We start from the raw sequence: 56,830 nt of genomic DNA, 5'->3' as shown, positions 1-56,830 counted from the left end.
CCCGCAACTACCTGTCAGAGTGATTGCGTCAACATGACCCAAAAATCTGCAGAAGTTCCTTCGTTTAAGCAGTAGACCCAACGGAGGGGGAAGGGTCTCAACGCCGGACCAACACCAGCTGTCTGCGCGAATGCCGGGGCTTTTCTCACCCAATGCCAAAGAAATGCAAAAAGACCGCCCCATCTCACCGTCGTGGCGAAACGACATGGAAGCAAACCCGAAGTCTTTCGTAAGCCACTGATTTTATTGGTGAGAGCGTCGGGGTTCGAACCCGAGACCTACTGATTAAAAGTCAGTTGCTCTACCAGCTGAGCTACGCTCTCCCTGTTGCCGAGTGGTTCGCCCGGCTGGAAGTGCGCGGAACATATGCAGGCGCCCCATTGCGGTCAACCAAAAAATCATCGTTCCCTGTGCATTAGGCACATTTCTTGCGCCTGGGCCTGAAAGGCAGCCCGCCAGCCTGCCGGCTTCATTTCCATCGACCAAGCTGCGGCTATCATCCTGATCGCGCGAGCCCAGCATTTTGCAATTGTGCAAGGACCATAAAAGAAAAGCGCCCGAAGGCGCTTTGTCAAAGTTGGGGGAAACGAGATCATGAACCGGACGGGCGAAAGCTCGAGTGCCGTTTCGTTGGCCACCCGGGGAAAGCGGAAAAATCCGGGCATTCTTTCGCGCCGCCGCGTCCGCTTGGCGCGGCTCACAATCTCGCCTTATAAATGCGCGAGGGGGCAGAAGGTTCCCAAAAAAAAATTAATTGAATCAAGCCTTTCGGATGACCGTTCAACACCTTCACAAAGTCACGCGACGCTCTAGCTAGCCCCTTGTGCAAGCAAGGGAGAATGCGAATGACCAGCGTGACTACATCGACGCCGACGACCCGAAAAGTGTTGCGCGGACGGCCTTATAGTCTCGGTGAGTTTGCCAGGAAATATCGCCTGGAGGAAACCGAAGCAAAGCGGCTCTATGAAAAATTCGGGCCATCTGCCACAGAGCTCGATCTGCTGATGGCCGCCAAGCGTCGCATGCCGGCTCACTGATGACTTTATCAACGCGCATCCGCGTCGGACTGTGCGCATGTAGCGACTGCCGCAAGTCGAGCGGAGTCGTTTTCGTCGCCTTTGCAGTTTAGCCGAGATCATCGTTCTATCAATGAGGGGAAACATCCATCTACGCGGGTCGCAGCTTCTGTCCGCGATGTGGCGGGCGTCTCTTCTGCCTTAGCGCCAGGTTCACAGAGGTCCGAATTGGTTCGCTGGACGACGCTCCGAACGATCTCCAACTCAAGAGGTTTGGATCAAGCGACGCGAAACCTGGCTGCGCCCAATAGAGGGCGCCGGGCAATACGAAGCGGATGCCTTAGGCGCCATGGATCCTACGAAAAACTGAACTCTCATTACCAAGATTTCATTTCATTCCATCGCCATTTCGTGCCAATCCGGGCCGATGCTAATCCGCCGTTCAGCTTCGACATGCTCATCTTGCTGACGGCTGCATTGGCAGCATGTTGCGAGGCCGGAATGAACGACGTCAAGGATATGCACGAAACCAAGTCGACAAAGGCGAGCGCCGAACTGGCTGCCGTTCTTGCGGCCTCACGCAAACAGTCCAAAGGCCGTTGGCGTGGTCGCCTATTGGTATTGCTTCTGCTGATTCTTGCCGCTGGCGCCGCCGCCTACTTTTATTCACGGCGAGAAGAAAACCCATACAGCTATGCCACGCAGCCGATCAAGCGCGGCGACCTAACCGTGCTGGTGACGGCAACGGGATCGGTGCAACCAACAGAACAGGTGGATATATCAAGCGAGCTGTCCGGCACGGTTCGCGACGTCAACGTCGACTATAACAGCGAAGTCAAGGCCGGCGAGGTTCTTGCTGCTCTCGATACGAACAAGCTCGAGGCCGACGTGAAGAGTTCGCGGGCGAAGCTCGATTCGGCCAAAGCGAACGTGGTGAAAGCAACGGCTGACCTTGAGTCGGCCCAGAGTTCGTTCCAACGCTTTCGTAACCTGGTGCAAAGCAACGTTTCGACACAGCAGAGCCTCGAAGATGCGCGCTACAAGTTCGATTCCGCGGTCGCCGCGAAGGACATCAACGTCGCCGCCGTGCTCTCGGCGGAAGCCGATCTACAACTCGCCGAGGTCAACCTCGCTAAGGCGAAGATCGTCTCGCCGATCAACGGCGTGATTCTCACGCGTTCGGTCGATCCGGGCGCCACGGTCGCAGCGTCGCTTTCGGCGCCGGTGCTGTTTGTCATTGCTGGCGATTTGAGGAAGATGGAGCTTCAGGTCGACGTCGACGAAGCCGATGTCGGCCAGATCGCGGTCGGCCAGAAGGCCACATTCACGGTCGACGCCTATCCCAATCGGACCTTTCCGGCTGAGATCAAGCAGATCCGATTTGCGTCCGAGACGACGAACAACGTCGTAACCTACAAGGCGATTCTCTCCGTCGACAATGCCGACTTGTTGTTGCGTCCCGGCATGACTGCCACGGCCGACGTCACCGTGGAGGCGGTCAAGAATACCCTGATGCTTCCCAATTCGGCGCTGCGCTATGCACCCCCTGCTGCCGAGACTTCCCGTGGCCGCGGCATCTTCGGCCTTTTAAGACCACCGCGGATGGGGCCGCGGACCGGCAACCAGGGCGAAGCCCTGACCGGAGCGAAGCGGCGCGTATGGGTGCTGACGGCTGGCAAACCGACAGCGGTGGTCATCCAAGTGGGGTCCTCTGACGGGCAATTCACTCAGATCGTTTCCGGTGACCTGAAGGAAAACGATGCCGTGATTACCGACGCTACCGCGCAGGCGAAGTAGGCGAGGCTCAAGATGACGAGCCCGCCACTCATCGAATTCAAGCAGGTCTCCAAGATCTACGGTCAGGGGGAGGCGGCAATCCGCGCCCTCGATCGGGTTGATCTGGCGATCCGGGAGCATGAATTCGTCGCCATCATGGGACCCTCCGGCTCGGGCAAATCGACGGCGATGAACATTCTTGGCTGTCTTGATGTGCCGAGCGCCGGCGATTACAGTTTCCAAGGCGTGTCGACACAGGGCTTCGACCGCAGCCAACTGACCTTGCTGCGCCGCCATATGCTCGGCTTCGTGTTCCAGGGGTTCAACCTGCTGTCGCGCACCTCGGCTTTGGAAAATGTCGAGCTGCCGCTGATCTACCGCGGCATGCATGCGAGCGAGCGTCACCGCAAAGCCAAGGAGGCGCTCGGACTTGTGGGTCTTTCAGGGCGCGAGCATCACAAGACGCAGGAGCTCTCCGGCGGCCAGCAGCAACGCGTCGCCATTGCCCGGGCGATTGTGACGGAACCCTCGCTACTTCTGGCGGACGAACCAACCGGCAATCTCGATACCAAGACCAGCGTTGAGATCATGGACTTGATGACGCGATTGAATCGCGAACAGGGCATTACGATCGTCATGGTCACGCACGAGCCTGATATTGCTGCCTACGCCCAGCGCCTGCTGCGCTTTATCGACGGCAGGCTCGAGACGGAAGTCGAGCATCGCGGGAGGGCGGACCATGTTCTTTGAGACGCTGAAACTTGCGCTGCGCGCAATCAGCCGAAACATGCTCCGGTCGTTCCTCACGGTGCTCGGCGTCGTCATCGGCGTCGCGGCCGTCATCGCGTTGGTAACGATCGGCAACGGCACGACCGCCCAGGTCTCGGCAGAGCTTTCACGGCTCGGCACCAACATGCTATTTGCACGTCCGGGTCAGTTTGGCCCCGGCCGTGCGAGTTCGGAGGCCCGCCGCTTTACGATCAAGGACGTCGACGCCATCCGCGATCAGGTTAACGGCCTGCGTGCCACTGCGCCGCTCAATCAAACGACAGCAACGGCCATCTACGGCGGGCAGAGCCATTCGACGACCGTGATGGGGACGACCAACGACTATTTCATCGCCCAGGACTGGGACATGGCAATCGGTCGCATCTTCGACGCGGCAGAGGAACGTGGGCGCCCGCGCTGCATCCTCGGCGAGACCGTGCGTTCGCGGCTCTTCGGCGGCGCAGACCCCACCGGCCAGCAGATTCGTGTCGGCAAGGTTTCGTGTAGCGTCATCGGCGTCCTTGCCAAGCGCGGCCAGTCGGGCATGGGCAACGATCAGGACGACGTCATCATCATGCCCGTCAAGGTTTATCAGCGCCGGGTCGGCGGCAAAGCGAACGCCAATGTCCAGATGATCGTGATTTCGGCGCGCGACGGTGTCTCTACGACCAAAGTTCAGGACGAAACCGAAAACCTGCTCCGTGAGCGGCGCAAGATCATCCCCGGCCGCGAAGATGACTTCAGCGTCAATGACATGACGCAGATTGCCGAAGCGATGACGGGCACCACCACGCTGCTGACCAGCCTGCTGGGAGCGGTCGCCGCGATCAGCCTGCTCGTCGGCGGGATCGGGATCATGAACATCATGCTGGTGTCAGTGACGGAGCGCACCCGGGAGATCGGCATACGCCTGGCGATCGGCGCGCTAGAAAACCAGGTGCTGCTTCAGTTCCTTGTCGAGGCGGTGGCACTATCGGTATTCGGTGGCGTGGCCGGGATCCTGTTGGGGGTCGGCCTCGGCTATGGGGCAGTGACCGTCCTCAATGTGCCTTTCGTGGTCAGCCCCATGATGATCGCGGTGGCGTTCGCGTTCTCTGCCGCAATCGGGATGGTCTTCGGCTATTTCCCCGCACGCCGTGCGGCACAACTCAACCCGATCGAGGCTCTGAGACACGAGTGAGCAGCCGCTCGCGGCTAGGCTCCCGACAGTTAACGAACCTAAGAGCATCGTAGGACAGGAGCGTTCTTGCCTGACCGCTCCTGCGCAGCCAACCCATTTCCGTTTGCCGTTTCTGAAGGATTGGAACGCCCTGAGCGGGAGAACCATCGCCCTCGAATGATCCACTCTCGGCGCCAGCTTGCCGTACGAGAGCACACTGATATATCATCGACTTTACAGTCGCCTTCGCGACCCGCCGACATTTTCCGAAGCCACGGATCCGCGAATGCAGAATTCACTTAGTCACCTTGCCTATCTCACCCTGGAACATGCGATCGTGACGCTGACGTTGCAGCCGGGCGCCTTGGTCACCGAGAAGCACCTGATCGACCTTGCGGGGCACGGGCGTACGCCGGTACGCGAGGCAATCCAGAAGCTGGCATGGCAGGGGCTGATCGTGGTGAAGCCGCGTGTCGGGTTGCAGGTGGCCGAGATCAAGCCGACTGACCATGAGAATGTGATGCAGGTTCGCCGAGAGCTCGAGCCGATCGCGGCCGCACTGGCTGCCGACTTTGCCACATCAGAGCAGCGCAAAGAGCTGGGCGAATGCGCTCAGGCGATGGAAGTTTGCGCCGCGACCGGCGACCTGGCGGCATTCTTCGCCGCGGACAAGGCCTTTGACGAAATTCTCGAAGAAGCCTGCCCCAACGCCTTCATCACGTCAGCCCTTGGACCGGTTCAGACCCATTCGCGTCGGCTCTGGTCGGCGTCCACCAATCCCGGCAGAATGGATCAATCCATCTCGCTGCACATGGCAGTCATGCGGGCCATCCAGCAGGGCAAGTCAAAGGGCGCCGGCCAAGCGATGAGCGCACTGATCAAGTATCTCAGCAGCCATAATTGAAAACGGCCCGGATGAGGGGCCGTAAATTAAGCGCGTCGTGGCGGGGCTTTAACCGACAAATGCACGTTCGATGACGAACTCCGCCGGCTTGCTGTTTGCGCCCTCGTTGAGGCCGGCCTTTTCCAGCAGATCCTTGGTGTCCTTCAGCATTGCAGAGGAACCGCAAATCATGCCGCGATCGATTGACGGATCGAGCGGCGGAACACCGAGATCCGTGAAAAGCTTGCCTGACGCAATTAGATCGGTGATGCGGCCGCGATAATCGAAATCCTCGCGGGTGACCGTCGCATAGTGGCGGAGCTTGTCGCCGACGACTTCCTGCAGAAGATTGTCGCTCTTGATCTCCTCGACGAGATCGAAGCCGTACTTCAGCTCCGCAACGTCGCGGGTCGTATGGGTGAGGATGATTTCCTCATACTTCTCATAGGTTTCGGGATCGCGGATCAGGCTCGCGAAGGGCGCGATTCCGGTTCCGGTCGAGAACATATAGAGGCGACGGCCGGGTGTGAGCGCGTCGAGCACCAGTGTGCCCGTGGGCTTCTTGCGCATCAGGACCTGGTCGCCCGGCTTGATCGCCTGCAGATGCGAGGTCAGCGGGCCGTCCGGCACCTTGATCGAGAAGAATTCGAGCTCTTCAGCCCAGGCGGGGCTAGCGATCGAATAGGCGCGGAAAATGGGCTTGCCTTCGACCATAAGGCCGATCATCGCGAATTCGCCGGACCGGAAACGGAAACCCTGCGGGCGCGTCATCGTGAACCGGAACAAGCGATCCGTATAATGCGTCACGCTAAGGACGGTCTCGGCATAGACTCCAGCCGGAATCGGGGAGGTGAAGTCTTCGGTCTTTGCAGGGGCGTTCATTTCGGTATCGGGTCCCGTATTCGTCGCACAATGTTTTCGATGCCAGCGAGATATTACAAATAGTGCTGCGATTAAAGGTATTCCATTCTTTCTCAAGCAACTTGCACGAAATATGCGTGTCATCATCAGGATTCCGGCGCCTTGCGACGCTTCGTAGCTTTTGCGCTGGCGAAGCGAAGCAAAGGATGCATATTAGGCAAAAACCGCGCCTGCCGGGCGTGGACGCCATAGGCTGCTCGGGGAAACATGAAGATTTTCAATTACAAGCGCGTACCTTACGCAGAGATGCGCGCATTTTCGGTCCATATTCTGACGGCGTCCGGCTCCTTCCTAGCGTTTCTCGGCGTGGTCGCTGCTGCCGAACATCGTTTCATCGACATGTTCTGGTGGCTCGGCCTTGCACTTCTCGTTGACGGCATTGATGGACCGATCGCCCGCAAGGTCAGTGTCAAGGAAGTGCTGCCAAACTGGTCGGGCGATACACTCGACAATATCATAGACTATGTGACCTATGTCCTACTGCCAGCCTTTGCGCTCTATCAGAGCGGCATGATCGGCGAACCATGGTCCTTCGTGGCGGCAGGCATGATCGTCGTATCAAGCGCAATCTACTACGCTGATACCGGCATGAAGACTGACGAGTACTTCTTCTCGGGCTTCCCGGTGGTCTGGAACATGATCGTCTTTACGCTTTTCGTGATCGATGCCAGCGCGATCACAGCACTTGCCGTCGTCATCGTTTCCGTCATCCTCACCTTCCTTCCGATCAATTTTCTCCACCCCGTCCGGGTCGAGCGTCTGCGGCCGCTCAACCTCGGCGTCTTCTTCGTATGGTCGGCGCTCGCAATGTATGCGCTTCTGATGCATTTCGCCGTCCCGCAATGGGCGCTTGTCCTCTTTATCCTCAGCGGTATCTACCTCTACTGCATCGGCGCCGTGCTGCAGTTCTTCCCGGCGCTTGGGCGCCGCGATTAGGAGAAGGCGATGGCAAAGACGCAGGCGGTCTCATTCCGCATGACCGGCGGACCCGAAGTTCTCGAACACATCGATATCAACCTGCCGCCACCCGGTGCAGGAGAAGTGCAGATCAAACACGCTGCCATCGGTCTCAATTTCATTGATATCTACTTCCGGACAGGCCTCTACAAGGCGCCGCATCTGCCTTTCGTGACGGGCAAGGAAGCGGCCGGCACCGTAACCGCGGTCGGACCTGGCGTTGAAGATTTCAAGATTGGCGATCGCGTCGCCTATGCGGGCTCGGACGGCGCTTACAGCGTCGAGCGAAACATCGAAACGAAGCACCTCGTCAAGGTTCCGGATGGAATTCCCCTAGAAACTGCAGCCTCGATGATGCTGAAGGGGATGACCGCGCAATATCTGCTCAACCGGACGTACAAGGTTGGACCGGGTACCGCGGTTCTATTCCACGCGGCAGCCGGCGGCGTCGGTCTCATTGCCGGCCAATGGGCCAAAGCGCTCGGCGCAACCGTGATCGGCACCGCGGGGTCGGACAGCAAGGTGCGTTTTGCACTCGAGCATGGCTACGATCACGTCATCAACTACAATACCGAGAATTTCGCAGAGCGTGTGCGCGAAATCACCGGTGGCGCTGGCGTCCACGTCGTCTATGACTCGATCGGCCGCGACACGTTTCCGCAATCGCTGGATTGCCTGAGACGGCTCGGTATGTTCGTCTCATTCGGCCAGTCCTCGGGGCCGATCGAGAACTTCACGCTCGCCATGCTCGCACAGAAAGGATCGCTGTTTGCAACGCGGCCCACACTTTTCACATACATCGCCACACACGAAGAGCTAACCAATTGTGCAAACGCGTTATTTGATGTTGTTTTGAGCAACAAAGTGCGTATCAGTATCAACCAAACCTATCCATTGCGTGACGTCGGGCGGGCTCACATGGATCTGGAATCCAGAAAAACTACCGGAACTACGCTGCTGATCCCATAATGACCCGAACGGGCACGGTCGGCAGAGAGAAATGAGGGGAACGTGTCGTTATCTGATGTGCCGGGTTCCGGTGCGTTACTGTCGGTCCAGCAACTGACGAAACTCTTCGGCAGCTTTGCTGCCTGCGACCACATCGACCTCGATATTGCCCCCGGCGAAATCCATGCTCTCCTTGGTGAAAACGGCGCCGGCAAATCGACGCTCGTCAAGATGCTGTTCGGCGTGCTCGAGCCGACCGAGGGCAACATCCTGTGGGAAGGCCAACCGGTTTCGATCGGTTCGCCAGGCGACGCCCGCAAGCTCGGCATCGGCATGGTCTTTCAGCATTTCTCGCTCTTCGAGGCGTTGACGGTCGCTGAAAACATCGCGCTTTCGCTCGATGACAGCATTCCGATCGGCAGGATCGCGGAAGAGGCAAGGGCGCTCTCGCGCGCCTATGGCCTGCCGCTCGACCCCCATGTCCACGTCGCTGATCTTTCCGTCGGCGAACGCCAGCGCATCGAGATTGTGCGCGCGCTGCTGCAAAATCCCAAGCTCATCATCCTCGACGAGCCGACTTCGGTGCTGACGCCGCAGGAGGCCGACAGACTTTTCGAAACACTTTTCAAGCTGAAGGCGGAGGGCAAATCGGTCCTCTACATCAGCCATCGGCTGGAGGAGGTGCAGCGCATCTGTGATCGCGCGACTGTGCTGCGCAACGGCAGGGTCACGGGCGCCTGCGATCCGCGTCAGGAGACGCCGGCTTCTCTTGCGCGCATGATGGTTGGCAGCGACGTCGCGACGGTTACGCATCCCGACCGCGGCAACAAGGGCGATGTGCAACTTTCGGTCACCAATCTTTCCGTTGCCGCACGCACTCCCTTTGCAATGCCACTCAGGGAGGTGTCTCTGGCCGTCCGTTCCGGCGAGATCCTGGCGATCGCGGGTGTTGCCGGCAATGGACAGGGCGAACTCTTCGACGCTCTTTCGGGAGAATATCCAGTGAGTTCGCCGGACGCGATTACGATCCGCAAGAAAGCCGTCGGTACCCAGGGCATCACAGCTCGGCGCCTACTTGGCGCCGGCTTTGTGCCGGAAGAGCGCCACGGCCACGCGGCCGTCTCAGCCATGAAGCTCTCCGACAATCTCGTGCTGGCACGCAGCCAATCCGACCGCAGAGCCTTTCTTGGCGGCGCTTTTCTCAAGGTGATCCGCCGCGGCGCGGTCATGACCGCGACCAAGCGGATCACCGACGCGATGGATGTGCGCAAGAGCGGCGAGGACCCGGCGGCAGCCTCGCTTTCAGGGGGAAACCTGCAGAAGTTCATCGTTGGCCGCGAGCTTGACCGGCAACCAGCGGTTCTCGTCGTCAATCAACCGACATGGGGCGTCGACGCGGGAGCGGCGAGCCGCATTCGTCAGGCACTAGTCGATCTGGCGCGCAACGGCTCGGCAGTCGTCGTCATCAGCCAGGACCTTGACGAAATATTCGAAGTCGCAACGGAGATTGCCGTGATTTCCGAGGGGCGGCTTTCGCAACCTTTCCCGGCGGGAGAACTGTCACGTGAGAAGATTGGTCTTTTGATGGGCGGTCTGCACGAAAGCAAGACCGCGTCGGAGACCGCCAATGCGCATTGAACTCGAAAAGCGGCCGCAAGCATCGAAGCTCTATGGCTTGGTGTCGCCTTTGCTGGCATTGCTGCTGACGCTGCTCGCCGGGGCGATCATGTTTGCCATTCTAGGCAAGGACCCGATCGAGGCACTGGACGCGTTTTTCCTTGAGCCGTTGCTGGAAGTCTGGTCGCTGCACGAACTTGCGGTGAAGGCAGCGCCGCTGATCATGATTGGCGTCGGGCTGGCCGTCTGCTATCGCTCCAACAACTGGAATATCGGCGCCGAGGGACAGTTTACGATCGGTGCGATCACGGGCTCCATTCTGCCGATCCTGTTCACGGAGTGGCATTCGCCGATGGTGCTGCCCTTGATGCTCATCATGGGCGCGACCGGCGGCGCTTTGTTTGCGGCCATTCCAGCGCTGCTGAAGGCGCATTTCAATACCAACGAAATACTGACGAGCCTGATGCTCGTCTATATCGCACAGCTCTTCCTCGATTGGCTGATCCGCGGCGCCTGGCGCAATCCTCAGGGCTTCAACTTTCCAGAAAGCGTGCCGTTTCCGCCGGAAGCTACGCTGCCGGCGATCTGGGAAGAATCCGGCCGCGCCCATTGGGCCTTCGTTTTTGCGATTGTCGCTGCGCTTCTCGTTTGGTTCATGCTCAAGTACACGCTGAGAGGGTTTGAGATCGTCGTTCTCGGACAGTCCGAACGGGCAGGACGCTTCGCCGGTTTTTCGTCGAAGAAGATGATCTGGTTCAGCTTTCTATTTTCGGGGGCGCTTGCCGGACTTGCCGGCATTTCGGAAGTCTCCGGATCGATCGGACATCTGCAGCCTGCGATTTCTCCCGGCTATGGTTTCACGGCGATCATCGTCGCGTTTCTCGGACGGCTGAATCCACTCGGTATCGTCGCATCCGGCCTTGTGCTCGCGCTGACCTACCTCGGCGGCGAGGCTGCGCAGCTGTCGCTCGGCGTGTCCGATAAGGTGACCCGCGTCTTCCAGGGATTGCTGCTCTTCTTCGTGCTCTCGTGTGACACCCTCATCTATTACAAGATCCGCATCATCTGGTCGCGGGTCCGGGGAGGCGTCGCATGAGCATCTTCGAAGCGATTCTGCTGACCGTCATTACTGCGTCGACGCCGCTGGTCATTGCCGCGCTTGGCGAACTCGTCGCCGAGCGGTCCGGCGTTCTCAATCTCGGCGTCGAAGGCATGATGATCATGGGGGCCGTTGCAGCCTTCGCGAGCGCGCAAATGACCGGCTCTCCCTATATCGGGCTGCTGGGCGGCATTGTCGCCGGCGCGCTGTTCTCGCTGCTCTTCGGCTTTCTCACTCTGACGCTGGTTGCCAACCAAGTCGCAACCGGCTTGGCACTAACCATCCTCGGACTTGGCGTTTCGGGAATGCTGGGTGAGGGCTATGTGAGCGTACCTGGCGTTCGCCTAGCGCCAATCGTCGTCCCTTACCTTTCCGACATTCCGCTCATCGGATCTGTGCTGTTCCGTCAGGACCTGACCTTTTATCTGTCGCTCGCATTGCTGTTTGGCGTGAGCTGGTTCCTGTTCCGCAGCCGCACCGGCCTGAAGCTGCGCGCAATCGGCGATAGTCACGGGTCGGCCCATGCTCTCGGCATCAGTGTTATCCGTACACGCTACCTCGCGGTCATGTTCGGTGGCGCCTGCGCGGGACTAGCGGGAGCGCAGCTTTCTCTCGTCTATACGCCGCAATGGGTGGAGAACATGTCTTCCGGCCGCGGTTGGATCACGCTTGCACTCGTCGTCTTCGCATCCTGGCGTCCATGGCGGGTTTTTGCCGGCGGCTATCTGTTTGGCGCTGTGACGATCCTGCAGCTTCACGCCCAGGCTTTCGGCGTCGGTATCCCGGCTCAGTTCCTGTCAATGCTGCCCTATGCAGCCACTATTGTGGTTCTTGTCATCATTTCTCATAATCGGCGCACGACGTTGATCAACACGCCCGCGTCGCTGGGAAAACCGTTCGTGCCGGAGCGCTAAGCAAAAGAATGAGACGCGTTTCCGGAAGCTTCAACCAACAGGGGTTATCATGAAAAAACTAGCACTTGCACTTGCCGCATCGGCTGCCGCCGTCCTGAGCCTCGGCTCTGTGGCGCAGGCTGCGGACAAGACCAAAGTCTGCTTCGTCTATGTCGGATCACACACCGACGGCGGCTATTCGCAGGCTCACGATCTCGGTCGCCAGCAGATCCAGAAGGAATTCGGCGACAAGATCGACACGCCTTACCTTGAGAACGTGCCGGAAGGCCCCGACGCCGAGCGTGCCATCGAGCGTCTCGCCCGTTCGGGCTGCAAGCTGATCTTCACGACGTCCTTCGGTTTCATGGACGCCACCGTAAAGGTCGCAGCGAAGTTCCCGAACGTGAAGTTCGAGCATGGTACCGGCTACAAATCCGGCCCGAATCTCGCGACCTACAACTCGCGCTTCTATGAAGGCCGTTACATCCTCGGTCAGATCGCAGCCAAGACATCGAAGAACCACGGCGCTGCCTACATCGCCTCCTTCCCGATTCCGGAAGTCGTCATGGGCATCAACGCCTTCGAGCAGGGCGCCCGCTCAATCGATCCCGACTTCAAGCTGAAGGTCATCTGGGTGAATACCTGGTTCGACCCGGGCAAGGAAGCCGATGCCGCAAAAGCCATGGTCGACCAGGGCGTCGACGTACTGACGCAGCACACGGATACGACCGCTCCGATGCAGGTTGCTGAGGAACGCGGAATTCATGCGTTCGGTCAGGCCTCCGACATGATCGCAGCCGGTCCGAAGGCTCAGCTGACGGCAATTGTCGACACCTGGGGCAACTACTACTCCAAGCGCGTTCACGCGCTGCTGGACGGCACCTGGAAGTCCGAGCAGAGCTGGGATGGCCTGAAGGACGGCATCCTCAAGATGGCCGACTACACCAACATGCCTGATGACGTGAAGAAGATCGCTCAGGAAACCGAAGCCAAGATCAAGTCGGGCGAATTGCATCCCTTCACCGGCCCGATCAACAAGCAGGACGGTACTCCCTGGCTCAAGGCCGGCGAGAAGGCTGACGACGGCACGCTGCTTGGTATGAACTTCTACATCGAAGGCGTAGACGACAAACTGCCGAAGTGATTTCGGCAAGCAATTAGCAGGTGCGAAAAGGCGCTCGTTTCGAGCGCCTTTTTTGCTGCATCGCATACCAAAAAGTGCATTTACAAAAGTAATACTATATGATTTTTTCCTATGCGTGCCGCGAGAGGCGGCTTTGGGAGGAAATCATGAAATTGAAGACCGCACTCTTGGGTGCCACGGTTTTGGCTGCCTGCATGTTCGGCTCGGCATCGGCTGCAGAGCTCGTTGTGGGCTTTTCGCAGATCGGCTCCGAATCTGGCTGGCGCGCTGCCGAAACCACCGTCACGAAGGAACAGGCCAAGAAGCGTGGCGTGGACCTGAAGTTCGCTGACGCGCAGCAGAAGCAGGAAAACCAGATCAAGGCGATCCGCTCCTTCATCGCGCAGGGCGTCAACGCCATCTTCCTGGCACCGGTCGTAGAAACCGGCTGGGACGCCGTTCTGAAAGAAGCGAAGGAGTCCGAAATCCCGGTGATCCTGCTCGACCGGACGATCAAGGCGCCTGAAGACCTCTACCTGACCGCTGTCACCTCGGATCAGGTTCATGAGGGCAAGGTTGCCGGCGACTGGCTTGTAAAGACCGTTGGCGACAAGGCCTGCAACATCGTCGAGCTTCAGGGCACGACCGGTTCTTCGCCGGCCATCGCCCGCAAGAAGGGCTTCGAGGAAGCCATCGCGGGCAAGGCAAACCTCAAGATCGTTCGCAGCCAGACCGGCGACTTCACCCGCACTAAGGGCAAGGAAGTCATGGAAAGCTTCCTGAAAGCTGAAAACGGCGGCAAGGAAATCTGCGCCCTCTACGCTCACAACGACGACATGGCAGTGGGCGGCATTCAGGCGATCAAGGAAGCCGGTCTGAAGCCGGGCAAGGACATTCTCGTCGTCTCTATCGATGCGGTTCCTGATATCTTCAAGGCCATGGCCGCCGGTGAGGCGAACGCGACGGTGGAGCTGACGCCGAACATGGCAGGTCCCGCATTCGAGGTGCTCGATGCATACCTGAAAGACAAGAAGGCCCCGCCGAAGTGGATCCAGACCGAATCGAAGCTCTATACGCCGGCTGACGATCCGATGAAGGTCTACGAGTCGAAGAAGAACCTCGGCTACTGATTTTGACGCTGGAACCGCACCGGTCCATCATGGGCCGGTGCGGAACTGCCGAATGCCAGTCGGGACTTCATGTCCACGGCGCGGCATTGTGGGTCCATATCAGGAAAAGCCGCTTTCATGATTCACGATTTCGAGAACGTTCTAACCGCCTCCGGGATATCGAAATTCTTCCCGGGCGCCATTGCGCTCGACAAGGTCGATTTCTCGCTGCGCAAGGGCGAGGTGCATGCGCTTCTGGGCGAAAACGGTGCCGGAAAATCGACGCTCATCAAATGCATCACGGGTGCCTATCACCGCGACCAGGGCAGGCTTGCTCTCGATGGCGCCGAAATCAATCCATCCGATACGCTCGCGGCCCAGAAGCTCGGAATCGGCACGGTGTATCAGGAGGTCAATCTCCTCCCCAATCTGAGCATCGCCGAGAACCTATACCTCGGGCGCCAGCCGAAACGGTTCGGCATGATCGATGTACGTGCGATGAACCGGCAGGCGCGGGCACTGCTTGAGCAATACGGGATGGACGTCGATGTGACCGCGCAACTCGATCGGTTTTCGGTCGCAGTGCAGCAGGTCGTGGCGATCGCGCGTGCGGTCGATTTGTCGGGCAAAGTTCTCATTCTCGACGAGCCGACTGCAAGCCTTGACACGCAGGAAGTCGCGATGCTCTTTCGCATCATGCGGGACTTGAAAGAACGCGGCCTTGGCATTGTCTTTATTACTCATTTCCTGGAGCAGGTTTATGAGGTCAGCGATCGAATCACAGTGCTGAGAAATGGCAAGTTGGTCGGCACTCGCGAAACATCCGAGCTGTCTCGCCAGCGCCTGATCTCGATGATGCTTGGTCATGAATTGGCGAATGCCGAAGCAACCGCGCGGGCGCATTCGATCACAGCCGGTCCGGTCAAATACAGGTTCGAAGGCTACGGCAAGCGTGGCAAGGTGAAGCCGTTCAACCTTGAGGTCCGCGTCGGCGAGGTGGTGGGCGTTGCAGGCTTGCTCGGGTCCGGCCGCACGGAGACTGCCGAGTTGCTTTTCGGGATCGAGCAGGCTGACAGCGGAACGGCACAAGTCGACGGTAAGCAGGTTGCGCTCTCGAATCCGCGTGCGGCCATCCGCAGCGGCTTCGGTTTCTGTCCGGAGGATCGCAAGACGGACGGGATTATCGGCGACCTTTCCATTCGCGAGAACATTGCCCTGGCGCTGCAAGCACGGCGAGGCTGGGCCCGGCCGATTTCTCGCGCCGATCAAAACGCGCTGGCCGACCGCTACATCAGTGCGCTCGACATCCGGACGACAGACAGGGAGAAGCCGATACGTCTGCTGTCAGGCGGCAATCAGCAGAAAGCGATCCTTGCGCGCTGGCTGGCCACCAATCCGGACTTCCTGATCCTCGACGAGCCGACCCGCGGCATCGACGTCGGCGCACATGCCGAGATTATCCGCTTGATCGAAGATCTCTGCGCGAAAGGCATGTCGCTGATCGTTATTTCTTCGGAATTGGAAGAACTTATCGCCTATAGCTCACGCATATTGGTCCTTCGCGATCGCGAGCATGTCGCGGAACTGACGGGAGACAATGTCAACACCGCGCGCATCGTCGACGCCATCGCGGCCGCCCAAAAGAAGACGGAGGACGCATGAAGTCGTCGCTCAACGCACTGCTGATCCGCTTGGCGCCGCAACTCATCGCGCTCGCGGTCATTCTCATATTAAATTTCATTATGTTCCCGCAGTTTTTTAATGTTGTCGTTCAGAACGATCGGTTTTATGGCAGCCTGATAGATGTGCTAAACCGCGGCGCGCCGGTAGCCTTGTTGGCAGTCGGCATGACCCTCGTGATTGCGACCAAGGGGATCGATCTGTCGGTCGGCGCGGTGATCGCGATCTGCGGCGCCGTTGCCGCTTCATCCATCGTGTCCGGCCATTCGCTGGCGATGACGCTGCTGGTAACGGTGGGAGTCGGACTGCTTTGCGGCGTATGGAACGGCTTTCTGGTCGCCATACTCAACATCCAACCGATCATCGCCACGCTTGTGCTGATGGTTGCCGGACGCGGGATTGCTCAGCTCATCACCGAGGGTGTCATCATGACCTTCAACGATGAGGGGTTGATCGCGCTCGGCAGCGGCTCCTTCGCATTCCTGCCCATGCCTGTCATCATATGGCTGGTCATGGGCGCCCTTGTGATCCTGCTCGTGAGGCGCACGGCGCTTGGCATGCTGATCGAAGCAACCGGCATTAATCGACGTGCAAGCATGCTTTCCGGCGTGCGAACACCCGTACTGCTGATGGCCGTTTATATGTTGAGCAGCCTTTGCGCCTCGATCGCCGGTATCATCGTCGCAGCCGATATCAAGGGCGCCGATGCAAACAATGCCGGGCTCTGGTTGGAACTCGACGCGATTTTGGCCGTCGTCGTGGGCGGCAACTCTCTGCTGGGCGGACGCTTCAGCATCCTCGGCTCACTGATCGGCGCAATGATCATTCAGGCTGTGAACACCGGCATTCTGCTCTCAGGATTTCCGCCAGAGTTCAACCTGATCATCAAGGCGGTGATCGTCATCGTGATCCTCGTCATTCAGTCGCCGGCAGTTCAATCGGCGGCCGTGGTTCTAGGCCGGCGACCGAGCAGCATCAGGGAAGGGCAGATTCAATGAACTCGAAATATCTGCCGCTGCTGGCAACGGTCGTGATCTTCGTTCTCTCCTATGCAATCTGCACGTTGCAGTATCCCAACATCCTGTCCACCCGCGTGATCGGCAACCTATTGACTGACAATGCCTTTCTCGGCATCGCAGCGGTCGGCATGACGTTTGTCATCATCTCGGGCGGCATTGACCTGTCGATCGGCTCGATCATCGCTTTCACCGGGGTCTTCCTGGCCGTCATCCTGCAGAACACCACAATCCATCCGCTCGTTGCGTTTGTCCTGGTGCTGATCATCACGACCGCCTTCGGCGCGGCAATGGGCGCGATCATTCACTATCTGGAAATGCCGGCTTTCATCGTGACACTCGCGGGCATGTTCCTGGCACGCGGCATGGCGTTCGTGCTGTCGATCGACAGCATTCCGATCAATCACGACTACTACACGACGCTGACAAGCCTCTATTACAGGATGCCGGGCGGTGGTCGGCTGACGCTGATCGGTGGCGTCATGCTTCTCGTCTTTGTCGCCGGCATATTCCTGGCGCATCGCACGCGCTTCGGTACCAATGTCTACGCGCTCGGCGGCGGCCCACAGACGGCGCAGCTCATGGGCGTTCCCGTGGGGCGAACCACGATCCAGATCTATGCATTATCCGGCTTTCTTGCTGGTCTATCCGGAATCGTTTTTTCACTCTATACGTCGGCCGGTTATTCTTTGGCAGCAGTCGGCGTCGAGCTGGATGCGATCGCAGCAGTCGTCATTGGGGGGACGCTGTTGACCGGAGGGGCGGGATTCGTGGCAGGCACCTTCATCGGTATCCTGATACAGGGCCTCATTCAGACCTACATCACCTTCGACGGGACGCTCTCGAGTTGGTGGACGAAGATCTTGATCGGCCTTTTGCTTTTTGCATTCATTCTAATGCAGAAGGTTATTCTCTTCCTTTCCAGTATGAATAAGAGGTATGCCTGAGCGGGGAGGTATTCGTTGCGTAACAGATTGCTTGAGACCGGAAAAACAACGCGCAAATCGCGAACGAGCCACGCACAAGTCGTGGATGAGCTCGGTAGGGCGATCGTTGCCGGAACCTATCCTGTCGGAAGCATCTTGCCCGGCGACGCCGAACTCGCACAGCGTTTCAAGGTCTCACGCACCGTCCTTCGCGAAACGATGAAAACGCTTGCCGCAAAAGGCATGATCGTCGCCAAGGCCCGCGTCGGCACGCGCGTGACGGAGAAGAACCTCTGGAACATGTTCGACAGCGAGATCATAGCCTGGCATTTCGACAGCGGCGTGACGGAAGAATTCCTGCTGCAGCTTTACGACATCCGGCTAGCCTTCGAGCCGTTTGCCGCCGGTCTCGCCGCCGAGCGGGCGAGCAAGGACGACATCGAGCATCTGCGAGCTCTGGCAACGGAAATGGCCGCTCTGGGCCACACCAGCGAAAGCCTTGCGCTGGCCGACCTGCATTTTCACCTCGCAGTAGCCGATGCATCTCACAACCCCTTCATGCGAACGCTTGGCAGCCTGATCGAAGCCGCGCTGGTCGGCATGTTCCGCATTAGTACACCGCCGTCGCAGAACGGCTTCTCGAACATCGCGGACACGCATATGCGCATCGTCGAGGCGATCGTCGCCGGGGACGTCGATGGCGCCCGAAAAGCCATGGAGATCGTGATCATCGATGGCCGCGATCACGTCCGCGACGCCTATGCGGCGATAACCAAGGCATCCGCCTGATCCATTTTGATCTTTGTCCCGCCCTTGTCTTGCTGCTATGAGGCAGCAAGGGCTGCACGCAATGGATTCTCGGAGCACATCATGGAACGGACTTGCCTCGCCATCATTCTCGCTGCGGGGGACAGCACGCGAATGAAGTCGTCGAAATCGAAGGTGCTGCACCCGATCGCAAACCGCTCGATGATCGCGCATGTCGTGGATGCCGTGGCAAAGAGCGACATTTCATCGGTCGCGCTCGTCGTGGGCCGCGACGCCGACGAAGTGGCGAAGGCTGCCCAAGTCGGAAACGTCGAGATCGAAACATATCTGCAGAAGGAGCGGCTTGGCACAGGTCATGCGGTGCTGGCGGCACGCGAAGCCATCGCGCGCGGATATGACGATATCATCGTGACCTACGGCGATGTACCGTTGCAGACCGAGGGACCGCTCAAGGCCGCACGTCAGGGCCTTGCCGAGGGCAGCGATGTGGTCGTCATCGGCTTCCACACAGACAGGCCGACCGGCTACGGCCGCCTGCTCGTCAAGGATGGCGAACTGATCGCCATCCGCGAAGAAAGGGATGCGACAGATGCCGAGCGTGCCGTGAAATGGTGCAACAGCGGCCTGATGGCGATCAACGGCCGCAAGGCGCTCGATCTGCTATCCCGCATCGGCAACGCCAATGCCAAAGGCGAGTACTATTTGACGGACCTAGTGGAGATCGCCCGCTCCATCGGCTGCCGCGTTACGGCTGTCGACGCACCCGAAATCGAAATGACCGGCTGCAACAATCGGGCGGAACTCGCCGTGATCGAGCGGCTCTGGCAAGAGCGCCGGCGTCACGAGTTGATGATCGCCGGGGTTACGATGATCGCTCCTGAGACCGTGTTTCTTTCCTACGATACCGCGATTGGGCAGGACGCCCTGATCGAACCGAACGTCGTGTTCGGTCCCGGTGCGACAATCGATGGCGGCGCGATCATTCATGCATTCTCGCACATTGAGGGTGCGCATGTCAGCACCGCCGCGGCCGTCGGCCCGTTCGCTCGCCTGCGGCTGGGTGCCGATCTCGGCGACGGCTCGAAAGTCGGCAATTTCTGCGAGGTCAAGAACGCGAAGATCGGCGAGGGAGCTAAGGTCAATCACCTGACCTACATCGGCGACGCGAAGGTCGGAGCGGGGGCAAACATTGGAGCAGGCACGATTACCTGCAACTATGACGGGGTCAACAAGCACGAGACGCTGATCGGGGCGAATACCTTCATCGGATCGAACTCATCGCTCGTAGCGCCGGTCAGCATTGGCGACAATGCCTATATTGCCTCCGGCAGTGTCATCACCGCGGATGTACCCGCCGATGCGCTCGCCTTTGGCAGGGCGCGCCAGGAACTGAAGCCGGGCCGAGCCGCCGTGCTGCGCGAACGCGCACTGACAATCAAGGCTGCAAAGACGTCCAAGCCATAGGGCTCTGCGTAACGCGCGGAAACCGAAAGTGACCGCCGAGGCCATTGAGAAAAAAGACAGAATCGTTACGAGTGGCCTTCGAAACGCAAGGCTTTGGGGACTTTCATGTGTGGTATTGTTGGAATCGTAGGAAGCAGCCCGGTTGCGGGGCGTCTTGTTGACGCACTGAAGCGGCTTGAGTACCGCGGCTATGACTCTGCGGGAGTCGCCACGATACACAACGGCGAAATGGCTCGGCGTCGCGCCGAGGGCAAGCTCTTCAATCTCGAAAAGCGCCTCGACGGCGAACCTCTGCCGGGAACAATCGGCATTGCGCACACGCGCTGGGCTACTCATGGCGTTCCCAACGAGATCAACGCGCATCCGCACTTTGTCGAGGGGGTTGCGGTCGTCCACAACGGCATCATCGAAAACTTCTCCGAGCTGCGAGACGAGTTGATTGCCGAAGGCGCCGTTTTCGAGACGCAGACGGATACCGAAGTCGTCGCCCATCTCATGGCGAAGTATCTTCGTCACGGCATCGAGCCGCGTGCAGCGATGCTCAAAATGCTGAACCGGGTAACCGGCGCCTATGCGCTTGCAATCATGCTCCAGAACGACCCCAGCATGATCATGGCGGCGCGCTCCGGACCGCCACTTGCCGTGGGCTACGGCTCGGGCGAAATGTTCCTCGGCTCGGATGCCATCGCGCTTTCTCCCTTTACCAACGAGATCACCTACCTGGTCGACGGCGATTGGGCCGTGCTAACGCGAGACGGTGCGACAATCCTCGACTTTTCGGGCAACGAGGTGCATCGCCCTCGGCAGATCTCGCAGACGACTGCCTATGTAGTGGACAAGGGCAATCACCGCCACTTCATGGAAAAGGAGATCTACGAGCAGCCAGAGGTCATCTCGCATGCCCTCAGCCGCTACATGGACTTTGCCAGCAATACGATCAGTGACAACATCAACGCGATCGACTTCAAGGCTACAAGCAGCCTGGCAATTTCCGCATGCGGTACCGCATATCTCGCAGGCCTTGTCGGCAAATACTGGTTCGAGCGCTACGCGCGTCTACCGGTCGAAATCGATGTCGCATCCGAATTCCGCTATCGCGAAATGCCTCTGTCGCCCTCGCAGGCCGCCCTTTTCATTTCGCAGTCCGGGGAGACCGCAGACACACTGGCGTCGCTGCGTTACTGCAAGGATCATGGGCTGAAGATCGGCGCTGTGGTCAACGTCAGGGAATCGACGATTGCCCGTGAGTCGGATGCAATCTTCCCGATCATGGCGGGCCCAGAGATCGGCGTTGCGTCCACCAAGGCATTCACCTGCCAGTTGGCCGTCCTGGCGTCGTTGGCACTCGGCGCTGGCAAGGCGAGGGGAACGATCAGCGCGGAGCAGGAAAGGGAGCTGGTGCGCCATCTCGCTGAAATGCCGCGCATCATGAGCCGCGTACTGAACCTCATCCAGCCGCAGATGGAAAGCCTGTCGCGCGAATTGTCGAAGTGCCGCGATGTTCTCTATCTCGGTCGTGGCACGAGCTTCCCGCTTGCGATGGAAGGGGCCCTCAAGCTCAAGGAAATTTCTTACATCCATGCCGAGGGTTATGCAGCCGGCGAACTGAAGCACGGGCCGATAGCATTGATCGACGAAAACATGCCTGTCATCGTGATCGCGCCGTTTGATCGTTTCTTCGACAAGACTGTGTCGAACATGCAGGAGGTTGCAGCGCGTGGCGGCCGCATCATCTTTATCACCGACGAGGCAGGCGCGGCCGCATCGAAGCTGCCGACAATGGCGACGATCGTGTTGCCTGATGTCAATGAGATCATCGCGCCGATGATCTTCTCACTGCCGATCCAGCTGCTTGCCTATCACACGGCCGTCTTCATGGGCACGGATGTCGATCAGCCGCGCAATCTGGCAAAGTCGGTCACGGTGGAGTGACCGGCTGGTCGCCCCCTGAAGACTTGTGCGACTTGGCAATTTCTGGCAGCTTTTCAATCAGGAAAGCATGGGGGAGCTGATTTCCGATAGCCGGTCTGCTCAACGGAGTTCATCAGCACGCGATGACGGAAAAACTGCCCCGATTGCCGATAGCCACTCGCATCAGGAACAACTTCCTGGCGGGCCTTATCATTTGCGCGCCCATCGCGATTACCCTGTGGCTGACATGGTCGGTCGTGCGATGGGCAGACAGCTGGGTGAAGCCGTACCTGCCGGCGCGCTATGACCCGGACAACTATCTGAATTTCGCTGTGCCCGGTTCCGGCCTGCTGATCGCGCTTATCGCGATCACGCTTATCGGCTTCCTCGGCAAAAACCTGATCGGCCAGAGCATCGTTCATTTCAGCGAATCGCTTGTGCAGCGCGTACCGCTCGTGCGCAGTATCTATCAGAGCGTAAAGCAGATTTTCGAGACGGTGCTGAAGGACAAAACAAACTCCTTCAAGAAGGTCGGCCTAATCGAATATCCCAGCCCCGGTCTCTGGGCGCTCGTCTTCATTTCGACGGATGCCAAGGGGGAGATTGCGTCGAAATTCAAAGCGATGGGCCAGGACATGGTCTGCGTGTTCCTGCCGCCGACGCCGGTGCCGACGGCCGGATTTTTGATCTTTACGCCGCGCGAGAAGATCGTTCCGCTGGACATGTCACCGGAGGATGCAGCAAAGCTCTTGATCTCCGGCGGCCTGGTCACACCGGAAGAGCTTGCCGGGCGCATCGCGAAACAAGAACGGACGCGCAAGCCGCTGCCGGCGCCTATCGAGATGTAGTTTTGGCCGCGCGACTCACCCGGCATGTAGGAAACGAATCGCCTCATCGCGACGGAACAGGTAGAGCAGGGTGCGTACGGCCTTGCCGCGGTCGCTGGTGAGGTCCGGGTCACGCTCTATCAGATACGCAGCATCGCGGCGGGCGATTTCCAGAAGATCGGAATGAGCCTCCAGGCTCGCGATACGAAAGCCCGGTGTTCCCGATTGCCGTGTGCCGAGCAGTTCGCCTTCGCCGCGCAGTTTCAGGTCTTCCTCTGCAATGCGGAAGCCGTCTTCGGTCTCACGCATGATCGACAGGCGCGCATGGCCGGTCTCGCCAAGCGGTCCCTTATAGAGCAGGATGCAGGTCGAGGCCGCGTCGCCGCGGCCGACACGGCCGCGAAGCTGATGCAACTGCGCCAGGCCGAAGCGCTCGGCATGCTCGATCACCATGATCGTAGCATCAGGAATATCCACGCCGACTTCCACCACCGTCGTGGCGACCAACAGGCGGATTTCGCCGTTCTTGAACGCCATCATCACGGCGTCCTTTTCGGCGCCGCTCATACGGCCGTGGATCAAACCGATACCTGGGCCGAGCGACGAGACGAGCGTTGCATGGCGCTCTTCGACCGACATCAGATCGCTCTCCTCGGATTCCTCGACGAGCGGGCAGATCCAATAGGCTTTCTTGCCCTCTCCGACCGCGCTCTTCAGCCGTCCAACGATCTCGCCAATGCGTTCGGTCGGCACGGTAATCGTCTGGATCGGCTTTCGGCCGGCCGGCTTTTCCGTCAGCTTCGAGACGTCCATGTCGCCGAAGGCGGCAAGCACCAGGGTTCGCGGGATCGGTGTCGCCGTCATCACAAGCATGTGCGGCGTGATGCCCTTGGCGGTCAGTCGCAGGCGCTGGTGGACGCCGAAACGATGTTGCTCGTCAACGACAGCCAGCATCAGGTTGCGATAGTTAACTGTGTCCTGGAACAGGGCGTGTGTGCCGATAACGATCTGCGCTTCTCCCGAAGCGATCCTCTCGAGGATGTCTTCGCGCTCACGACCCTTGGTACGGCCTGTGAGGACTTCGAGGCGCAGACCGGCCGAAGCGGCGAATGTCGAGATCGTCGCGTAGTGTTGACGCGCGAGGATCTCCGTGGGGGCCATCAGGACGGCCTGGCCGCCGCTTTCGATGACCGCGGCCATCGCTATCAGTGCGACCAGCGTCTTGCCGGAACCGACATCGCCCTGCAGCAGCCGCAGCATGCGGTCCTCGCCGGCCATATCCTTGAGGATATCTGCAACCGCGGCGTTCTGGGTGCCGGTCGGAGAGAACGGCAGGGTCTGCAGGATTTGCCGGCTGATGATGCCGGTGGCATGCACCGGTTGGCCGGCGACCTTGCGCAGGCGTTGGCGCACTAGACTGAGGGAGAGCTGGCCCGCCATGAATTCGTCATAGGCGAGGCGGCGACGGGCAGGGGCTTGCGTATCGATATCCGCGGGATCACATGGTTCGTGCAGCGCGTGGAGAGCATCCGCTACCGAGGGCAGCCCCTGTTTTTGCGCGAGGGTCAGGTCGATCCATTCCGGAAGTTCGGGCGTGCGCGGCAGCGCGGCTTCGATGATCTTGCGCAGTGTCTTTGGCGAAAGACCTGCGGTAAGGGGGTAAATCGGCTCGACGAGGGGCAGATTCTCGGCTTCGCTGGCCTTCACAATATAGTCTGGATGCACCATCGAAGCGCGGCCATTGAACCAGTCGATCTTGCCGCTGACGGTCACTTCTTCGTCGAGCGGTAATTGCTTTTCCAGCCATGCCGCCTGGCCGCGGAAGAAAACGAGTGTCAGTTCACCGGTCTCGTCATGCAGGACAACGCGGTAAGGAATGTTGCTTTTGCCGCGCGGCGGCACCTGGTGGCGATCCACGCGAGCCGTGACGGTGACGATGGCGCCTTGCGGCGCCCGGGCGATACCGGGCTGGATTCGACGGTCGATCAGCGAATGCGGCGCATGAAACAGCAGATCGACGACGCGCGTATCGTCAGGCGTCTCGCGCCCAAGCAGCTTTACCAGCAGCTCGGCGATCTTTGGGCCGACGCCGGGCAGGGCGGAAACGGGCGAAAACAGCGGATCGAGAATAGCAGGGCGCATGGCGGCAAAATGCGATGAACAATGCGGCCTTGGCAAGGCTGACAAGCCGCTTTCGAGGGTCTATAGAGGCGCATCAACAGGAAGGTAACGCCATGACGGGTGTGTCACTCTCGAGCGCCGATCTTGATCCGCGCCGCCGCCGAATCCTCTTTCGCTGCTGGCATCGCGGCATTCGCGAGATGGATCTGGTCTTCGGCCAGTTCGCCGAAAAGGAGATCGCGACCCTGTCAGAGACCGAACTCGACGAGTTCGAAACCATCATGGCCGAAGAGGACAACGATCTTGTGCGCTGGATCATGGGAACATGGCCGGTGCCCGAGCGTTTTCAGACGCCGATGTTCGAGCGCCTTGCCGCCTACAAGCCCGATTTCGAGTATCCAGCCGACGCCCTGCCCAGGAACGCGTAATGATCCCAGGTTTTAACGTAAAGAAGCTGTCAGCCGTCGCCGAGCCGCTGACCATCGGCAACGTGCCCACAGGTGCGGAGGCTTGGTTGCTGGCCGATCTGGCACGCACCGGCGAGCCGGTCGCTTACGTGCTTTCCGATGGCCAGCGGATGGCCGACTTGGAGCAAATTCTCGGCTTCGTCGCGCCCGAGATCCCGGTCCTGACCCTGCCGGCCTGGGACTGTCTTCCTTACGACCGCGTTTCGCCGAGCGCGGATACGTCAGCACGCCGACTCGCGGCGCTGGGCGGCCTGATCGCGCATCGTAAGAAGCCGCATGCGGCCATCGTGCTGGTGACCGTCAATGCAATGCTGCAGAAGGTTGCCCCGCAGGAGGTCATCGAGAGCCTGGCGTTTTCCGCACGTCCGGGAAACACTGTGCGCATGGACAACATTGCCGGGCGGTTGGAACGCAACGGTTTCGACCGCGTCGCAACGGTGCGCGAGGTCGGCGAATATGCGGTGCGCGGCGGCATTCTGGATGTCTTTGTGCCCGGTTCCGAGGAGCCTGTTCGCCTCGATTTCTTCGGCGACACTCTGGAAAGCATCCGCAGCTTCGATCCTGCGAGCCAGCGCACGACAGGGCAGCTCCGTTCGCTCGACCTCAACCCGATGAGCGAGGTCACGCTGACGCCCGATACCATCAGCCGTTTCCGCAAGAATTACCTCTCCTCGTTCGGCGCGGCAACGCGCGACGATGCGCTTTATCTCGCCATATCGGAGGGGCGGCGCTATCCGGGCATGGAGCATTGGCTGCCGCTTTTCTACGAGAAGCTGGAGACGGTATTCGACTATCTCACAGGCTTCCGACTGGTGGCCGATCACGCGGTACGCCAGGCTGCCGAGGAGCGCTCCAAGCTTGTGTTCGATTATTATGACGCGCGCCTGAATTCCGGACAGCCCGGCAAAGGTCAGATGGCGCAAGGAACGCCCTATAAACCCGTGACGCCCGGCCAGCTCTATTTGGACGGAACGACGTTCGCCAGCACGCTCGACGCGTTCGACGCGATGCGGATTTCGCCCTTCAACGAGCACGAGGGAGAGGCGCGGCGCGTCATCAATCTCGATGCGCGACAGGGCGAGCGGTGGGCACGCTCGAACGCGGAGGGGGGTGGCAATGCCGAACGCGTGAATGTCTTCGACGCCGTTGTGAAGCATATTGCGGACAAGCGCTCATCCGGCGCCAAGGTGTTGATCACCGCCTGGACGGAAGGTTCGCTGGACCGTCTGTTGCAGGTGCTGAACGAGCACGGCCTGGAGCGCGTGAAACCGATCGGCGCCCTGAAGGAGATCGACAGCCTTGCCAAAGGCGAGGCAGCAGCCGCTGTGCTCAGTCTCGAATCCGGATTTGAAGCCGGCAATGTGGTGGTCATCGGCGAGCAGGACATTCTCGGCGACCGCATGGTGCGGCGCTCGAAGCGGCGCAAACGCGCTGCGGATTTCATCTCCGAGGTCGCCGGTCTCGATGAAGGTTCGGTCGTCGTCCACGCGCAGCACGGCATCGGCCGGTTCGTGGGCCTGCGGACGATCGAAGCGGCGGGCGCGCCGCATGCCTGCCTTGAACTGCAGTATGCCGACGATGCGAAGCTCTTCCTACCGGTCGAGAATATCGATCTGCTGTCGCGCTACGGCGGCGAGGGGACGGAAGCGCAGCTCGACAAGCTCGGTGGTGGCGCATGGCAGATGCGCAAGGCCAAGCTCAAGAAGCGACTGCTTGATATGGCGGATGCGCTGATCCGTATTGCCGCCGAACGCCTGACCCGACACGCGCCCGTGCTGACGACGCCGGAAGGGCTCTATGATGAGTTCTCCGCCCGCTTCCCCTACGACGAGACGGAAGACCAGGACAACGCCATCGAGGCCGTGCGCTCCGATCTTGGGGCCGGCCGGCCGATGGATCGTCTCGTCTGCGGCGACGTCGGCTTCGGCAAGACAGAGGTGGCGCTTCGTGCTGCCTTCGTGGCGGCGATGAATGGTATTCAAGTTGCCGTGGTCGTGCCAACCACGCTGCTGGCCCGCCAGCACTTCAAGACCTTCTCCGAGCGGTTCCGCGGCCTGCCTGTGCGCATCCAGCAGGCCTCGCGCCTCGTCGGTTCGAAGGAGCTGGCACTGACGAAGAAGGAAGTGGCCGAGGGCAAGACCGACATCGTCGTCGGTACCCACGCGCTTCTCGGTACGGGCATCCAGTTCGCCAATCTCGGGCTGCTGATCATCGACGAAGAACAGCACTTCGGCGTCAAGCACAAGGAGCGTCTAAAGGAGTTGAAGAGCGACGTACACGTTCTGACGCTTTCGGCAACACCGATCCCCCGCACGCTCCAGCTCGCGATGACGGGTGTGCGCGAGCTGTCGCTAATCACGACGCCGCCGGTCGACCGCATGGCGGTGCGCACCTTCATTTCGCCGTTTGATTCGCTCGTCATCCGCGAAACGCTGATGCGCGAGCACTATCGCGGCGGTCAAAGCTTCTATGTCTGCCCGCGGCTTGCCGATCTCGAGGATGTGCATGCGTTCCTGCGGTCCGACGTGCCGGAGCTGAAAGTCGCTGTCGCGCACGGTCAGATGCCGGCTGGCGAACTCGAAGACATCATGAATGCCTTCTACGAAGGGCGCTACGACGTGCTGCTGTCGACGACGATCGTAGAATCGGGTCTTGACGTGCCGACCGCCAACACGCTGATCGTCCACCGCGCCGATATGTTCGGCCTCGCTCAGCTTTATCAGCTACGCGGCCGCGTCGGACGCTCGAAGGTCCGCGCCTTCGCGCTCTTCACGCTGCCGGTCAACAAGGTGCTGACGGCGACGGCCGAACGTCGCCTCAAGGTGCTGCAGTCGCTCGACACGCTTGGCGCGGGCTTCCAGCTTGCCAGTCACGATCTCGACATTCGCGGAGCAGGCAATCTGCTTGGCGAGGAGCAGTCCGGCCATATCAAGGAAGTCGGCTTCGAGCTCTATCAGCAGATGCTGGAAGAGGCCGTTGCCGAGGTGAAGGGCGTCGATGAGATCCAGGATAGCGGCTGGTCGCCTCAGATCTCGGTCGGAACTTCTGTGATGATCCCGGATGGCTACGTGCCCGATCTGCACCTGCGCATGGCACTCTATCGCCGTCTCGGGGAGATCACGGAACTGAAGGAAATCGACGGCTTCGGCGCTGAAATGATCGACCGCTTCGGCCCGATGCCGATCGAGGTCCAGCACCTCCTGAAGATCGTCTACGTGAAATCGCTCTGCCGCGTCGCCAACGTGGAGAAGCTGGATGCAGGCCCCAAGGGCGTTGTCATCCAGTTCCGCAACAAGGAATTTCCGAATCCGGCAAGCCTGGTTGGCTACATCGCCAAGCAGGGCTCCATGGCGAAGATTCGGCCGGACCAAAGTGTATTCCTCACCCGCGACCTGCCGACACCGGAAAAGCGGCTGCAGGGTGCAGCCGTTATCATGACGCAGCTCGCGGAAATGGCGAAGGCGTAAGCACGCTCAGTTCATGCCGGCGCGCGCTTCGGCCTTCGCCTTGGCGATATCGCGAAGGGCGTTTGCCAACACATCCGGTGTCTGAGCGCCGCTGACGGCATATTGTTGGTCGAAGATGAAGAACGGCACGCCGTTGACGCCCATCTTCTGCGCGGCTTCGATCTCGGCGATCACGAGATCCTTGTCCGCGTCGGATGCGAGCAGGGAGGAGACGACCGCTCGGTCCATACCGGCGTTCTGTGCGATATTGAGCAGAACGGCATGGTCGCCGACGTTGCGCCCTTCCTCGAAATTGGCCTTGAAGAGGGCATTGACGACGCGGTCCTGCTTCTCGCGATCCTCGACCATTGCCCAATGGATCAGGCGGTGTGCATCCAGCGTGTTCGGGCCGATCTTGATCGCGTCGAAATCGAAGTGAATGCCGACTTCGCGACCAAGCTCGCTCAGCATCTTGTGCCCTTGAGCGACACGCTCGGCGCCGCCAAGCTTCTGCTCCAGCGCTTTCTTCTGGTCGACGCCTTCGGGCGGATAGTCGGGGTTGAGGCGGTACGGGCGCCAGTTGATGTCCACACCGACCTCGTCCTGGACCTCGGCGATCGCAAGCTCCAGCCGCGCCTTGCCGAGATAGCACCACGGGCAGACGACGTCAGAGACAACGTCGATGGTAATGCGTTCCATGGACCTTCCTTTTTCCTCAAATCGAAACTTTCCCGCCATCTAGGCCTTGCGGCGGGAGACTTCAACCAGGCAGGAAAAAGGAACCGTCTATTGGACGCTCTGATCCCACCATGCCGGCAGCTGGTAGCCGTAGAGCGGCACCGTCTCGGGGTGGCCGATGCGCTTGCTGCGCGCGACCCATTGCTGATCGACGTGGTAGAGCGGCAGAACATAGTGCCCCGACAGGAGCATACGGTCGTGAGAGCGCACCGCCGCCGTAAAGTCTTCGGCCGAACGAGCCATGAGGATGTGCTGGATCAGCGTATCGACACCGGGATCGGCGACGCCGGCAAAATTGTCGGTGCCTTCACGATCCTTGGCCGCGGAAGACCAGCGCCCCACCTGTTCGATGCCCGGAGACAGAGACGACGTGTAGGACTTCACGATGACATCGTAATCGAAGCTATTCGTGCGGCTCTGATACTGCGAATCGTCGACCGTGCGGATCGTCGCGGCAATGCCGAGCAGCTGGAGCGAACGCTGGTAGGAGACCGCGAGCTTCTCCTGATCGGTGTTCTGCGTCATGATCTCGAAGGCAAGCGGCCGGCCGTTGGCGTCGCTCATCTTGCCGTTCTTGATCGTATAGCCTGCTTCCTTGAGGAGGGCCGCCGCATGCCTCAGGACGTTGCGATCGCGGCCTGAGCCATCCGTTACGGGAAGCTTGTAGGTGCCGTTCAGAATCGCCGGATCGATGCGATCCTTGATGGAGCCGAGCAGTTTCAGCTCACGCTCGTCGGCAGGCACCCCGAAGCTCGACAGATCCGAGTTCTGCCAGAAGCTTTGGGTGCGGATGTAGGCGTTCGAGAAGAGGTTCTTGTTCGCCCATTCGAAATCGAAGATCAACGACAGCCCCTCGCGGAGCTTCGCGTTGTTGAAGACCGGCCGCCGGGTGTTGAAAACGAAGCCGAACATGCCACTCGGAAGCTTTGGTTCAAAGGTGTCCTTCACGACGTTGCCGGATGTTGCTGCCGGGAAATTGTAAGCGCTCGCCCAATGGCCGGGACTGCCGTCCGGGTAGATGTCGATATCGCCCTTCTTGAAGGACTCGAAGAGAGTGGTGTCCTGCAGAAAATACTGGACCGTGATCTGGTCGTAATTGTCGAGGCCGACTTTCGCAGGAACATCCTTGCCCCAGTAGTTGGGATCGCGTTCGAAGGTGATGCTTTCGCCAGGCTTCAGCGACTTGATCTTGTAGGGACCGGACCCGACAGGAGGCGTGAGCGATGACCGATCGAATGTCTCGGGGTCGATGGCGTGCTTTGGCAGGATCGGCGTGGAGCCAGCGAGAATCAGTGGAAACTCGCGATCGGCCTTGTCGTTGAAAGTGAAGCGAACGCTGTGGTCTCCGACCTTCTCCATCTTCGCCACGGCGTTCAGTCGCGTGCTGAAGGGAACGCGGCCCTTTTCCTTCAAAAGGTTGAAGGTGAAGATCACGTCATCCGGCGTCACCGGCTGGCCGTCCGACCATTTGGCGGCCGGATTGAGATTGAACTGGATATAGGTGCGATCCTCATCCCATTCGACGGACTGGGCAAGCAGGCCATAAAGCGTGAAGGGTTCGTCGCGCGAGCGAAGCATCAGCGTCTCAAAGACGAGGTTCCCGTATTCGGGGTCCCACATGCCGCGCGCCGTCGTGCGCATGCTTTTCAGGATAAAGGGATTGAGGCTGTCAAAGGTCCCGACGACCCCATAATTGATCTTCCCGCCCTTCTTCACATCGGGATTGACATAGGGAAGATGCTTGAAATCGGCGGGCAGAGCCGGTGCACCATGCATTGCGATGCCGTGCACCGGCTCGGCGAGAGCTGCACTGCCAACCAGGGTGAAGATGACGGGAAGAACGATCCGGAGCATCGTTGAGGTCCTTTCCGGGAACGGCACGATTCGGCGCAAGACTATCACGCAGCCACCGCAGTTCGCCATCGGCGCCGAATTCTTTCGGATGACCCTGAAAAGGTCAAAGAAATACTGGATATCTGACCCGACGCAATGTAACAGGGAAACCCGAAAGTCAGGGGTCATGCATTTGCCTCATTGTTCTAAGAGGTGGAGTGCGAACAACCCCGTTGGTGAGGATGGCACGTTGTCGTCCCTAAGGGATTTCAGGAGACGGAATTCGTTATGATGTTCAAGGCTGAAAACAAAACGCGGGCAGCCCTGTCCGTTCTGGCAGTGATGCTCGGTGCTGCAGCGGCTCCGGTATCGTCCTTCGCGCAGGATGCAGCGGCCTCCGCCGACGCTCCCGCCACTGCTGCCGGCGCCCCGCGTCTCGGCTGGTACAAGACCTGCAGCAAGCAGGAAGACAATGACGTCTGCGTCGTCCAGAACGTCGTTCTCGCAGGCGGCGGCCAGCTCGTTACGGGCGTTGGCCTCATCACCGTCTCTGGCAAGATCAACAACAAGAGCCTCCAGGTTTCGGTGCCGCCGGCTCGTCTGATCCCGCCGGGCGTTTCCCTGCAGATCGACGGTGGCAAGGGCCAGAAGATCGACTACCTGATGTGTATGCCCGATCGCTGCGTCGCCCAGATCCAGCTGACCGACGCCATGGTCGCTAGCCTGAAGAAGGGCACCGATCTGGTTCTGACCTCGATCAACTTCCGCCGCGCGCCGAACCCAATCAAGATCTCGCTTGAAGGCTTCACCGGCGCATTCGACGGCGAACCGGTTTCCGCTTCCAAGCTGGCAGAAAGCCAGAAGAGCTTGCAGGACAGCATGCAGAAGAAGGCTGACGAAGCCCGCAAGAAGCTCGAGGAAGCACAAAAGGCAGCAAAGGCTCAGTAAGCCAGAGCGCCAAAGAATACCAAAAACCCGGCCTTGAGCCGGGTTTTTTGTTGCTGCAGAGCAAAGAAAAGCCCCGCCAAGGACGGGGCTTTCGCATGTTGGCATCAAACCTTAATGGGTGAAGTTCATCTTGGGCTTGAACTGACCCGAGGGTGCCATATCGAAAATCTGATAGATCTGCTCGTTGCGAAGCGGGACGCCGCTTTCGTCATTTACCAGATTCTGCTCGGATACGTAGGCGACGTATTCGTTTTCATCGTTTTCGGCGAGCAAGTGGTAGAAGGGCTGGTCCTTGCTGGGGCGTACTTCGGCTGGAATGGAGTTCCACCATTCTTCCGTGTTCGCAAATTCCGGATCTACGTCAAATATGACGCCACGGAACGGAAATACCTTGTGCCGAACCACTTCGCCGATACTGAACTTTGCTACTCTTTCTTTCATGGTACGACTTCCTTTCATCACCTGATTTGGTGATTGGCCCTACTCAAATCAAGATTTGTGCAGGATCTCGTCACATGAGTGTCACATCCGCCGCTTGGCCGCGTGACATCGGTACGCGAAGCCCCGGCCTAGCCGGGGCTTCCCTTTCTTGATCATCAAGCCGAGTAGTACATGTCGTACTCGACCGGATGCGGCGTCATCTCGAAGCGCATCACTTCGGCCATCTTCAACTCGATGAAGGAGTCGATCTGGTCGTCATCGAAGACACCGCCGGCCGTCAGGAACTTGCGGTCCTTGTCGAGGCTTTCGAGCGCTTCGCGCAGCGAGCCGCAGACCGTCGGGATCTTCTTCAGTTCCTTCGGCGGCAGGTCGTAGAGATCCTTGTCCATGGCCTTGCCGGGATGGATCTTGTTCTTGATGCCGTCGAGACCAGCCATCAGCATTGCGGCGAAGGCGAGGTAGGGGTTCGCCATCGGGTCCGGGAAGCGGACTTCGACGCGCTTTGCCTTCGGGTTGGTACCGAATGGAATACGGCACGAGGCGGAGCGGTTGCGAGCCGAGTAGGCGAGCAGAACCGGTGCCTCATAGCCCGGGACGAGACGCTTGTAGGAATTCGTCGACGGGTTCGTAAAAGCGTTGATCGCCTTGGCATGCTTGATGATGCCGCCGATGTAGTAGAGGCATGTTTCAGAAAGACCTGCATATTCGTCGCCGGCAAAGGTTGGCTTGCCGCCCTTCCAGATCGACTGGTGAACGTGCATGCCCGAGCCGTTGTCGCCGAAGATCGGCTTCGGCATGAAGGTGGCCGTCTTGCCGTAGGCGTTGGCGACCTGGTGCACGACGTACTTGTAGATCTGCATCTTGTCGGCGTTGCGCACGAGCGTATCGAACTTGATGCCGAGCTCGTGCTGGGCGGCCGCCACTTCGTGATGATGCTTCTCGACGACGACGCCCATTTCGGACAGAACCGTCAGCATTTCCGAACGCATGTCCTGGCAGCTGTCGATCGGCGGAACTGGGAAGTAGCCGCCCTTGACGCGCGGACGGTGGCCGAGATTGCCGGTTTCGTATTCCGTGTCGTCGTTCGACGGCAGTTCCGTGGAATCGAGCTTGAATCCGGTATTGTAAGGATCAGCCTTGTAGCGAACGTCGTCGAAGACGAAGAATTCTGCTTCCGGGCCAACGAAGACGGTGTCGCCGATGCCGGATGCCTTCAGGTAAGCCTCAGCCTTCTTGGCTGTGCCGCGCGGATCGCGGTTGTAGGCTTCGCCGGAAACTGGATCGAGAATGTCGCAGAGAATGACCATGGTGGACTGGGCGAAGAACGGGTCCATGTGAACCGTTTCCGGGTCCGGCATCAGTACCATGTCGGATTCGTTAATAGCCTTCCAGCCAGCGATCGAGGAACCGTCGAACATGACGCCGTCAGCGAACATGTCCTCGTCGACGCAGACCACGTCCATCGTGACATGCTGCAGCTTGCCCTTCGGGTCGGTGAAGCGCAGGTCGACGAACTTGACGTCGTTTTCCTTGATTTGCTTAAGAATTTCGCTTGCGGTCGCCATTAAATAGTTCCTTTATTTGAGATGACGATACTTTGGTTCGCCGGAAGGCGATAAAGACTAGATGGCATCGATACCGGTTTCGCCGGTGCGGATGCGGATGACTTCTTCGATATTTGACACGAAAATCTTACCGTCGCCGATGCGGCCGGTTTGGGCGGCCTTGCGGATCGCGTCGATGACGGCCTCCGCGTTTTCGTCCGCAAGGACGACTTCCACCTTCACCTTCGGCAGGAAGTCGACGACATACTCGGCGCCACGGTAGAGTTCCGTATGGCCCTTCTGGCGACCGAAGCCCTTCGCTTCCGTAACTGTAATACCCTGCAGGCCAACTTCCTGAAGGGCTTCCTTCACTTCGTCGAGCTTGAAGGGCTTAATGATCGCTTCGATCTTTTTCATGAGAAAATGACTCTCCGCTTCTCCCGTTAAAAGCAGGCTCAGGCCTGCTTTGCGTCATGATGCAGTTATCGTGCCAGTTGGAAAGCCGATTTTTCGAAAAACACCACCAACCGTTCGAAAAAGTGCTTAAGATCAGCGATTTTCGGGTTCTTTTGGATAAAAACATTCGAAACTCGACGTACTTGTGGCAAATTCGAGCCGATTTCCGGAATATTTGCCCGCACTAATAATTCCCGACAAAGAACGCTGCTGGCCTTTCTTTTGTGCATTTGCATATTTTTTGATCTGCGCAATGATCAATCGACCGGTTGTTATTTAGGCGATTTCTGTTTGAATGCGGCGATGACCGACGGAATCTCAGAGTTGCTGCTTACCCCGGAAGACATGACAGCTGTCGATGCGGCGGCAGCCGCGTCGGGTATCGACAGCTATTCCCTTATGGAACGGGCAGGTGCCGCGGTTGCAGCCATTTTGCTGCGCGATTTTCCGGCCGCCCTTCGCGCGGCCGTGCTGTGTGGACCCGGCAACAACGGCGGCGACGGCTATGTTGCCGCACGTCGGCTGGCCGAGAGCGGCGTTACTGTAGAAACATTCCAGATGGGAGAACCGGAGAGGCTCAAGGGAGATGCCGCCCGAGCAAGGGACAGTTTGGCGCCGACGGCCGCACAGCCCCTTGAGACATATCAGCCGCGCAACGGCGATGTGGTTATCGACGCCCTGTTCGGGTCCGGTCTTGCCCGCGATGTGCCGCAGAACGTCTGCGAAGTGATTGAACGGGTGAAGGAGGCGCTAGTGCCGGTGATTGCCGTCGACCTGCCATCCGGCGTCGACGGTCGCACCGGAGCCGTTCGAGGAGCGGCCTTTGTGGCGGATCGGACCGTGACCTTCATGACGCGGAAACCCGGTCACCTGTTGATGCCGGGGCGAGAGCTCTGCGGCGAACTGGAAGTATTCGATATCGGCATACCCGCCCGCATCATCCGCGCTGAGAAGAAGCAACAGATCGCAGACAACAGGCCGGAACGATGGCGCCATGTGCTGCCATCGAGCGGACTGGAAACACATAAATACAAGCGTGGCCACCTTGTCGTCTTCTCCGGTGAAGCGAGCAAGACCGGCGCTGCGCGGATGTCGGCGATGGCGGGTTTGAAGGCCGGGGCAGGGCTTGTGACAATCGCCGCGCCGGAAGACGCACTGGGCACCAATGCGGCACACCTTACGGCGATCATGCTGCATGCGATCGATGACGAGGTCGCACTCCGCGATTGGCTGCGCGACGAGCGGCTACAGACATTCGTTCTTGGCCCTGGTTTCGGCGTCGGCGACAAGGCACGCCGGTTCGTGGCAGCGCTTGCCAAGCGCCACCTGGTGCTTGACGCCGATGGGCTCACTTCGTTCAAAGATGCTCCGGATGAGCTCTTTTCGCAGTTCGCCGGCAAGCCACGGTTAGTCATGACACCACATGAGGGAGAGTTCGGCCGACTGTTTCCCGATATCGCCGCGGACGCGGCCATGGGGAAGGTCGAAAAGGCGCGCGCGGCAGCGGCACGGGCCAACGCCGCAATCGTCTACAAAGGCGCAGATACCGTTATCGCCTCGCCGGACGGTAGAGCCTATATCAACGCGAACGCACCGGTGTGGCTCGCGACAGCCGGATCCGGGGATGTCCTTGCCGGGATCATCGGAGCCCTACTGGCCCAAGGATTTCCGGCTTTCGAAGCGGCTGCTGCCGGCGTCTACATGCATGGAGAGGCTGGCGTGCGGGCGGGCAAAGGGCTGACGGCGGAAGAATTGACAACGCATGTCCGCCCGCTCTGAAAACTACCCTATCGTGCCATCTCTTCCTGTAATGCCATAGCACCGAAGGGCGCATTGATCTTGCCTTCGTGGATCATGAAGGCAAAGACGTCGCGCGGCACGGTTGCTACCTTGCGGCTGCCGTCGATCAAGGGCAGATCGTCGGGCATCTTTCCCTCCGCCCAGCTCTCGAGGCGCTTGGCCCAAGCCTTCAGATCGCCTGGCGAATAACACGTCCTGACGTCGTCCGAGCCCTTTTGGAGGCGGGCATAGACGAAGTCGGCCGTCACATCCGCGATCATCGGGTAATCGAAATGCTCGGCGCAAACAGGCGCAACCCCATACTTCGCAAGCAGCGCCACGAATTCCGGCACCTTGAACGAGTCATGGCGCACTTCGACGACATGCTTCAGAGGCAAGCCATCCTGCTTCTCAGGCAACAACTTGAGAAAGCCTTCGAAGTCTTCAGCATCGAACTTCTTCGTCGGCGCGAATTGCCAGAGGATCGGACCCAGGTGAGGGCCGAGTTCTGTCAGGCCCTGGTTCAGAAACCGTTCCATCGACTCGCCGGCTTCTGCCAATATCCGGCGATTGGTCACGAAACGACTGGCCTTGAGCGAAAATATGAACCCATCCGGTACGTCCGCGGCCCATTTGGCGAAGGTTTCCGGCTTCTGCGAGCTGTAATAAGTGCCGTTGATCTCAATGACCTTCAGCTTGCGGCTTGCATAATGCAGCTCATCCTTCTGCTTCAAGTCTGCGGGGTAGAAATGATCCCGCCACGCCTCGAACGTCCAGCCGCCGATGCCAACGCGAATGTTGCCGGATTTCGTCATTCCTTCCTCCTCTGACTATATCTGTCCACCGACTTTGCTTTGCCATGTCGACGATCACCCATCCTGGCCGATGCGGATGCTCGCGGCGGCCCGTTTCCCGAAAACCGAACGCCAGATAAAGCGCAATATTTCGCTCCATCCGTGCATTCGTATAGAGACGAACTTCCGGAAGCCTCCATTCCCGCGCCGTCTCCTCCACCCGTCTCAGGATTGCAAGACCATGGCCGGCACCCTGAAATCTTGGTGCAACAGCAATGCTGAAGAGCATCGCATGGTCGGGGTGCCGATAACGGCGAGGCCCGCGAGCTCGCCTTGCATCTCCCGCAGCCAGATTTCGCCGCGACGGATGCGCGGCACACAATCCTCGTCGACGGGGTCGGCGGACGCCCAAGGAGTTGCGCTCAGCATCACTCGGCTGCCGCTACGGTTTTTCCAGCAGGGCGCCGCTCAAGCAACTCCTTCAGGAACTGTCCGGTATAGGACCGTTTCTCCTTGACGATCGCTTCCGGCGTGCCGACGGCAACGATCTCACCGCCGCCATCGCCGCCTTCCGGACCGAAATCAAGAATCCAGTCCGCGGTCTTGATAACCTCGAGATTGTGCTCGATGACAACCACCGAATTACCCTGATTGACCAGCTCCTGCAGCATTTCCAAGAGCTTGGCAACGTCGTGGAAATGCAGGCCGGTTGTCGGCTCGTCCAGGATGTAGAGCGTGCGTCCTGTCGACCGTTTCGACAGCTCCTTCGCGAGCTTGACGCGCTGCGCCTCGCCGCCTGACAGAGTATTCGCCTGCTGACCGACCTTGATGTAACCGAGGCCGACATCCTTCAACGCCTGCAGTTTGTCCCGCACAGCAGGCACGGCGGCGAAGAAATCAACGCCTTCCTCGACGGTCATGTCGAGCACGTCGGCAATGGACTTGTGCTTGAACGTGACGTCAAGGGTCTCCCTGTTGTAACGCTTACCATGGCAGACATCGCAGGTGACATAGACATCCGGCAGAAAATGCATCTCGATCTTGATGACACCGTCGCCCTGGCAGGCTTCGCAGCGCCCACCCTTGACGTTGAACGAGAAGCGCCCGGGCTGATAGCCACGCGCCTTCGCTTCCGGCAGACCGGCAAACCAGTCACGGATCGGTGTGAACGCGCCCGTATAGGTCGCCGGGTTGGAACGCGGCGTGCGGCCGATCGGCGATTGATCGATATCGATGACCTTGTCGATATGCTCGAAACCGTCGATGCGATCATGATCGGCCGGGATCTCGCGCGCACCCATGACGCGGCGGGCAGCCGACTTGTAGAGAGTCTCGACCAAAAACGTAGATTTTCCGCCCCCCGACACGCCGGTGACTGCGGTAAAGACGCCGAGCGGGATGGAGGCAGTGACATTCTTCAGATTGTTGCCGCGGGCACCGACTACCTTGATCTCTTTGCCCTTCTTCGGCTTGCGGCGTTCGTCTGGAACCGGCACGCCAAGCTCGCCGGAAAGGTACTTACCGGTCAGTGACTTCGGGTTTGCCATTATCTCCTGCGGCGTTCCGTGGGCGATCACCTGACCGCCGTGGATGCCGGCCGCCGGGCCGATGTCAACGACGTCATCAGCCGTCAGGATCGCATCCTCGTCATGCTCGACCACGATCACGGTATTGCCGATATCGCGAAGGTGCTTCAGGGTGTCGAGCAGGCGGGCATTGTCGCGCTGGTGGAGACCGATCGACGGTTCGTCGAGGACATACAATACACCGGTCAACCCGGAACCGATCTGCGACGCCAACCGGATACGCTGGCTTTCGCCACCCGACAGAGTGCCGGAGTTTCGCGACAGGCTCAGGTAGTCTAGGCCGACATCATTGAGGAAGCGTAGACGGTCGCGGATCTCCTTGAGAATGCGAACAGCAATTTCATTCTGCTTGGCGCTAAGCGACTGCGGCAAGACCTCGAACCAGTCACGAGCGACGCGGATCGACATGTCGGTCACCTGGCCGATATGCAGCGTGTTGATCTTGACGGACAGTGCCTCCGGCTTCAGGCGGAAACCGCCGCAAGACGGGCAGGGGGCTGCCGACATATAACGCTCGATCTCCTCGCGCGCCCAGGCGGAGTCCGTCGCTTTCCAGCGGCGCTCGAGATTGGTGATGATGCCCTCGAAACTCTTGTGCGTCGTGTACGACCGCGCACCATCGGCATAGTGAAATTCGATCTTCTCGTCTGTGCCGTTCAGAATGACGTCCTTGGCTCGTTCCGACAGATCGCTCCAACGGGCGCCGAGCTTGAAGCCGTAATGCTTGCCGAGAGCCTCGAGCGTCTGGTTGTAGTAAGGCGAGGTCGACTTGGCCCAGGGCGCGACGGCGCCATCGCGCAGCGTGCGCTCGGGCTCTGGCACGATCAGGTTGGCGTCGATCTTCTGCTGTGCGCCAAGACCGTCACAGGTCGGGCAGGCGCCGGCAGGATTGTTGAATGAAAAGAGCCGGGGCTCGATTTCGGGAATGGTGAAGCCCGACACCGGGCAGGCGAACTTCTCCGAGAAGAGGACGCGCTCATGCGTTTCGTTGAGCGACTTGTTGGCGGAGCCGCCGGCAGCCGTTTCTTCCGGCGGCAGCGGCTTGTCGGCGAATTCCGCAACAGCCAGGCCGTCGGCAAGCTTGAGCGAGGTCTCGAGGCTGTCGGCAAGCCGCGATGCCATATCCGGCCGCACGACGATGCGGTCGACCACGACGTCGATGTCGTGCTTGTACTTCTTGTCGAGCGCCGGCACATCCGCGATCTCGTAGAACTGGCCGTCGACCTTGACGCGCTGGAAGCCCTTTTTCATGAGGTCTGCCAACTCTTTCTTATACTCGCCCTTACGCCCGCGCACGATCGGCGCGAGGATATAGAGGCGGGTGCCTTCTTCGAAATCGAGGACGCGGTCGACCATCTGGCTGACAGTCTGGCTCTCGATCGGCAGCCCCGTCGCCGGCGAGTAAGGCACGCCGACGCGCGCAAAAAGCAGGCGCATGTAGTCGTAGATCTCGGTCACCGTTCCGACCGTGGAGCGCGGATTGCGCGAGGTCGTCTTCTGCTCGATCGAAATCGCCGGCGACAGGCCATCGATCTGGTCGACGTCGGGCTTCTGCATCATTTCCAAGAACTGGCGCGCATAGGCCGAAAGGCTCTCGACATAACGCCGCTGTCCCTCGGCATAAATGGTGTCGAAGGCAAGGGAGGATTTGCCGGAGCCAGAAAGGCCGGTCATGACGATAAGTTTGTTTCGCGGCAGATCGAGATCGATCCCCTTCAAATTATGCTCACGCGCGCCGCGGATGGAAATCGTCTTCAGTTCGCTCATCGTCTTCTGCTTCTGTGCTGGAACAAGCCCCTTATTTAGTGATGCCGGCTGGCGAGTCGAGGCTGAATGTCCGTCCGCCGCAAGGTTTTCGATTCGGTTGACAGGATCATAGGGATAAACTAGAACAAATAAAGAACAAAATTCCTTGTGGATGAACCGGGGATGGACGCCCATCGCCGGCGCTCTATGGTTTAAGGTGCACCGATTGGTTCAAGCGCCGCCGGGCAGGGCGGCAGGTAAGGTGAAAGTATGGCTGGCAGCGTAAACAAGGTAATTCTGATCGGAAACGTGGGCGCTGATCCCGAAATCCGGCGGACCCAGGATGGCCGGCCGATCGCCAACCTTCGCATCGCAACGTCCGAGACCTGGCGTGACCGCAACTCCGGCGAACGCCGCGAGAAGACGGAATGGCATACGGTCGTGGTCTTCAATGAGGGCCTCTGCAAGGTCGTCGAGCAGTATGTGAAGAAGGGCGCCAAGCTCTACATCGAGGGCGCGCTGCAGACCCGCAAGTGGCAGGACCAGCAGGGCCAGGACCGCTATTCGACGGAAGTGGTGCTGCAGGGCTTCGGCTCGACCCTGACAATGCTTGACGGTCGCGGTGAAGGCGGCGGCTCGGGCTTCGGCGGCGGTCGTGGCAGCAATGCCGGCGGCGGTGATTTCGGCGGCGGCGACGATTACGGTGCGCCCTCGCAATCGTCTGGCCGCAGCAGCGGCGGTGGTAGCGGTGGAAACTTTTCGCGCGATCTCGACGACGATATCCCGTTCTGATCGCAGGCATCCTGTACGACATCAGCTGGACGGCGTGCCGCAAGGTGCGCCGTCTGCCTTTTGATCTCAGGGCCACGTGACGCACGGGTTGTTTACACATTGAAGGTCCGATACGCTTCCGCCAGCAGAAATTGTCATTGCTGTCGGGTGGTGGACCAGGCGGGCACAAACGCGATGTCCGCGCCCCAACTGGACCTCCGATCGTTGCAACAAAGTGATTTATTTTCTGCGACTTAGCCGAATGAGCTAACAAGCCGCAGATATTGTGGCCTCTGCTCAAAGTGGCAGCGCTTCCCGCTCCGAAAGGAGAGGCACGGCAGGTTTCCAAATTGTCAGGCCAGCACGATATTCGTGTGATGAGAAGATAGCTTCGCAGTTTGGATTGCTCACGACTAGCGCAGCGCGGCGAATGGTCAGCGAGGATTTATTAGAGCTCGGCGTGGATCTCGACCGCCTAAGTGAAGACCACTTGCGGAAGCTCTGGGCCGAATTCAAGTCTATCCGTGCGCGCGAGGCGACAAGGCGCTTCCTCGACCAGATATTTGAGAACGCCGCGGGACGAAAGTGGAAGCCCAAACGCGCTTGCTGCAGGCATAGAGATGTCGCGCGAAACCCTGCCACCTCAGGTCCGAAAGGCTCGTAGCTCGTAGCGCGTTTTGATCTAGCCAGCAGGCATCGTCCCCAGCGTGGATTTCAAACCATCGACGACGAACTGCGTGGCCAGCGCAGCCAGGATAACCCCGAGAAGGCGCGTCAGAATTGCGCGCCCCGTAACGCCGAGGAAGCGATCGAGCCTGTCGGCGATGAGCAGTGCGAGAAACAGCAGCAGCAAGCTCGACGCAATGACGACGATCAATTGCGCACGCTCGAGTGAGCCCTGCATCGACCCGGCAATCAGGATCGTTGCCGAAATGGCGCCAGGTCCGGCGATCAGAGGAATCGCCAACGGAAAGACCGAAATATTATGGATGTGATCGACGGTGATCGCCGCCGTGCTCGTTTTCTCCTTGCGGTCCTGTCGCTTCTCGAACACCATTTCAAACGCGATCCAAAACAACAGGAGACCACCGGCGATGCGGAAGGCTCCGATCGATATGCCAAGCACCCCGAGCACGCTGGCCCCGAACAGGGCGAAGACGGCGAGAATGACAAAGGCGATGATCGAGCCTCGCAGCGCCACCTGCTTTCGCTGACTACGGCTCATGCCGGTGGTGAGCCCGAGAAAGATCGGTGCGAGGCCGGGCGGATCGATCGTGACAAGCAGCGTCGTAAAAGCGTTGATCAATTGGTCGGCGCTTGCCATTGTCTCTCCATGAGCCCATATAAACGCTTCGTTTTGGGCGATTGTGATGCGGAGAAATCAATTTGGCAAATGGCGCTGCCTTGATGGCGTAAATGGCGGCGTTATAAGACCAGATTGCCCTCATAACACCGCAAAAGACTGTTCAAAACCCTCGCCAAAATTGGCTTAAGAACAGCCTTTCCGCTATAAATCTTCAAGTGATTCTAGAAGAGATCGTGATCCGTTTTGACTGAGCAAACACCCCCCGGCGGCGGGAAGCTCCCGCCAGGCATCGAGCCCATCTCCATCATGGAGGAAATGCAGCGGTCGTATCTCGATTACGCAATGAGCGTTATCGTGAGCCGCGCCCTGCCTGATGTGCGCGACGGCCTGAAGCCAGTGCACCGGCGCATCCTTTACGGCATGTCCGAACTCGGCATCGACTGGAACAAGAAATACGTCAAGTGCGCCCGCGTTACCGGGGACGTGATGGGTAAATACCATCCGCACGGCAACTCGGCGATTTACGACGCGCTGGCGCGCATGGCGCAGGACTGGTCTCTTCGCCTGCCCTTGATCGACGGCCAGGGTAATTTCGGCTCCGTCGACGGCGATCCGCCGGCGGCCGAACGCTACACCGAATGCCGTCTGGAAAAGGCAGCGCACTCGCTGCTCGACGACCTCGACAAGGAAACGGTCGATTTTCGCGACAACTATGACGGCACGCTCTCGGAGCCAGTTGTCGTTCCCGCGAAGTTCCCGAACCTTCTGGTCAACGGGGCAGGCGGCATCGCTGTCGGCATGGCGACGAACATTCCGCCGCACAATCTAGCCGAAGTCATCGACGGCTGTATCGCGCTGATCGACAATCCGGCGATTGAACTGCCCGAAATCATGCAGATCATTCCGGGTCCGGACTTCCCAACCGGCGCGAAGATCCTCGGCCGCGCCGGCATCCGCTCGGCTTATGAAACCGGCCGCGGCTCGGTGATCATGCGTGGCGTTGCCGCGATCGAGCCTATGCGCGGCGATCGCGAACAGATCATTATCACCGAGATCCCATATCAGGTGAACAAGTCGACGATGATCGAGAAGATGGCCGAACTGGTGCGCGACAAGCGCATCGAAGGCATCTCCGACCTTCGCGATGAATCCGACCGCCAGGGCTATCGCGTCGTCGTCGAACTGAAGCGCGATGCTAATGCCGACGTCATCCTGAACCAGCTCTACCGCTACACGCCGCTGCAAACCTCGTTTGGCTGCAACGTGGTGGCGCTGAACGGCGGCAAGCCCGAACAGTTGACACTGCTCGATATGCTGCGTGCCTTCGTCTCCTTCCGCGAGGAAGTTGTTAGCCGGAGAACGAAATTCCTATTGCGCAAGGCGCGCGAGCGGGCCCATGTCTTGGTCGGCTTGGCAATTGCCGTTGCTAACATTGACGAAGTCATCCGCGTCATCCGGCAGGCGCCGGACCCGCAGACTGCGCGCGAGCAGTTGATGACGCGCCGCTGGCCGGCATCCGATGTCGAAAGCCTGATCCGCCTGATCGATGACCCGCGTCACCGCATCAACGAGGACATGACGTATAACCTCTCGGAAGAGCAGGCGCGCGCCATCCTCGAGTTGCGTTTGGCCCGTCTGACCGCTCTCGGCCGCGACGAAATCGGCGACGAACTCAACAAAATCGGCGAAGAGATCAAGGACTACCTGGACATTCTGTCTTCGCGGATCCGTATCCAGACGATCGTTAAGGACGAGCTTGCAGCCGTTCGCGACGAGTTCGGCACGCCGCGCCGCACCGAGATCATGGACGGCGGTCTTGAGATGGACGATGAGGATCTCATCGCCCGTGAAGACATGGTCGTGACCGTCTCGCATCTCGGCTACATCAAGCGGGTGCCACTGACGACCTATCGCGCCCAGCGCCGTGGCGGCAAGGGCCGTTCCGGCATGACAACGCGCGACGCGGATTTTGTTAGCCAGCTATTTGTTCTCAACACGCATACGCCGGTTCTGTTCTTCTCCTCGCGCGGTATCGTCTACAAGGAGAAGGTCTATCGTCTGCCGATCGGCACGCCGACGTCGCGCGGCAAGGCGCTGATCAACATGCTGCCGCTGGAGTCCGGCGAGCGCATCACCACCATCCTGCCGTTGCCGGAGGACGAGGACAGCTGGGACAAGCTCGACGTGATGTTCTCGACGACGCGCGGGACTGTTCGGCGCAACAAGCTTTCCGACTTCGTCCAGGTCAACCGCAACGGCAAGATCGCGATGAAGCTCGAGGAGGAGGGCGACGAAATCCTCTCCGTCGAGACCTGCACAGAGCATGACGACGTCCTTCTGACGACCGCGCTCGGCCAGTGCATTCGCTTCCCCGTCGATGACGTCCGCGTCTTCGCCGGCCGCAACTCGATCGGCGTTCGCGGCATCAACCTCGGTGACGGCGACCGCATCATCTCGATGACGATTGTCGGACACGTGGACGCTGAGCCATGGGAGCGCGCAGCCTATCTGAAGCGAGCCGCAAGCGAGCGACGCCTCACGACAGGTGACGCCGAAGAAATCTCGCTGGTCGGCGAAGAAGTGACCGAGGAAGGTCAGCTGAGCGACGAACGCTATGAGGAACTGAAAGCACGCGAGCAGTACGTCCTGACAGTTTCTGAAAAGGGCTTCGGAAAGCGCTCCTCTTCCTACGACTTCCGGATTTCCGGCCGCGGCGGCAAGGGTATCCGCGCCACCGACACCTCGAAGACGACCGAGATTGGCGAGCTTGTGGCCGCCTTCCCGGTCAACGACGGCGACCAGATCATGCTGGTATCGGACGGCGGCCAGCTAATCCGCGTCCCCGTAGGCGGTATCCGCGTCGCGAGCCGGGCAACGAAGGGCGTTACCATCTTCTCAACTGCCAAGGATGAGAAAGTCGTATCGGTCGAGCGCATCAGCGAGCCGGAAGAAGAGGCCGAAGACGTAGCCGAGAACGGTGACGACATTGCCGTGATCCCGGAAAACGTGCCTGACACAGAAGCTTGATGTGATGTTATTCTGACCTTGAAAACCGGGCAGTTCCGCTGCCCGGTTTTCTTTTTGTCTGAACCCCGGAGGCGCTGCCGCTACCATCTCGACTAGCAGCGCTGCAGTCGAATGGAGAGCAGATTGATCCGGCTTCTCGGTATTGACGACGTTGCTATTTTCCAACGTATTCGGCTGGAAGCGCTGCGGACCGAGCCCGCGACCTTTGCCAGCAGTGCCGTGGCTTCAGATCCTGTTTGGCATTATGGGGCTGAGCCGGCAACGTGCCAGCAAGATGGCACACCGCGCAATGCTGATCATAGTCTTTGTGTGTCGCGGCGAAAGGGGCGGCGGCTGCGCCAAATCACAGTTGGATGCGACGGTGGACTATGCTCGAGGGAACGGTATCCGGCAGCTGGAGCTCGCGGTCAGCGGTGAGAGTATGGCTGCCATACGGTTTTATGAGCGCGAAGGCTTCCATGAGGCGGGACGTACCGGCGGTATTATGCATGACAGCAGAGAGATCGACGACGTCATGATGGTGCGGCGCATCGAGGATTACAAAACCTCGCGTGGACATCGTGGAACGCAGATCGCTGGCACCGTCATTAGATCAGGAAAAAGGCCGGACGAACTCGGTTCATCCGGCCTTCAATGGCTATGACGTTCAATCCCAGAAGGGCGACAGCGGTTAGAACCAGCTGTGCTTTCCATCGATCTTCTTCGTGTCTTCGCTTTCATGGCGAAGAGCGGTGATGGTGGAAGCAACGGACACGACAAACATGATGCTGATAAGGGCGGTGAGCACAGTCAATATCGTGAACATGAGCAATCCTCCTGGGTTTTGCGTTCACGTTCCTTAGTATTGGCTCGTTATCGCTGCGCGTGCCGACGCATAGGGGCCATATACCTTGGACGCATCCACTTTGTGATCGTAGAGCGCGACAGTCGCTGCAAGCATACCAGTCATCATTACCATCCAAACAGCATTAATCATGGTAATCTTGTTGGGCATATCTTTTTCCTTGTGCGGCGTATCGCGTGACGCTGGTTGAGTGAACGCATGCGTGCGAAAATGGTTCCGGGGCATTGATCGGTCGTTTAGCAAGGCCGATCTGAAGCGACTTTGAATACCTCGTTCATCTGGCGTTCAGAATCCTTAATCGATTTAAACGCCACGTTTCCTGTCGCACGCACGATTGTGTAGTGTTCCCGCACGCTTGGCCGCACCCAACTTGCATCTCGAAGATCTCGCACGTAGCCGTAGAAAAATTCTGCGAGCAGAGAGACGAGGACAGCGAAAACAACGAGGATGATCAGCATGAGCGTTCCGGGGAGGGCCGATGCCGGAATGACATCGGTATTGACGCTCTTCGTTATAGTGAGCTCACCTGAAGCCGCCTTGAATGCTGCGTTCATCGGCTGTTCAGTGATGGGCTATGACTTGCGGGCAGGCTTTATCCATGACAAAAGGCGTCGAAACAAACGGCTAGGCCAATGACGACAGCTTTTTATCCGGGGTCTTTCGATCCGATCACCAACGGACATCTGGATGTGCTTGTCCAGGCGCTGAGCGTTGCATCCAAGGTTATCGTTGCGATCGGCCTTCATCCCGGCAAGACGCCGCTCTTTTCCTTTGACGAGAAGGCGGATCTAATTCGTCGTTCGCTTGCGGAAGCACTGCCTGAAAAAGCCGGCGATATCTCCGTTGTCGCCTTTGACAATCTCGTCGTCGACGCGGCGCGGTCTCACGGCGCGACGCTGCTCATCCGCGGCCTGCGGGACGGCACCGACCTCGACTACGAGATGCAGATGGCGGGCATGAACCGGCAGATGGCGCCTGATATCCAGACCATCTTCCTGCCGGCTGGAACGGCCTCCCGGCCCATAACCGCCACATTGGTCAGGCAAATCGCGGCAATGGGAGGCGACGTCAGTGCATTCGTGCCGGCGCCGGTCTTGAAGGCCCTTCAATCCAAGCGAAAATCCTAGGCGACCTTTGTCGCCGCAACGGAGCCAACATGAAACTTTTCTATCTCGCATTTGCAGGCGTGCTTTATCTTGCCTCGTTCGCCGGCGACGCGTTCGCACAGTCCGGTGATACGCTGACGATCCAGCTGAAGAATGGCCCGGTCGTAATCCAGCTTATGCCCGAGGTCGCTCCGAAGCATGTTGCCCAGATCGAGGCGCTTGCTAAGAAGGGCGCGTATGACAACGTTGCCTTCCATCGCGTCATCGAAGGCTTCATGGCCCAGACCGGCGACGTGAAGTTTGGCAACATGGAAAAGGGCTTCGATGCCAGCCTCGCTGGTACCGGCGGGTCCGATATGCCTGATCTGCCGGCTGAATTCTCGAAGACGCCTTTCGTTCGCGGTACGGTCGGCATGGCCCGTTCGCAGGATCCGAACTCGGCAAATTCTCAGTTCTTCATCATGTTCGCTGACGGTTCTTTCCTCAACGGCCAATACACGGTCGTCGGTAAGGTCGTTTCCGGCATGGAGAACGTCGACAAGATCAAGCGCGGCGAAGGCCAGAATGGCGAAGTCAGCAATCCCGACCGGATGATCAAGGTCACCGTCGGCAAGAAATAAGCGTCAAGACACATAGGAGAAGAAGAATGGCCGAGATCAAGGACCCCGAAAACACCGTCATCCTGGAAACCACCAAGGGCAACGTTGTCATCCAGCTGCTGCCGGAAGTGGCACCGGAACACGTCGCCCGCATCAAGGAACTCGCTCGCGAGAAGGCCTATGACGGCGTCGTCTTCCATCGCGTCATCAACGACTTCATGGCGCAGACCGGCGACGTCAAGTTCGGCAAGAAGGGTGGCGATAGCTTCAACCCCAGCCGCGCCGGCATGGGCGGTTCTGAGAAGCCCGACCTCAAGGCGGAGTTCTCGGCGGTCAGCCACGTTCGCGGTACGTGCTCGATGGCACGCTCGCAGAATCCGAACTCGGCAAACTCGCAGTTCTTCATCTGCTTCACGGACGCTCCGTGGCTGAACAAACAGTACTCCGTCTGGGGCCAGGTCATCGAAGGCATGGATAACGTCGACAAGATCAAGAAGGGCGAGCCGGTTGTCGATCCGGACTCGATTGTCTCGATGCGGGTTGCCGCTGACGTCTGATTGTGATTTTTGCTGAAACCCGCCGTTGCGCGAAAGCGTGGGGCGGGTTTCGCTTTGCCCGGATTTGAGTGATGCGCGTAGACCTCTTTGATTTCGACCTACCGGATGAGCGGATTGCGCTGCGGCCTGCCGACCCGCGCGATAGTGCGCGCCTGCTCGTCGTGGATCCGGCCGGCGAGGTACAGCTGTCCGACCATCGCATCAGCGATCTGCCCGATTTCCTGAGGGCAGGGGACGCGCTCGTCTTCAACGACACCAAGGTGATCCCAGCACAGCTCGAGGGCGTCCGCCATCGCGAAGGTGCCGGCGGTCAACAGGTTTCGGCGACGCTGCATATGCGCATCGGCGCCAGCCGCTGGAAAGCCTTCGCGAAGCCGGGCAAGCGCATCAAGATCGGCGACCGCATCTCCTTCGGCCATGATGGCAACAGCTGCCTGCTCGGCAAGCTTGAGTGCACCGTCGAGGAGAAGAGCGAAGGCGGCGAAGTCACGCTCGCCTTTGATCTATCCGGGCCGATGCTCGACGAGGCAATCCATTCCGTCGGACATGTTCCGTTGCCACCCTATATCGCTGCCAAGCGCGCCGAGGACGAGCGCGATCGCGCCGACTATCAGACGATTTATGCTCGCGAGGAGGGCGCAGTGGCCGCTCCCACGGCCGGCCTGCACTTCACGCCTGCGCTTTTCGAAGCCATCGACAAATCAGGTGTCGAGCGGCATTTCGTGACCCTGCATGTTGGCGCCGGCACCTTCCTGCCGGTTAAGGCCGACGACACCGACGAACACAAGATGCATCTGGAAAGCGGCTATGTCAGCGCCGAGACCGCGGCAAGCCTCAATGCCGTCAGGGCGAGGGGCGGGCGCATCGTCTGCGTCGGCACCACATCGCTGCGGCTGATCGAAAGTGCTGCGCAGGAAAACGGCGAGATCCGCGCTTGGGCCGGCGCCACGGGCATCTTCATCACGCCGGGCTACCGCTTCAAGGCGGTTGACATGCTGATGACGAACTTCCATTTGCCTCGCTCGACGCTGTTTATGCTCGTTTCGGCCTTTGCCGGCTTCGAGACCATGCATGCGGCCTACCGGCACGCGATTTCGACAGGCTACCGCTTTTATTCCTATGGCGACTCCAGCCTTCTTTTCCGGAAAGACTAGATGACCGAGAACTTCCAGTTCACCCTCAAGAAGACCGATGCAGGCGCCCGCCTGGGCGAAGTCTCGATGCCGCGCGGCACGATCCGCACCCCTGCCTTCATGCCCGTTGGCACCGTCGGCACGGTCAAGGCGATGTATCTCGACCAAGTTCGCGACACGGGCGCCGACATCATCCTTGGGAATACCTACCATCTCATGCTGCGCCCGACGGCGGAGCGTGTCGCTCGCCTCGGAGGCCTGCACAAGCTTATCCGTTGGGAGCATCCGATCCTGACTGATTCAGGTGGGTTCCAGGTTATGTCGCTCTCCGGTCTGCGCAAGCTCGACGAGCAGGGGGTGACTTTCAAGTCGCACGTCGATGGCAGCCTGCATCACATGTCGCCGGAGCGCTCGATCGAGATCCAAGGACTGCTCGATTCCGATATTCAGATGCAGCTCGACGAATGCGTCGCGTTGCCGGCCGAGCCGCGCGAGATCGAGCGCGCCATGGAGCTTTCGCTGCGCTGGGCCGAACGATGCAAGGTCGCCTTCGGCAACCAGCCGGGCAAGGCTATGTTCGGCATCGTGCAGGGCGGGGATGTACCCTCGCTGCGGATCCGCTCCGCCGAAGCGCTGACTGAACTCGATCTCAAGGGCTATGCGGTCGGCGGCCTCGCCGTCGGTGAACCGCAGGACGTCATGCTGAAGATGCTTGAGGAGACGCTGCCAGTTCTGCCGACAGAGAAGCCACGCTATCTCATGGGCGTCGGTACGCCTGATGACATCCTGAAGTCCGTCGCGCGCGGCATCGACATGTTCGACTGCGTGATGCCGACCCGCTCGGGCCGGCACGGGCTTGCCTTCACCCGCCGAGGCAAAGTCAACATCCGAAATGCCCGCCACGCCGAGGATATGCGCCCACTCGACGACCAGTCGAACTGCCCGGCCTCGCGGGACTACTCGCGTGCCTATCTGCATCATCTCGTCCGCGCCAACGAGGCGCTCGGCGGCATGCTGCTCTCCTGGCACAATCTTGCCTACTATCAGGAACTGATGCAGGGCATCCGGAAGGCCATTGCCGAAGCGCGCTTTGCCGACTTTGTGGCGGAAACGCAGGAAGAATGGGCGAGGGGTGACCTGGAGCCCGTCTGAGACCGGATAGGCTCGCGGCGAACGAATCATGCCGCAGCGCAAGCCGCCTCACCGCGCTCAGATGCCTTTGCTCTCGGTGTTCGGCACGATATGGACGCCGTTGATCTTGTAGCTTCCGTCGGGCTGACGTGCGATCTGGTAGATGGCGGTCCAATCCTTGCCGTCACGGCCTGATATCAGAACCTCGTGGTAGATCATTGCGCCGTTATCGATCGAGCGGCTGCGCCCGAAGGCATAGTTGCCTGGGTGACAGACCGGCTCGTAACTCTTCTTGACCATGGCGAAGAAGACATTCTTGTCGGGATAGATCGCCTTGATCCCAGGCGCGGCGTAGGAATAGGCCGCGTCGACGTCGTCGTTCAGGAACGCTTTGATCTGCGCCTCGATCATCGCGCGGGTGGTGTCGATCGGGTCCTCGGCGCGAGCGGTGGCGACAAGAGCGAGGAACGCAGCACACAGAATGAAAACTGCGAGAAAGGTGCGCATGGCAACGGCTCCGGCTGTCCTAGAGAACTCTAGGGCAGTCTACGCGCAAAGAAAGAGCATAGATCAGCAAGCAGGCGCTGTAGTCGCTGCGCTTAGAAAATTTCGGAGACGCAAAGCCCGTGGGGACCAGGGTGAGTGAAGCACGAATAGATTAAGGGCCGGGGTATCGCCTATTATTTTGTGAGGCAGGCTGATGTTCGTGGTGAGGCTGTGTGGGGTGACAAAGCAAGCCAGAAACGCGACATAGCGTCGGCGAAGGCAGTGGCGAAGGAGCTGTAAGATGGCATTGGAAACAACGCGCTTCGCTATTCAGAACTACATCAAAAGTCTGGAGAATCAGACTGGCTATCTCGACGCTGTTCTGGAGGATGGAGATCCTGGTCTTATTGCAGCGGCCATCGCCGATATTGCCCGCGCACGCGGCGCGGAGCTTGCCCCTTGTGGGACCGCCCGATTACGCATGCTTCGGGCCAACAGGAGCCTTTAGGACGGCAAGGACAACGTGGTGACAGAACACCGGTTACCGAAGGATCATCCTTTGCATCCATTGAACGCAGAAGCGCCCGCCTCGTCCCTCGCCCTCAGGATGAGGCTCTCTCGGCCGCCGGCGCTCGGAGTAAATTCGCCTGTACGTTCAATAATTGCGTCAGCACACGCAAGGATTTAGCCGCGCGGCCACTCCCCTTATCGGGCGAAAGCCTCGAACGGATTGTCGTGGGTCAGGCGCATCAGGGTTGCGTCGTCTATGCCCCGCCGTTTCAGCTCGGGCAGCAGGACCGTGGAGAGATGGGTGTACGGCTTGGGCGTCCCGCCCATCGGCAGCGCCGGATCGAACCAGCCCCGGTCATGGCTCAGCAACAGGCGGTCGCCGCAGCCCGCCTCCAGCGCCTTGATCACTAGCTCCGCCACCTCGTTGTCCTCGCCGCGGCCGACATGGTCATACTCGATCCAGGCGCCTCGCTCGGCAACGGCGACATTGTAGGCGAAGTCCTTTTCTTCCTGCGTGTGGATCGAGATGAACCTGTCGGCCCGATAGCCTTCCGCCTCGATGACATCGAGCTGATCCATGACAACGCGCCCCCTGATCGTATGACTGCCGATGACGGCGTCTGTCTGCGCCGCGGCGCGCGCGGCTGCCCGCAGGATTTTCGTCTCGAGCGTCGTCATGCCGTCATCACCGGCGCTGAGCTTGATCCAGCCTGCCTGGAATCCGGTCTCGTCGATCTGCTCGGTCAGCTCGCGCAGCATCCACGCCTCCAGCTCTTGCTCGGAAGCATGGCGGACCCATTCGGGAATCCAGGGTTCACGGTAATTGCCGGTGGGAACGACGATCGGAAAATCCGTCGCGAGCGACACGGCAAGATCGATATCCGCACGGCGTCCGACGCCGCCCGTCGAGCATTCCACGAGCGCCGTCACCCCGAGCTTCTTGATCCGCTCGATTTCGGGGGCCATCAGCCGAACGACATCTTCGGTGTTTGCTTCGGCATAACCGGGCTGGTCGGGTGTCCTGAGGTCGACGAAGACGTGCTCGTGCGGGAGGATCATCCCAAGTTCGGATTTGCTCTTGGGCCCGAGCGTCGTGCGCAGATGTTTCAAAGTCTTCCCCCGGTCACACCGCCTTTGCGTCCAGCCCTCGGCCGGCGCCGAAGCCTCGACACTGCCGCGAAACTAGATCGCCAAATGACGAAATCAATCGTTCACCGGCAGAGAGCGGCAGAGTATCCGCAATTGGCGGCGCGATCGCCGTTTGGATGGCGCGTGCCGTGCAGCCCAAAATAGCGGATAAAATAGCGAATCCACGCTTATGGGTTCACAGTCCGCGGTTAGTGGTATCCAGTCCACGCTTATGTGGCGATGCAGCCGTACTCGCTGGTCTGTGTTGATCCGTTCCAGGCCGAAATCGATCACCGTCGAATTTCGGTCGAGTCAGACTTTTAGACGCTGGCCTCCGCAAATCGCTGTTGGCGATGACTCTTTTCACCTCGTTGGAACGTCGTTGTTGCGACCGTCGTCGAGCGGTCGGACTCGACCCAAATGAGGACTGAGAGATGGATCTGGAAGGAAAGCGAATCGTGGTTGTCGGCGGGAGCCGCGGTTTGGGGAGGGGGCTCGCCGAAGCATTTGTGGTTCGCGCGGCCGAAGTCACCGTGGTAGCCCGAAACGCGGCTGCCGTGCAGGGGCTAGTCGAGCAATCGACCGTCACCGCCACATCGGCTGATGCAACCGATGTCGACGCGGCATGGCGGATCATGGAGCAGACGCGACCAGATCTCGTCATCATGAATGCTGGTGCGGAACCGCCCATGGAACGGATCGACCGGATTGGCTGGGAGGCATTCACGACCAACTGGAATGTGGACGTCAAGGCCGCGCTGCACTGGGTACAGGCTGCTCTGACGTTGCCGATGACGCCGGGTGGGCTTGTCGTCCTGGTCTCCAGCGGAGCCGCCGTGCAGGGGTCGCCGCTATCGGGCGGTTATGCGGGAGCCAAACGCGCGCAGTGGTTCATAGCAAAATATGCCGAGGGCCTGTCGGCGGAACTCGGCCTGGGTCTGCGCTTCCGGGTCATCGTTCCCCGGCAGATGTTCGCCGGAACCGGTGTGGGCGATACCGGCATCGCGGCCTATGCCGCGGCGGCGGGTCGGACATTCGCCGAACAGGCCGCCACCTGGCCGGACATGACGCCGCGGGCTTTTGGCGATATGGTCGCCGACCTGATCGGCAGGACGGGCCTCGCCGAGGCCATGGTCTACGCGGTGCGTGGGGATACGGGTGTGACGGTCATCGAATGACACAAGACGCTGCTCTCGAAGACGAAGAGAGGAAAACTCTGCTCGCAGCGCTCGCCAGGGAAGCGGACGCGCTTCGCCCCGAACTGCACCGCTATGCTGCCCGTCTGGTGGGTTCGGTGATCGACGGCGAGGATGTGATTCAGGACGCGTTTGCCAGGGTATTTGCGACGGCTGGCTCGATCCCTCCGGGCACGCCGCTGCGCCCCTGGCTATTTCGCATTGTCCACAATCGAGCCATAGATGCCCTGCGCCAGCGCAGTACGATCCGATCGGAGCCCCTTGAGATGGCTTTCGATCTGGCCGATATCAGCGCCGTCGATCCGGAGGACGCGCTGATCCGGCAGGACGCGGTGCGGGTCGCGCTAGGCCACTTTGCAGAATTGCCGGTGCCGCAACGCAGCGCGGTGATCCTCAAGGATGTGTTGGGAGAGTCACTTGCGGACATCGCAGCGCTGCTGGAACTGAGTGTCGATGCCGTCAAGGCCCATCTGTCGCGCGGTCGGGCGAGATTGCGCTCCATCACCGACGTGCGGTCCGAGGTTCCGCCCCCGCCGAGTCCCGAGGTCCTGAACTTTGCAGCGCTCTTCAACGCCCGAGACTGGGACGCTTTGCGTCGCATGCTGGCGCAGGATGTTCGGCTTCGTCAGGCGCGACGGCCGGAAGTCTCTGGTGCCGCCGACGTCGGTCGATTTTTCACCTATTATGCCGAATATCCGCGGGTCAGGATCGAACCGGCTTGGCTGGAAGGCCGGGAGATATTGCTGGTATCAGCCGAACCATCGGGCGGTCCTTCATATTTCATGCTGCTCGAATGGCTGGGGGAAAAGATAAGCATGATCCGCGACCATCGCTATGCGACCTATGTCATGGAAGGTGCGGACGTCATGCTTGACGCATCGCGGTGACCGACATTGATTAAGACGCGCTTTCTCGAGGTCCAATTGCGGTCATTGGCTGTCTGCGCTTTCTAGGGGTTCCGGCCCCACCCTTCGATATGATTGCCTCGGTCGACGCTAACAGCCTGTTGGCATGTCATGCACCTAGTCCTGTGACTTCTAATGTAAATGCAACAAGGGCTTAAAGGCTGCTACAGGGCAGGGAGATCAGCCCCCGGGTCAGGCGTGCTGGTCGGGGTTGCTAAGCCTGTCCGGGGCGGATGGCGACGCTGCAAAGCAGGTCTGCTCCGCGGACATAGCTGCCGTGGATTGCCAGCCGCTTAGCGCCTCACCATCATTGGCAAGATCAGGCCCCACTGAGTTTCCTGAGGTGGTCCGAACGCTTCGAAACCCAGTTTTTTGTAAACAGCAATTGCCCGTTCGTTTTCAGGATGAGGATCGGTCGCGATCACGGGCGCTTCCTCATCAAAGAGAGCCTGCATTCTCGCGCCGATAAACGCTGAACCATGCCCAATACCGATCATTTCGGGGTCTCCAATGTATTGGTCAATTCCCCGCGAACCCTTGGGAAGTTGATGACGTCCCAGGGAGTGGTGTAGCTCGCGCCTGATGGCCGTGCTTTCCGGCAAGGGCCGGAGGGGATATCAGCGTGCGACTGCAGGCAGGCTGATTTGCGGATCATCGCTCATCGGGACACCATCGGGAAGTTTGACAAAATGGTGATCTTCCCACCCATGAACTGTGTAGTCCTGCATGAACGCGAAGGGACGTCCGAAGGATGAAACAATCCAGCGTGCTACCCGAGGATCAGCTAATTCTTCTTCATCGTATGGCTCATCCGAGTCCCACCATTCACGGACATGAGGCTTCGATTGCCATTCCATGAGCAAATCAAGGTCATCCAGTGTCGCTCTGCGAAAACTGTATTGATTGGTTGTCATCATTAGATCAGTTTAGCAGATCATCCGCCGGTAGGTATGGGCTTGTGAGTTCATGGCGAACCGCGACTTGCGGGCTATGAGAAGCTATCCGGTGCGCGTGATTTGGGCGAGGAGTTTTTGGCGGAAGACTTCTGCGGGCGTTCGATAGCCCAGGCATTTTCGTGGCGTAGCGTTCAAGCGATTGCAGACATCGATAAGATCGCGGTCGTTGATAGACAATGGATCGACCTCTCTCGAAAGCCATTTCCGAGCCCGGCCATTGGTGTTTTCGACGGTGCCTTTCTGCCAGGGAGATTGCGGATCGCAGAACCATGTCTGGGTTCCAAGGCTAGCCTGCAGGTAGGGCCAGTCGGTAAATTCCGTGCCGCGGTCGAAGGTGATCGAGCGACGGGCGAGGTGGGGTAGCGACTGCAGCACCTGGATCAGCCCGTCCATCACCGGCCTTGACTGCCGGTCG

Annotated in this window: 49 protein-coding genes, 1 tRNA gene and 4 pseudogenes; 35 read left to right on the top strand and 19 right to left on the bottom strand. The window is 59.6% G+C overall.

Annotated elements, in window-relative coordinates:
• Positions 1 to 247 precede the first annotated feature (247 nt).
• Positions 248 to 323: transfer RNA gene (locus BSG20_RS13915), tRNA-Lys, on the bottom strand.
• A 522-nt stretch (positions 324 to 845) separates the two neighbouring features.
• Between BSG20_RS13915 and BSG20_RS13905 the strand changes: the two genes are divergently transcribed.
• From BSG20_RS13905 to BSG20_RS13885, 6 genes and pseudogenes are all read left to right on the top strand, one after another.
• The gene (locus BSG20_RS13905; RefSeq protein WP_024314839.1) at positions 846 to 1,037 is read left to right on the top strand and encodes a hypothetical protein; all 192 of its coding nucleotides are present in this window, start codon (positions 846 to 848) and stop codon (positions 1,035 to 1,037) included.
• A 17-nt stretch (positions 1,038 to 1,054) separates the two neighbouring features.
• Positions 1,055 to 1,386, top strand: a pseudogene (locus BSG20_RS37390) (GFA family protein); the annotation flags it as partial.
• 131 nt (positions 1,387 to 1,517) lie between these two features.
• Positions 1,518 to 2,813, top strand: a complete 1,296-nt coding sequence (locus BSG20_RS13900) for an efflux RND transporter periplasmic adaptor subunit (RefSeq protein ID WP_072376414.1) — start codon at positions 1,518 to 1,520, stop codon at positions 2,811 to 2,813.
• A 12-nt stretch (positions 2,814 to 2,825) separates the two neighbouring features.
• The gene (locus BSG20_RS13895; protein WP_072376316.1) at positions 2,826 to 3,542 is read left to right on the top strand and encodes an ABC transporter ATP-binding protein; all 717 of its coding nucleotides are present in this window, start codon (positions 2,826 to 2,828) and stop codon (positions 3,540 to 3,542) included.
• Positions 3,532 to 4,740: an ABC transporter permease gene (locus BSG20_RS13890; protein WP_072376318.1), complete on the top strand. Its 1,209-nt coding sequence runs from the start codon at positions 3,532 to 3,534 to the stop codon at positions 4,738 to 4,740. Before BSG20_RS13895 ends, BSG20_RS13890 begins: the two co-directional genes overlap by 11 nt.
• Positions 4,741 to 5,005: 265 nt before the next feature.
• The gene (locus BSG20_RS13885) at positions 5,006 to 5,623 is read left to right on the top strand and encodes a GntR family transcriptional regulator (RefSeq protein ID WP_072376320.1); all 618 of its coding nucleotides are present in this window, start codon (positions 5,006 to 5,008) and stop codon (positions 5,621 to 5,623) included.
• Between the two features lie 48 nt (positions 5,624 to 5,671).
• On the opposite strand, the gene BSG20_RS13880 is transcribed toward BSG20_RS13885, so the two are convergent.
• Complete coding sequence (locus BSG20_RS13880; RefSeq protein WP_072376322.1) at positions 5,672 to 6,484, bottom strand: ferredoxin--NADP reductase; 813 nt, start codon at positions 6,482 to 6,484, stop codon at positions 5,672 to 5,674.
• Positions 6,485 to 6,730: 246 nt separating this feature from the next.
• On the opposite strand from BSG20_RS13880, the gene pcsA reads away from it, so the two are divergent.
• From pcsA to BSG20_RS13810, 14 genes are all read left to right on the top strand, one after another.
• Positions 6,731 to 7,459, top strand: coding sequence for a phosphatidylcholine synthase (gene pcsA / locus BSG20_RS13875; protein ID WP_072376324.1), 729 nt, complete (start codon positions 6,731 to 6,733; stop codon positions 7,457 to 7,459).
• A gap of 9 nt (positions 7,460 to 7,468) precedes the next feature.
• On the top strand, positions 7,469 to 8,449 hold the full coding sequence (locus BSG20_RS13870; protein ID WP_072376326.1) for a quinone oxidoreductase family protein: 981 nt from the start codon (positions 7,469 to 7,471) through the stop codon (positions 8,447 to 8,449).
• Positions 8,450 to 8,491: 42 nt separating this feature from the next.
• Positions 8,492 to 10,066 (top strand): ABC transporter ATP-binding protein, encoded by a 1,575-nt coding sequence (locus tag BSG20_RS13865; RefSeq protein ID WP_072376328.1) that lies wholly within the window; start codon positions 8,492 to 8,494, stop codon positions 10,064 to 10,066.
• Positions 10,056 to 11,141, top strand: coding sequence for an ABC transporter permease (locus tag BSG20_RS13860; protein ID WP_072376330.1), 1,086 nt, complete (start codon positions 10,056 to 10,058; stop codon positions 11,139 to 11,141). Before BSG20_RS13865 ends, BSG20_RS13860 begins: the two co-directional genes overlap by 11 nt.
• The gene (locus BSG20_RS13855; protein WP_072376332.1) at positions 11,138 to 12,058 is read left to right on the top strand and encodes an ABC transporter permease; all 921 of its coding nucleotides are present in this window, start codon (positions 11,138 to 11,140) and stop codon (positions 12,056 to 12,058) included. The genes BSG20_RS13860 and BSG20_RS13855 overlap by 4 nt, the downstream gene beginning before the upstream one ends.
• 49 nt (positions 12,059 to 12,107) lie before the next feature.
• Positions 12,108 to 13,181, top strand: coding sequence for a BMP family ABC transporter substrate-binding protein (locus BSG20_RS13850; RefSeq protein WP_072376334.1), 1,074 nt, complete (start codon positions 12,108 to 12,110; stop codon positions 13,179 to 13,181).
• A 146-nt stretch (positions 13,182 to 13,327) separates the two neighbouring features.
• Positions 13,328 to 14,290, top strand: coding sequence for a galactofuranose ABC transporter, galactofuranose-binding protein YtfQ (gene ytfQ, locus BSG20_RS13845; protein ID WP_072376336.1), 963 nt, complete (start codon positions 13,328 to 13,330; stop codon positions 14,288 to 14,290).
• 117 nt (positions 14,291 to 14,407) lie between these two features.
• Positions 14,408 to 15,931, top strand: coding sequence for a galactofuranose ABC transporter, ATP-binding protein YtfR (gene ytfR / locus BSG20_RS13840; protein WP_072376338.1), 1,524 nt, complete (start codon positions 14,408 to 14,410; stop codon positions 15,929 to 15,931).
• Positions 15,928 to 16,947: an ABC transporter permease gene (locus BSG20_RS13835; RefSeq protein ID WP_072376340.1), complete on the top strand. Its 1,020-nt coding sequence runs from the start codon at positions 15,928 to 15,930 to the stop codon at positions 16,945 to 16,947. The genes ytfR and BSG20_RS13835 overlap by 4 nt, the downstream gene beginning before the upstream one ends.
• The gene (gene yjfF / locus BSG20_RS13830) at positions 16,944 to 17,912 is read left to right on the top strand and encodes a galactofuranose ABC transporter, permease protein YjfF (RefSeq protein WP_024314853.1); all 969 of its coding nucleotides are present in this window, start codon (positions 16,944 to 16,946) and stop codon (positions 17,910 to 17,912) included. Before BSG20_RS13835 ends, yjfF begins: the two co-directional genes overlap by 4 nt.
• Before the next feature lie 15 nt (positions 17,913 to 17,927).
• Complete coding sequence (locus BSG20_RS13825) at positions 17,928 to 18,680, top strand: FadR/GntR family transcriptional regulator (protein WP_072376342.1); 753 nt, start codon at positions 17,928 to 17,930, stop codon at positions 18,678 to 18,680.
• Positions 18,681 to 18,761: 81 nt separating this feature from the next.
• Positions 18,762 to 20,123, top strand: coding sequence for a bifunctional UDP-N-acetylglucosamine diphosphorylase/glucosamine-1-phosphate N-acetyltransferase GlmU (glmU, locus tag BSG20_RS13820; protein WP_072376344.1), 1,362 nt, complete (start codon positions 18,762 to 18,764; stop codon positions 20,121 to 20,123).
• Positions 20,124 to 20,228: 105 nt separating this feature from the next.
• Positions 20,229 to 22,055: a glutamine--fructose-6-phosphate transaminase (isomerizing) gene (gene glmS / locus BSG20_RS13815; RefSeq protein ID WP_072376346.1), complete on the top strand. Its 1,827-nt coding sequence runs from the start codon at positions 20,229 to 20,231 to the stop codon at positions 22,053 to 22,055.
• Positions 22,056 to 22,177: 122 nt separating this feature from the next.
• Entirely contained in the window at positions 22,178 to 22,882 is a 705-nt protein-coding gene (locus BSG20_RS13810) for a DUF502 domain-containing protein (RefSeq protein WP_024314857.1), read from the top strand.
• Positions 22,883 to 22,897: 15 nt separating this feature from the next.
• Here the strand turns inward: BSG20_RS13810 and recG are convergent, their stop codons facing one another.
• Positions 22,898 to 25,003, bottom strand: coding sequence for an ATP-dependent DNA helicase RecG (recG, locus tag BSG20_RS13805; protein WP_072376348.1), 2,106 nt, complete (start codon positions 25,001 to 25,003; stop codon positions 22,898 to 22,900).
• Positions 25,004 to 25,095: 92 nt separating this feature from the next.
• Between recG and BSG20_RS13800 the strand changes: the two genes are divergently transcribed.
• Together BSG20_RS13800 and mfd are read left to right on the top strand one after the other, a co-directional pair.
• The gene (locus BSG20_RS13800; protein WP_072376350.1) at positions 25,096 to 25,410 is read left to right on the top strand and encodes an FAD assembly factor SdhE; all 315 of its coding nucleotides are present in this window, start codon (positions 25,096 to 25,098) and stop codon (positions 25,408 to 25,410) included.
• A complete protein-coding gene (gene mfd, locus BSG20_RS13795; RefSeq protein ID WP_072376352.1) occupies positions 25,410 to 28,916 on the top strand; it encodes a transcription-repair coupling factor in 3,507 nt (1,168 codons plus the stop codon). The genes BSG20_RS13800 and mfd overlap by 1 nt, the downstream gene beginning before the upstream one ends.
• A gap of 6 nt (positions 28,917 to 28,922) precedes the next feature.
• Here mfd and BSG20_RS13790 read toward each other — a convergent pair whose 3' ends face one another.
• Entirely contained in the window at positions 28,923 to 29,594 is a 672-nt protein-coding gene (locus tag BSG20_RS13790; RefSeq protein ID WP_072376354.1) for a DsbA family oxidoreductase, read from the bottom strand.
• An 87-nt stretch (positions 29,595 to 29,681) separates the two neighbouring features.
• Positions 29,682 to 31,487 carry an extracellular solute-binding protein gene (locus tag BSG20_RS13785; protein ID WP_072376356.1) on the bottom strand — a complete coding sequence of 602 codons (1,806 nt, stop codon included), beginning with the start codon at positions 31,485 to 31,487 and terminating at the stop codon, positions 29,682 to 29,684.
• Between the two features lie 267 nt (positions 31,488 to 31,754).
• Here BSG20_RS13785 and BSG20_RS13780 point away from each other — a divergent pair, with 267 nt between their 5' ends.
• Entirely contained in the window at positions 31,755 to 32,414 is a 660-nt protein-coding gene (locus BSG20_RS13780; RefSeq protein WP_072376358.1) for an invasion associated locus B family protein, read from the top strand.
• A gap of 111 nt (positions 32,415 to 32,525) precedes the next feature.
• Here the strand turns inward: BSG20_RS13780 and hspQ are convergent, their stop codons facing one another.
• From hspQ to BSG20_RS13765, 3 genes are all read right to left on the bottom strand, one after another.
• Positions 32,526 to 32,855 carry a heat shock protein HspQ gene (gene hspQ / locus BSG20_RS13775; RefSeq protein WP_072376360.1) on the bottom strand — a complete coding sequence of 110 codons (330 nt, stop codon included), beginning with the start codon at positions 32,853 to 32,855 and terminating at the stop codon, positions 32,526 to 32,528.
• Between the two features lie 155 nt (positions 32,856 to 33,010).
• Positions 33,011 to 34,420, bottom strand: a complete 1,410-nt coding sequence (gene glnA, locus BSG20_RS13770) for a type I glutamate--ammonia ligase (protein ID WP_007793591.1) — start codon at positions 34,418 to 34,420, stop codon at positions 33,011 to 33,013.
• Positions 34,421 to 34,477: 57 nt separating this feature from the next.
• On the bottom strand, positions 34,478 to 34,816 hold the full coding sequence (locus tag BSG20_RS13765; protein ID WP_003579240.1) for a P-II family nitrogen regulator: 339 nt from the start codon (positions 34,814 to 34,816) through the stop codon (positions 34,478 to 34,480).
• Positions 34,817 to 35,158: 342 nt separating this feature from the next.
• Here BSG20_RS13765 and BSG20_RS13760 point away from each other — a divergent pair, with 342 nt between their 5' ends.
• Positions 35,159 to 36,634, top strand: coding sequence for a bifunctional ADP-dependent NAD(P)H-hydrate dehydratase/NAD(P)H-hydrate epimerase (locus tag BSG20_RS13760; RefSeq protein ID WP_072376416.1), 1,476 nt, complete (start codon positions 35,159 to 35,161; stop codon positions 36,632 to 36,634).
• 8 nt (positions 36,635 to 36,642) lie between these two features.
• On the opposite strand, the gene BSG20_RS13755 is transcribed toward BSG20_RS13760, so the two are convergent.
• The 3 genes and pseudogenes from BSG20_RS13755 to uvrA form a co-directional block, all read right to left on the bottom strand.
• Positions 36,643 to 37,449: a DUF72 domain-containing protein gene (locus BSG20_RS13755; protein ID WP_072376362.1), complete on the bottom strand. Its 807-nt coding sequence runs from the start codon at positions 37,447 to 37,449 to the stop codon at positions 36,643 to 36,645.
• 34 nt (positions 37,450 to 37,483) lie between these two features.
• A pseudogene (locus BSG20_RS13750) lies at positions 37,484 to 37,847 on the bottom strand (GNAT family N-acetyltransferase); the annotation flags it as partial.
• Between the two features lie 9 nt (positions 37,848 to 37,856).
• Positions 37,857 to 40,781, bottom strand: a complete 2,925-nt coding sequence (gene uvrA, locus BSG20_RS13745; protein ID WP_072376364.1) for an excinuclease ABC subunit UvrA — start codon at positions 40,779 to 40,781, stop codon at positions 37,857 to 37,859.
• 249 nt (positions 40,782 to 41,030) lie between these two features.
• Here uvrA and BSG20_RS13740 point away from each other — a divergent pair, with 249 nt between their 5' ends.
• Complete coding sequence (locus BSG20_RS13740; protein ID WP_072376366.1) at positions 41,031 to 41,552, top strand: single-stranded DNA-binding protein; 522 nt, start codon at positions 41,031 to 41,033, stop codon at positions 41,550 to 41,552.
• Between the two features lie 661 nt (positions 41,553 to 42,213).
• Here the strand turns inward: BSG20_RS13740 and BSG20_RS13730 are convergent.
• Positions 42,214 to 42,855 (bottom strand): MarC family protein, encoded by a 642-nt coding sequence (locus BSG20_RS13730; protein ID WP_072376370.1) that lies wholly within the window; start codon positions 42,853 to 42,855, stop codon positions 42,214 to 42,216.
• A 225-nt stretch (positions 42,856 to 43,080) separates the two neighbouring features.
• Between BSG20_RS13730 and gyrA the strand changes: the two genes are divergently transcribed.
• Together gyrA and BSG20_RS13720 are read left to right on the top strand one after the other, a co-directional pair.
• Positions 43,081 to 45,864: a DNA gyrase subunit A gene (gene gyrA / locus BSG20_RS13725; RefSeq protein WP_072376372.1), complete on the top strand. Its 2,784-nt coding sequence runs from the start codon at positions 43,081 to 43,083 to the stop codon at positions 45,862 to 45,864.
• A 111-nt stretch (positions 45,865 to 45,975) separates the two neighbouring features.
• Positions 45,976 to 46,402 (top strand): annotated as a pseudogene (locus BSG20_RS13720) (N-acetyltransferase family protein); the annotation flags it as partial.
• A gap of 132 nt (positions 46,403 to 46,534) precedes the next feature.
• Here the strand turns inward: BSG20_RS13720 and BSG20_RS38390 are convergent.
• The 3 genes from BSG20_RS38390 to BSG20_RS13715 all read right to left on the bottom strand — a co-directional run bounded on the left by BSG20_RS38390 (position 46,535) and on the right by BSG20_RS13715 (position 47,262).
• Complete coding sequence (locus BSG20_RS38390; protein WP_280142191.1) at positions 46,535 to 46,669, bottom strand: hypothetical protein; 135 nt, start codon at positions 46,667 to 46,669, stop codon at positions 46,535 to 46,537.
• Positions 46,670 to 46,702: 33 nt separating this feature from the next.
• Positions 46,703 to 46,858: a hypothetical protein gene (locus tag BSG20_RS36445; protein WP_167371564.1), complete on the bottom strand. Its 156-nt coding sequence runs from the start codon at positions 46,856 to 46,858 to the stop codon at positions 46,703 to 46,705.
• Positions 46,859 to 46,944: 86 nt separating this feature from the next.
• The gene (locus BSG20_RS13715) at positions 46,945 to 47,262 is read right to left on the bottom strand and encodes a hypothetical protein (RefSeq protein ID WP_244541336.1); all 318 of its coding nucleotides are present in this window, start codon (positions 47,260 to 47,262) and stop codon (positions 46,945 to 46,947) included.
• Between the two features lie 78 nt (positions 47,263 to 47,340).
• Between BSG20_RS13715 and coaD the strand changes: the two genes are divergently transcribed.
• From coaD to tgt, 5 genes are all read left to right on the top strand, one after another.
• Positions 47,341 to 47,835 carry a pantetheine-phosphate adenylyltransferase gene (gene coaD, locus BSG20_RS13710; RefSeq protein WP_072376376.1) on the top strand — a complete coding sequence of 165 codons (495 nt, stop codon included), beginning with the start codon at positions 47,341 to 47,343 and terminating at the stop codon, positions 47,833 to 47,835.
• A 29-nt stretch (positions 47,836 to 47,864) separates the two neighbouring features.
• Positions 47,865 to 48,434 carry a peptidylprolyl isomerase gene (locus tag BSG20_RS13705; RefSeq protein WP_072376377.1) on the top strand — a complete coding sequence of 190 codons (570 nt, stop codon included), beginning with the start codon at positions 47,865 to 47,867 and terminating at the stop codon, positions 48,432 to 48,434.
• A gap of 26 nt (positions 48,435 to 48,460) precedes the next feature.
• Positions 48,461 to 48,970, top strand: a complete 510-nt coding sequence (locus tag BSG20_RS13700) for a peptidylprolyl isomerase (RefSeq protein WP_024314876.1) — start codon at positions 48,461 to 48,463, stop codon at positions 48,968 to 48,970.
• A gap of 71 nt (positions 48,971 to 49,041) precedes the next feature.
• Entirely contained in the window at positions 49,042 to 50,124 is a 1,083-nt protein-coding gene (queA, locus tag BSG20_RS13695) for a tRNA preQ1(34) S-adenosylmethionine ribosyltransferase-isomerase QueA (protein WP_072376379.1), read from the top strand.
• Positions 50,125 to 51,255 carry a tRNA guanosine(34) transglycosylase Tgt gene (gene tgt / locus BSG20_RS13690; RefSeq protein ID WP_072376381.1) on the top strand — a complete coding sequence of 377 codons (1,131 nt, stop codon included), beginning with the start codon at positions 50,125 to 50,127 and terminating at the stop codon, positions 51,253 to 51,255.
• 57 nt (positions 51,256 to 51,312) lie between these two features.
• Here the strand turns inward: tgt and BSG20_RS13685 are convergent, their stop codons facing one another.
• Positions 51,313 to 51,741 (bottom strand): DUF4864 domain-containing protein, encoded by a 429-nt coding sequence (locus BSG20_RS13685; RefSeq protein ID WP_072376383.1) that lies wholly within the window; start codon positions 51,739 to 51,741, stop codon positions 51,313 to 51,315.
• Between the two features lie 280 nt (positions 51,742 to 52,021).
• Here BSG20_RS13685 and BSG20_RS13680 point away from each other — a divergent pair, with 280 nt between their 5' ends.
• Positions 52,022 to 52,228 (top strand): hypothetical protein, encoded by a 207-nt coding sequence (locus tag BSG20_RS13680; protein ID WP_072376385.1) that lies wholly within the window; start codon positions 52,022 to 52,024, stop codon positions 52,226 to 52,228.
• 197 nt (positions 52,229 to 52,425) lie between these two features.
• Here the strand turns inward: BSG20_RS13680 and BSG20_RS13675 are convergent, their stop codons facing one another.
• Positions 52,426 to 53,340 (bottom strand): phosphotriesterase family protein, encoded by a 915-nt coding sequence (locus tag BSG20_RS13675; protein WP_072376387.1) that lies wholly within the window; start codon positions 53,338 to 53,340, stop codon positions 52,426 to 52,428.
• A 452-nt stretch (positions 53,341 to 53,792) separates the two neighbouring features.
• Here BSG20_RS13675 and BSG20_RS13670 point away from each other — a divergent pair, with 452 nt between their 5' ends.
• Both BSG20_RS13670 and BSG20_RS13665 read left to right on the top strand, forming a co-directional pair.
• Entirely contained in the window at positions 53,793 to 54,536 is a 744-nt protein-coding gene (locus BSG20_RS13670) for an SDR family NAD(P)-dependent oxidoreductase (protein WP_072376389.1), read from the top strand.
• Positions 54,533 to 55,441, top strand: a complete 909-nt coding sequence (locus tag BSG20_RS13665; RefSeq protein ID WP_072376391.1) for an RNA polymerase sigma factor — start codon at positions 54,533 to 54,535, stop codon at positions 55,439 to 55,441. The genes BSG20_RS13670 and BSG20_RS13665 overlap by 4 nt, the downstream gene beginning before the upstream one ends.
• 311 nt (positions 55,442 to 55,752) lie before the next feature.
• Here the strand turns inward: BSG20_RS13665 and BSG20_RS37385 are convergent.
• Positions 55,753 to 56,373 (bottom strand): annotated as a pseudogene (locus tag BSG20_RS37385) (GNAT family N-acetyltransferase).
• A gap of 84 nt (positions 56,374 to 56,457) precedes the next feature.
• Positions 56,458 to 56,830 (bottom strand): IS30 family transposase (locus BSG20_RS13650; RefSeq protein ID WP_143147482.1); only part of this gene is annotated, 373 nt, incomplete at its 5' end.

This window comes from Rhizobium tibeticum (assembly GCF_900110205.1).
Lineage (GTDB): Bacteria > Pseudomonadota > Alphaproteobacteria > Rhizobiales > Rhizobiaceae > Rhizobium > Rhizobium tibeticum.
Note: the sequence above shows the minus strand (reverse complement) of the source record. Positions and strands in the feature narration are given on the sequence as shown.

Excerpts from the sequence above, each read along its gene's own strand:
- hspQ (WP_072376360.1), bottom strand. The coding sequence starts at position 32,855 with ATGAAAGAAAGAGTAGCAAAGTTCAGTATCGGCGAAGTGGTTCGGCAC.
- BSG20_RS13760 (WP_072376416.1), top strand. The coding sequence starts at position 35,159 with ATGACCGACGGAATCTCAGAGTTGCTGCTTACCCCGGAAGACATGACA.
- mfd (WP_072376352.1), top strand. The coding sequence starts at position 25,410 with ATGATCCCAGGTTTTAACGTAAAGAAGCTGTCAGCCGTCGCCGAGCCG.
- BSG20_RS36445 (WP_167371564.1), bottom strand. The coding sequence starts at position 46,858 with ATGCCCAACAAGATTACCATGATTAATGCTGTTTGGATGGTAATGATG.
- queA (WP_072376379.1), top strand. The coding sequence starts at position 49,042 with ATGCGCGTAGACCTCTTTGATTTCGACCTACCGGATGAGCGGATTGCG.
- BSG20_RS13740 (WP_072376366.1), top strand. The coding sequence starts at position 41,031 with ATGGCTGGCAGCGTAAACAAGGTAATTCTGATCGGAAACGTGGGCGCT.
- BSG20_RS13665 (WP_072376391.1), top strand. The coding sequence starts at position 54,533 with ATGACACAAGACGCTGCTCTCGAAGACGAAGAGAGGAAAACTCTGCTC.
- BSG20_RS13715 (WP_244541336.1), bottom strand. The coding sequence starts at position 47,262 with ATGAACGCAGCATTCAAGGCGGCTTCAGGTGAGCTCACTATAACGAAG.
- BSG20_RS13730 (WP_072376370.1), bottom strand. The coding sequence starts at position 42,855 with ATGGCAAGCGCCGACCAATTGATCAACGCTTTTACGACGCTGCTTGTC.
- BSG20_RS13800 (WP_072376350.1), top strand. The coding sequence starts at position 25,096 with ATGACGGGTGTGTCACTCTCGAGCGCCGATCTTGATCCGCGCCGCCGC.
- recG (WP_072376348.1), bottom strand. The coding sequence starts at position 25,003 with ATGCGCCCTGCTATTCTCGATCCGCTGTTTTCGCCCGTTTCCGCCCTG.
- BSG20_RS13670 (WP_072376389.1), top strand. The coding sequence starts at position 53,793 with ATGGATCTGGAAGGAAAGCGAATCGTGGTTGTCGGCGGGAGCCGCGGT.
- BSG20_RS13780 (WP_072376358.1), top strand. The coding sequence starts at position 31,755 with ATGATGTTCAAGGCTGAAAACAAAACGCGGGCAGCCCTGTCCGTTCTG.
- BSG20_RS13880 (WP_072376322.1), bottom strand. The coding sequence starts at position 6,484 with ATGAACGCCCCTGCAAAGACCGAAGACTTCACCTCCCCGATTCCGGCT.
- BSG20_RS13765 (WP_003579240.1), bottom strand. The coding sequence starts at position 34,816 with ATGAAAAAGATCGAAGCGATCATTAAGCCCTTCAAGCTCGACGAAGTG.
- coaD (WP_072376376.1), top strand. The coding sequence starts at position 47,341 with ATGACGACAGCTTTTTATCCGGGGTCTTTCGATCCGATCACCAACGGA.
- BSG20_RS38390 (WP_280142191.1), bottom strand. The coding sequence starts at position 46,669 with ATGTTCACGATATTGACTGTGCTCACCGCCCTTATCAGCATCATGTTT.
- BSG20_RS13785 (WP_072376356.1), bottom strand. The coding sequence starts at position 31,487 with ATGCTCCGGATCGTTCTTCCCGTCATCTTCACCCTGGTTGGCAGTGCA.
- BSG20_RS13860 (WP_072376330.1), top strand. The coding sequence starts at position 10,056 with ATGCGCATTGAACTCGAAAAGCGGCCGCAAGCATCGAAGCTCTATGGC.
- BSG20_RS13850 (WP_072376334.1), top strand. The coding sequence starts at position 12,108 with ATGAAAAAACTAGCACTTGCACTTGCCGCATCGGCTGCCGCCGTCCTG.
- BSG20_RS13870 (WP_072376326.1), top strand. The coding sequence starts at position 7,469 with ATGGCAAAGACGCAGGCGGTCTCATTCCGCATGACCGGCGGACCCGAA.
- BSG20_RS13900 (WP_072376414.1), top strand. The coding sequence starts at position 1,518 with ATGAACGACGTCAAGGATATGCACGAAACCAAGTCGACAAAGGCGAGC.
- tgt (WP_072376381.1), top strand. The coding sequence starts at position 50,125 with ATGACCGAGAACTTCCAGTTCACCCTCAAGAAGACCGATGCAGGCGCC.
- BSG20_RS13755 (WP_072376362.1), bottom strand. The coding sequence starts at position 37,449 with ATGACGAAATCCGGCAACATTCGCGTTGGCATCGGCGGCTGGACGTTC.
- BSG20_RS13855 (WP_072376332.1), top strand. The coding sequence starts at position 11,138 with ATGAGCATCTTCGAAGCGATTCTGCTGACCGTCATTACTGCGTCGACG.
- yjfF (WP_024314853.1), top strand. The coding sequence starts at position 16,944 with ATGAACTCGAAATATCTGCCGCTGCTGGCAACGGTCGTGATCTTCGTT.
- BSG20_RS13885 (WP_072376320.1), top strand. The coding sequence starts at position 5,006 with ATGCAGAATTCACTTAGTCACCTTGCCTATCTCACCCTGGAACATGCG.
- BSG20_RS13810 (WP_024314857.1), top strand. The coding sequence starts at position 22,178 with ATGACGGAAAAACTGCCCCGATTGCCGATAGCCACTCGCATCAGGAAC.
- glnA (WP_007793591.1), bottom strand. The coding sequence starts at position 34,420 with ATGGCGACCGCAAGCGAAATTCTTAAGCAAATCAAGGAAAACGACGTC.
- BSG20_RS13685 (WP_072376383.1), bottom strand. The coding sequence starts at position 51,741 with ATGCGCACCTTTCTCGCAGTTTTCATTCTGTGTGCTGCGTTCCTCGCT.
- glmS (WP_072376346.1), top strand. The coding sequence starts at position 20,229 with ATGTGTGGTATTGTTGGAATCGTAGGAAGCAGCCCGGTTGCGGGGCGT.
- ytfR (WP_072376338.1), top strand. The coding sequence starts at position 14,408 with ATGATTCACGATTTCGAGAACGTTCTAACCGCCTCCGGGATATCGAAA.
- BSG20_RS13835 (WP_072376340.1), top strand. The coding sequence starts at position 15,928 with ATGAAGTCGTCGCTCAACGCACTGCTGATCCGCTTGGCGCCGCAACTC.
- uvrA (WP_072376364.1), bottom strand. The coding sequence starts at position 40,781 with ATGAGCGAACTGAAGACGATTTCCATCCGCGGCGCGCGTGAGCATAAT.
- BSG20_RS13700 (WP_024314876.1), top strand. The coding sequence starts at position 48,461 with ATGGCCGAGATCAAGGACCCCGAAAACACCGTCATCCTGGAAACCACC.
- glmU (WP_072376344.1), top strand. The coding sequence starts at position 18,762 with ATGGAACGGACTTGCCTCGCCATCATTCTCGCTGCGGGGGACAGCACG.
- BSG20_RS13895 (WP_072376316.1), top strand. The coding sequence starts at position 2,826 with ATGACGAGCCCGCCACTCATCGAATTCAAGCAGGTCTCCAAGATCTAC.
- ytfQ (WP_072376336.1), top strand. The coding sequence starts at position 13,328 with ATGAAATTGAAGACCGCACTCTTGGGTGCCACGGTTTTGGCTGCCTGC.
- pcsA (WP_072376324.1), top strand. The coding sequence starts at position 6,731 with ATGAAGATTTTCAATTACAAGCGCGTACCTTACGCAGAGATGCGCGCA.
- BSG20_RS13680 (WP_072376385.1), top strand. The coding sequence starts at position 52,022 with ATGGCATTGGAAACAACGCGCTTCGCTATTCAGAACTACATCAAAAGT.
- BSG20_RS13705 (WP_072376377.1), top strand. The coding sequence starts at position 47,865 with ATGAAACTTTTCTATCTCGCATTTGCAGGCGTGCTTTATCTTGCCTCG.
- BSG20_RS13905 (WP_024314839.1), top strand. The coding sequence starts at position 846 with ATGACCAGCGTGACTACATCGACGCCGACGACCCGAAAAGTGTTGCGC.
- BSG20_RS13890 (WP_072376318.1), top strand. The coding sequence starts at position 3,532 with ATGTTCTTTGAGACGCTGAAACTTGCGCTGCGCGCAATCAGCCGAAAC.
- BSG20_RS13790 (WP_072376354.1), bottom strand. The coding sequence starts at position 29,594 with ATGGAACGCATTACCATCGACGTTGTCTCTGACGTCGTCTGCCCGTGG.